The sequence below is a fragment of the Geodermatophilus sp. SYSU D00815 genome (assembly GCF_054050035.1).
Window position 1 is genome coordinate 223,021 of sequence record NZ_JBJGYO010000005.1, and the last position, 47,571, is coordinate 270,591.

Consider the following 47,571-nt stretch of genomic DNA (forward strand, 5'->3'; position numbering starts at 1 on the left):
GGGTCAGCTCCTCGACCCGGCGCACCGGCGGGGCCGGCGAGTCGACCAGCCCGGCGTACCCGTGCTCGACGACGGCGACGTCGTCCCAGCCGCCGTCGTCGAAGCCGGCGGCGTCCCAGCCGCGGGGCAGCCGCGTCAGGTCCCACCGCTCGCCCTCGATCAGGTCGGCGGCGACGACGTGCCCGAGCCCGCTGCGCCAGCCGGGACCGGTGCCGACGACGGTGACCTCGCCGTCCTCGTGCACCAGGTGCAGCTGCGCGAGCAGCGCGAGGCGGGTGCCCCACTGGTCGGCGGCGCGGGTCAGGCCCACCTGCCCCCGGAACCAGCCGTCGGCGAGGACGACGCCGAGCGCGTTGCGGCCCGCGCGCACCGACGCGGTCACGTCGACCGTCTGCACCTGGAGCCGCTCGTCGTACTGCGTGTAGCCGGGCGTCAGCTCGGCGTCCCCGGCCCGGACGCCGTTGAGGAACGCCTCGTAGAGCCCCTGCGCGGTGGCGTGCATCCGGGCGGCGACCACCGGGCGGTCGACGTCGAACTCGAACCGCAGCAGCGCGGCCGGGCGGTGGCCCTTCTGCCCCTCCGGCATCGCGCCGGGCTCGACCCAGGAGGCGCGCCAGTCCTCGGCCCACAGCAGCCCGGTCTCGAACCAGCAGGCGTCGGAGGGAGCGCTCTCCCCCAGGTCGGTGAGCACCTGCACCCGCCACTCGACCCGCTGCGACGACGCCAGCGGCGGGCCGGCGTAGGGCGCCAGCAGGTTCTGGTCGCTCTCCACCCAGCCGGAGTCCCAGCCGGTGTCGGTGGTGATGCGGTACGCCAGCTGCTCGCGGGCGCCGGCGGGCAGCCGCCACGACAGCCGCGGCGCCGTGGTGCGGATGCCCAGGGCCTCGTCGAGGTGCTCGACCCGCAGGCCGGACGGCGCGGCGCTCACGCGGTCACCGTCACGGTCGCCGAGACGTGCTGCTCCCCGGCCGACGGCCCGCTGGACAGCACCAGCGGGCCGGGCTCGACGGCCCAGCCGTGGTCCCAGTGGCGCAGGGAGCGGGGGTGGACGGTCACGGCGACGTCGACGACCTCGCCCGGCTCGGCACGCACGACGGCGAAGCCTGCCAGCCAGCGGGCCGGCCGGTCGAGTTCCGAGTCGGGCCGCGACGCGTAGACCTGCACGACCTGCTTGCCGGCCCGGGAACCGGTGTTGCGCAGCCGCACCGAGACACCCAGCCCCACGTCGCGGGCTTCCTGTACCGAAAGCCCGCCGCCCTCCCGGGCCTTCTGTACCGAAAGCCCGCTGCCCTCCGGAGCTTCCTGTACCGAAAGCCCCTCCCACTCCCAGGTGGTGTAGCCGAGGCCGTGGCCGAACCAGTAGGCGGGCTCGACGCCGTCGCGCAGGTAGGCGCGGTGCCCGATGTGCAGACCCTCGGTGTACTCCAGGCGCCCCTCGGTCGGCGTCGTGGCGGTGACCGGGGCGGTGTCCAGCGCCGTCGGCCAGGTGGTGGGCAGCCGGCCCCCGGGCTCGACGGCGCCCAGCAGGACGTCGGCCAGGGCGCTGCCGAACTCCATGCCCGGGAACCACGAGACGAGGACGGCGGCGACCTCGTCGCGCCACGGCAGCTCCACCGGCGCGCCGGCGTTGACCACCACCACGGTGCGCGGGTTGACCGCGGCCACGGCGCGGACGAGCTCGTCCTGCCGGCCGGGCAGCGCCAGCGACGTGCGGTCGAAGCCCTCGCTCTCGACGTCCTCGCTGGTGCCGACGACGACCACGGCGACGTCGCTGGTGCGGGCGAGCTCGACGGCGTGCGCCAGCTCCTCGTCGGCGGGGCGCAGCGGCAGGCCCACGACGAGCCCGGCCCGGAAGATGAACGCCTCGGGCTGCCAGCGGAAGCGGATCCGGACGTCGGCCGACTGGCCCGCGGCCAGCGGCACCACCGCGACGTGCTGCGGGCTGCGCTGGAAGATCTCGCCGAAGTCGGCCGGCACCCGGTCGACCGCCCCGTGGGCCACCTCGGTGCCGTCGACGGTCACCGTGCACTCGCCGAAGCCGGTGGCACCCACGCGCCAGTCGCCGTCCTCGTCCGGGGTGAACCGCGTGCTCATCTCGAACGCGACCGCCCCGGCGGGGACCTCCTGCGCGATCCGCACGATCATCGCCGTCCCGGCGGTCTGCTCCGCCAGCGGAGCGCCGTGCTCGTCGAGCCACCGGACGGTGACGGCGGTGGTCCCGTCCTCGCCGGCCAGCTCGTCGGCGCGGGCGGGGCGCAGCGCGTCGGACAGCGCCGCACCGACCGCGCTGACCACCTCGGCGCGACCGTCGAGCGCCGCGGTGAGACCGGCGACCGGGGTGACCAGGTAGGCCAGCGGGACGGTGGCCGAGCCGCCGCCGAGCGCGCGGGCGTCGCGCGCGCCGGGCCCCAGCACCGCCACCCGGCGCAGCTCCCCGGCGCGCAGCGGCAGCACGCCGTCGTTGCGCAGCAGGACGGTGCCGGCCGCGGCGGCCTCCCGGGCCAGCGGGGAGGCGTCCTCGACCCGGCCGGCTGGTGCCTTGTCGGCCTCGAACCCCTCGAGCGCGCCGGTGCGCGCCGCGAGGAGGAGCAGCCGGCGCACCTTGGCGTCGACGTCGGCCTCGGCGACCCGGCCGGCCCGCACCGCCTCGACCAGCGCCGCGCCCCACTTCTCGTCGGGCCCCGGCATGGCCAGGTCCAGCGCGGCGCGGGCGGCCGGCTCGCCGGAGTACAGCGCGTCCCAGTCGGAGACGACGACGCCGGAGAAGCCCCACTCCCCCTTGAGCGGCTCGGCGAGCAGGTCGTTCTGGGTCATCGGGGCGCCGTTGACCCCGTTGTAGGCCGCCATCACCAGCCACGGGTCGGCGTCGGTGACCACCGCCTCGAACGGGGCCAGGTACAGCTCGCGCAGGGTGCGCTCGTCGAGGCGGTTGTCGACGCTCATGCGGTCGGTCTCGGCGTCGTTGGCGACGTAGTGCTTCGGGCAGGCGCCGATGCCCCGGTCCTGCAGGCCGCGCACGTAGGCGGTGGCCAGCCGGCCGGACAGCAGCGGGTCCTCGCTGAAGCACTCGAAGTGCCGGCCGCCCAGCGGCGAGCGGTGCAGGTTGATCGTCGGGCCGAGGACGACGTCGACGCCCTTGCGCACCGCCTCGGCGGCCAGCAGCGTGCCGATGCGGCCCAGCAGGTCCTCGTCCCAGGACGCCGCCATCGCCGAGCTCGAGGGCAGCGCGGCCGACGGGTCCAGCTCGGTGTCGGTGCCGCCGCGGACGCCGATGGGACCGTCGGAGACGGTCATCGCGCGCAGCCCGATCCCGGGCACCGGCTGCGTCGTCCACACCCCCGCCCCGGACAGCAGCCGCACCTTGGTCTCCAGGTCCAGCTCCCCGACGAGGGAGAGGACCTCGGTTTCCCCGCTCACCGGGCGGCGGTCAAGCGCTCGGCGTGGTGGCAGGCGGTGAGGCTGGCGTCGACCAGCCGCAGGGGCGGGCGCTGCTCGGCGCAGACGTCGGTGGCCAGCGGGCAGCGCGGCACGAACGGGCACCCGACCGACGACGGCTGCGCGGCGCCGGCGGTGCCGAAGCCGGCGGCCTCGCGGGCGGCGCGGCGGGCGGCCTGCTCGGCCGGCCGCGGCACCGGGGCGGCCGCGGTCAGCGCCACGGTGTACGGGTGCCGCGGGGCCTGGGTGACCGGCTCGACCGGGCCGGTCTCCATCACCTGCCCGCGGTAGAGCACCACCGCCCGCTGGGCGAGGAACCGGACGACGCCGAGGTCGTGGGCGATGAACAGGAACGCCAGGCCGTGCTGGTCTCGCAGGTCGGCCAGCAGGTTGAGCACCTGCGCCTGGGTGGAGAGGTCCAGCGCCGAGACCGGCTCGTCGAGGACGACGACCTGGGGGTCGCAGACCAGCGCCCGGGCGATGGCGATGCGCTGCCGCTGGCCGCCGGAGAACTGCGAGGGGTAGCGGTCGACCGCGTCACCGGGCAGGCCGACCGACTCGAGGCCGGCGCGGGCCCTGGCCAGCGCGGGCTCGCCCTTGACGCCCATCAGCCGCAGCGGCTCGACCAGCGTCTGGCCGATGGTGCGGGCCGGGTTGAGCGAGGAGTACGGGTCCTGGAACACCACCCGCAGGTCGGCCACGACCCGGCTGCGCTCCTTGAGCGACATCGAGGTGATGTCGCGGCCGTGCAGCTTCACGGTGCCGGCGGCCGGCGGGTGCAGGCCGAGCACGGCCTTGCCGATCGTCGACTTGCCCGAGCCGCTCTCGCCGACCAGGCCGACGGTCTCGCCGGGCATGATGTCGAAGCTGACGCCGTCCACGGCCGGGGTGGCCTTCTTCGCCTTGCGGCCGGAGCCGTAGCGGACGACGAGGTCGCGGATCTCCAGCGCGGGCGTGGTGACCGGCGGGACGACGGCGGTGGGCGCGGCGGCGGTCATGCGGACACTCCTGCGGTCGGGGCGGACTCGTCGGGCAGGCGCTCGGCGCCGGGCACGATCTCGTCGCCGGCGTGCTCGGCCTCCCAGGTGACGGCGGCGCGCGACAGCTCCTCCACCCGGATGCACAGCACCGACCCGGTGCCGTGCGCGGGCAGCACCGGGAACGGCGCGGTGCACTTCTCGGCGGCGAACTGGCAGCGGGAGGCGAACCGGCAGCCGGTCGGCCACGAGCCGGGCGGCGGGACGGTGCCGGGGATGGAGGCCAGCCGCTCGGGCACCGGCTCCCCCCCGGGCACGTGCGGGTCCGCCCCCAGCAGCGCCATCGTGTAGGGGTGCGCCGGCTCGTCGAGCACGCGGGCGGCGGTGCCGGACTCCACGACCGTGCCGGCGTACATGACGGCGACGTCGTCGCAGATGTCGGCGACCACACCCAGGTCGTGGGACACGATGACGACCGACAGGCCGGTGTCGCGCACCAGCGCCCGCAGCAGCGACAGGATCTCCGCCTGCACCGTCACGTCGAGGGCGGTGGTGGGCTCGTCGGCGATGAGCAGCTCCGGCTGCCCGGTCAGCGCCAGCGCGATGCACACCCGCTGCGCCATGCCGCCCGACAGCTGGTGCGGGTAGCTGCGCAGCACCCGCTCGGCGTCGACGATGCCCACCTGCTGCAGCAGCTCGGCGGCGATCTGCCGGGCCTCCCCGCGGCCGACGCCGCGGAACCGGCGGATCGGGCCGGTGAGCTGGTAGGCGATGGAGAACATCGGGTCCAGCGCCACCATCGGCTCCTGGGAGATCATCGCGATCTCCCGGCCGCGGATGGCGTCGAGCTCCTTGTCGCCGGTGCCGACCAGCTGGCGGCCCTGCCACAGGATCGAGCCGCCGGAGACGGAGACGCCGTCGGGCAGCAGGCCCATCAGCGAGCGGGCGGTCATCGTCTTGCCGCAGCCGGACTCCCCGACCAGGCCGAGCACCTTCCCCCGCCGCAGCGAGAACGACACGTCGCTGACCAGCTGGGGGCCGTCGTCCACCGCGATCGACAGGTCGCGCACCTCGAGGACGGCGTCCGGGTCGGCGGGGGCGGCGTCGAGGGGCACCGGCGTCACCGCCGGCTTCTTCCGCCGGACGCGGAGCTTCTCGACCGAGGCCTTGCCGGCGATGGCGTCGGCGAGCTCGTTGGCGGCGACGACGGTCAGGGCCAGCACCAGGCCGGTGGGCACCAGCAGCCACGGCGCGTCGAACAGGTGGCCGGAGGCGTCCTGGATCATGAAGCCCCACGAGGGCTCGGGCTCGCCGGGACCGAAGCCGAGGAACGCCAGGCCGGCGACGATGAGCAGGCCGATGCCGAACAGCTGCGCCGCCTGCACCGCGACCACGGTCGCCATCGAGGGCAGCACGTGCAGCAGGTTGACCCGCAGCGACCCCAGCCCGTTGACCCGGGCGGCGTCGACGTAGAGCCGCTGGCGCACCGACTGCGCGACACCCAGCAGCACCCGGTAGACGGCCGCGGAGATCAGGACGCCGAGGATCGCCATGACCGGGTAGAGCTTGTTGCCGATCGCGCCGATGACCGCCAGCAGCAGGATCGTCGAGGGCAGGGCGAGGAAGACCTCGGTGACCCGGCTGATCGCCCGCTCGGTGCGCCGGCCGCGCTCGGCGGCGATCAGCGCCAGCGGCACGCCGATGCCGAAGGCGACCACGAGCATGAGCGCCGAGGACAGCAGCGGCAGCGCGCCGGCGGTGAAGATGCGCGAGAGCAGGTCGCGGCCCAGCGGGTCGGTGCCCAGCCAGTGCTCGGCCGACGGCAGCGCCAGCCGGTTCGCGGTGTCCTGCTCGGTCACGTCGTAGGGCCGCCACAGCGGCGCGGTCAGCGAGGCGACGATGACGACGGTCAGCCAGGTGGCGCCGAAGATGCCGCCGGGACGGCGGAGGAAGCCGGGCAGGCCCCGCCGGCGGCGGGCCGGGGGAACCGGCTCGGTGGCGACCTCGTCGGCCGCATCCAGGGGCAGGACGCTCACGATGCACGCACCTTCGGGTCCAGCGCCGCGACCACGAGGTCCAGCAGCAGGTTGATGACGACGACCACCACGGTGGCGATGACGACGACGCCGACCAGGGCCGGGAAGTCGCTGGACAGCGCGGCCTGCTGGCTGGCCTGGCCCAGGCCCGGCAGCGCGAACAGGTTCTCGATGATCACCGAGCCGCCGAACAGCGCGATGAACTGGATGCCCAGCGTCGAGACCACCGGCACGCTGGCGAAGCGCAGCGCGTGCACGTAGCGGATCCGCCACTCCGGCGTCCCCATGGCCCGCAGCGTGCGGATGTGCTCCTGACCGAGTGCCTCGCGCATGCCGACGGCGGCGGTGCGGGCGATGATCGCCGCGCCGCCGACGGTGAGCGTCAGCACGGGCAGCAGGAGGCTGTCGAACCAGGCGGCCGGGTCGGCCGAGAACGGCACGTACCCCGTGGCCGGCAGCAGCTCGAGCTGGATCGACAGCAGGTAGACGAACAGGACGCCGACCCAGAAGGCCGGCAGCGAGAGGGCGACACCGGCGCCGGTGGTGATGAACTTGCCCAGCCGCCCGCCGCGGACGGCGGCGGTGACGCCGAGCAGCACCCCGAGCACTCCGGAGGCGAGCGTGGCGAACAGCGCGATGAACGCCGTGACCGGCAGGCGGTCGGCGAGGTCGTCCCCGATCGAGCGGCCGTTGATCAGCGACGTCCCGAAGTCGAAGCGCACGAGCTGGCCGAGGTAGTCGAAGAACTGCGCGTACAGCGGCCGGTTCCAGCCCAGCGCCTCGTTCTCCGCGGCGATCTCGGCGGCGGTGGCGCCGGGTCCGAGCCGGACCGCGCCGGGGGTGCTGTCGCCGGCGTGCACCAGCAGGAAGGTGATCAGCGCGGCGGCGAGCACCGTGCCGACCGCCAGGGCCAGCCGCTTCGCGACGTAGGCGAGCATCTCGGATCCCTCGTTCGCAGGGGGTGGGTGGCGGTGGGCCGGTGGCCGCGGGTCAGCAGACGACCGCGGCCACCGGCCGGTCAGGACGTCAGCTCGCCGGCTGGATGGCGGAGAGGACCAGGTAGTTGTTGGCCCCGGCGAACGCCGGCTCGGCCAGCTTCTCCGCGTTGTAGCCGTAGTAGGTGAAGTCCTCGTACACAGGGAGGTACCAGGCGTTGGCGGTGATGGCCCGGTTCAGGTCGGTGAGCGCCTGCTCCTGAGCGTCGCCCGTGGCACCGAGGGCCGCGCCGAGCGCCCCCTGGATCTCCGGCTCCGTCGCGCCCTGGGTGTTCATGAAGCCGCCGTACACCACGCCGGCGATGAAGCCGGCCGGCTGCGCGCCGACGGCGAACGGGCCCCACAGCACCGGGTCGGTCTGCACCGCGGCGAAGACCTGGTCGGTCGAGGTGGCGGTCACGAAGTTCATCGTGATGCCGACCTCGGCGAGCTGGCTCTGGATGGCGACCTGGTCCTCGTCCGGCTGGCCGAGCACGGTCACGTCGAACTCGAAGCCGTCGGGGTAGCCGGCCTCGGCCAGCAGCTGCTTCGCCCGGTCGGGGTCGTAGCCGAACTCCTCGTCGAGCCCCGCGTCGAAACCGGCCGCGCCCTCGGGGAACAGCTGCGAGGTCGGCCGAGAGCCCTCGTGCAGGTCGTCGACCAGCGTCTCGCGGTCGATGGCGTGCATGATCGCCAGCCGGGCCTGCTCGCTGGCGAACGCCGGGTTGGTGGCGCCGGTCTTGTCGGTCACCGGGAAGCCGACGATCGTGCCGCCCTGGGCGACGGTCTCCTGCCGCGACTGCACCAGGTCGATGGTGGACGGGTCGAGGATGCCGGCGACGTCGGCCTGGCCGGACACCACCGCGTTGGCCAGGGCCTGCGGGTCGGTGATGACGTCGAAGACGATGGTGTCGTAGTTCCACTCGTCGGCGTTCCACGCCTCGTCGTTCCTGACGAGGGTGTAAGTGCTCGCCTGCGTGGTCGCGCCCTCGTCGAGGGTGTAGGCGCCGGAGCCGTCGGGCGCGGTCTCCAGGGAGGCCGGGTCGGCGATGCCCTCGGGGCCGACGATGACGCCGGCGGTGTCGACCAGGTTGTTCTCCGGCGTCGCCTGCGGCTGGGCCCAGGTGATGACGACGGTCCGCGGGTCCTGCACGGTGACGTCGGTGATCTCGGCGGCCTGGCCGGGGGCGATCGAGCCGTACGCCTCGAGATCGGGGTCGCTGCGGCGGTCGAGGTTGGCCTTGACGAGTTCGGCGTCGAGCGCCGAGCCGTCGGCGAAGGTGACGCCCTCGCGCAGGGTCAGCGTGGTCTGGGTGTTCTCGGGGTTGTTCGAGAACTCCTCGACCAGGCTGCCCTCGACGGTGCCGTCGGGCTGCGTGACGAACAGCGCGTCGTAGAGGGCGCTGTAGAACGTGAACTGGCCCTGCGAGTAGAGCAGCGGGTCGTAGCCGGTGGGCGCGGCGTCCGCGTCGACCGCGATGGTGAGGGTGTCCTCGGCGCTCTGGCTGCCGCCACCGCCACCGCCCCCGCCGCTGCACGCGGCGAGCGACGTCACGGCCGCGGCCGTGACCAGCGCCGCGCCGGTCCGGAAGGTGAATCGATTCATGCTGCTCTGGCTCCTTCGCCTGACAACGGAGGGGTCATGTGCGGGCCGTCCTGGCCGGGCCGTGGCTGTCCCGCCCGGCTTGGCCGCCAACGATGCGGTGGGCGTCACATCGGCGTCAGGCACAATGCCGCTCAATGGAAAACAACTGTGGTCCCCGCCTCACCGGTGACGAACGGGTGACGGTCCTGTGACCGACGGCCCTGCCGAGACCGGCCGGGTGCGCGGCCGCCGCCCGCCGCAGGGCGACCCGGTCATCGACCGCGCTCTGTCCCTGCTCGCCGCGTTCGACGCCGGGCACCGGTCGCTGACGCTCGGCGAGCTGGCCCGGCGCAGCGGGATCCCCACCAGCTCGACGCTGCGGCTGGCGGGCCGGCTGCAGGCCTGGGGCGCCCTGGAGCGCGGCGGCGACGGCCGGTTCACCATCGGGCTGCGGCTGTGGGAGGTCGCCTCGCTGGCCCCGCGGGGCCAGGGCCTCAAGCAGGTGGCGCTGCCGTTCATGGGCGACCTCGAGGAGGTCACCCGCCAGCACGTGCTGCTCGCCGTCCGCGAGGGGGACGACGCGCTGCTGGTCGAGCGGCTCTCCGCGCACGGCGCCATGGCGGTGCTCTACCGGGTCGGCGGCCGGCTGCCGCTGCACTCGACCGGCGTCGGGCTGGTGCTGCTCGCCTACGCCGAGTCGGCGTTCCAGGAGCAGCTGCTCGCCCAGCCGCTGGTGCACCAGCCCGAGAACGTGCCGGTGTCCCCGGCCGCGCTGCGCCGGACCCTCGCCGAGGTCCGGCGGGAGGGGCTGGCCACGCTGCGCCGGCGCGCGCCGCAGCCGCTGGTGAGCGTGGCCGCGCCGGTGTTCGGCGCCGAGGACAAGGTCGTCGCCGCGCTGTCGGTCGTGGTGCCGCAGGAGAACGCCGAGCCGCGGCTGCTCGGCCCGGCCGTCCGGACGGCGGCCCGCTCCATCTCCCGCGGCCTCGGCGCCCGCCGCTCGATCGGCCTCACCGCAGCGCCGTAGGGGCTTTCGGTACCGAAAGCCCGGCGCGCCGTGGGGCGTTCGGTACCGAAAGCCCGGCGGGCGTGGGGCTTTCGGTAACCAAAGCCCCGGGGGCGTTCCGCTGAATGACACGGCGCTGGGATCGGGGCCCGGCCGCGGGCCAAGCTCGGGCGACCGCGCCCGTGGCGGGCGCCACATCCGGCCCCGCCGCGGGCCGCACTCGTGTCCGGGAGGGAACCAGTGCCGATCCACCCCATGATCGCCGCCAAGCTGCACCTGCTCGAGGGCATCACCTCGTTCGAGGCGGCGATGGCCGACCCCGCGCAGCGGGCGCTGCTCGACGAGTTCATGGCGATCACCGGTGCGCCGGAGCCGCCGCAGGTGGCGACGCGGGACACCACGGCCCCGGGCCCGCACGGGCCCGTGCCGGTGCGGGTCTACGAGCCCGCCGAGCCCGGCCCCGACCGCCCCGCGCTGGTCTGGATGCACGGCGGCGCCTTCGTCGGCGGCGACCTGGACATGCCCGAGGCCGACTGGACCGCCCGGCAGATCGCCGAGCGCGCGGGCGCCGTGGTCGTCAGCGTCGACTACCGGCTCTGCGCCGGGGGCGTGCACTACCCGGTCCCCCACGACGACGTCGTCGCCGCCTTCCGGTGGGTGCGTGACCACGCCGCCGAGCTCGGCGTCGACGCGGGGCGCATCTCGATCGGCGGCGCCTCCGCCGGCGGCAACCTGGCCATCGGCGCCGCGCTGAAGCTGCGGGACGAGGGCGAGACCCCCACCGCCCTGCTGCCGATCTACCCGGTCGCGCACGCCGTCGTCCCGCCGGCGTCGGCGTCGCTGGCCGCGAAGATGGCCGCGGTCCCCGATGTGCTGCGCTTCTTCCCGCCGCAGACGAAGTGGTTCAACGAGAACTACCTCGGCGGGCCGCTGTCGAAGGCCGACGGCTACGCCTTCGGGGCGCACGCCGTGCTGGAGGGCCTCTGCCCCACCCTGGTGATCAACGCCGAGTACGACGACCTGCGCGCCTCCGGCGAGGCGTTCGTCGCCCGGTGCGCGCTGGCGGGCGTCGACGTCCGGCAGGTCACCGCGGTCGGCATGCTGCACGGCTTCCTCAACACCCGCCCAGACCTCGAGCCGGTCGGGCGGGCGCTCGACCTCATGGCCGAGGTCGTCGCCGGCGGCCGCGTGCCGGTCGCCGCGTGAACCCGCTGCTCCCCGGCTTCAACCCGGACCCCAGCGTCGTGCTGGTCGACGGCACCTACTACCTGGTGACGTCGACGTTCGAGTACCTGCCCGGCCTGCCCGTGTACCGCAGCACCGACCTGGTGACCTGGGAGCACATCGGCAACGTCGCCACCCGCCCCGAGCAGGTGGAGCTGGAGCGCGTGCCGACGCCGGGCGGCGTGTGGGCGCCGACGATCCGGTACCGCGACGGCGTCTTCTTCGTGATCGTCACGGTGATGCTCGGCGGGCGCGGCTGCGTCGTCTTCACCGCCACCGACCCGGCCGGGCCGTGGAGCGACGGCACGCCGATCCCGGCGGTCGACGGCATCGACCCCGACCTCGCCTGGGACGACGACGGCACCGCCCACGTCACCTACGCCAGGCACCCGCACGCCATCCGGCAGGTGACGGTCGACCTGGCCACCGGCGAGGCGCTGGAGGAGCCGCGGGCGCTGTGGGCCGGCAGCGGCCTCTACTCCCCCGAGGGCCCGCACCTCCACCGCCGCGGCGAGCACTGGTACCTGCTGGTGGCCGAGGGCGGCACCGACCGCGGCCACGCCGTCACCGTCGCCCGCGGCCCCTCGCCGCGGGGCCCGTGGGAGAGCTGCCCGGGCAACCCGGTGCTCACCGCCGCCGGCACCGGCTCGCCGGTGCAGAACACCGGCCACGCAGACCTCGTCGACACCCCCGACGGCGGGACGGCGGTGGTCCACCTCGGCGTCCGACCGGTCGGGCTGGCGCAGGCGTACTCGCCGCTGGGCCGCGAGACCTTCCTGACGCCGGTCGAGTGGGTCGACGGCTGGCCCACCGCGCGGCTGCCCGAGCTCGCCCCGGGGCCGGGGGTCGAGGAGTCGTTCGACCTCGCCGACCCCGCCGCGCTGGACGACCCCGGCTGGCTGGCCGTGCGCCGCACCCCGGCCGAGGTCGGCACGCCGACCGAGCGGGGCCTGGCCGTTCCGGCCGACGGGACGACGCTCGACGACCCGCGCCCGCGGTTCCTCGGCCGCCGCCAGCGCCACCTGCGGGCGACGGTGTCCACGACCGTCGACGCCTCGCGGGGCACCGGCGGCCTGGCGTCCCGCTACGCCGAGGACCACTGGTTCGCGATCGAGGCCGGCCCCGACGGCACGGTCACCGCGCACGCCCGGCTCGCGGGTGTCCACCAGACCTGGCGGGCGACGGTCCCGGCGGGCCCGGTCGAGCTGCGCCTGGAGATGACCCCGCCGCCGTCGGACTTCTCGGCCGGCGCGGTCGGCGCCGACCGGATCCGGCTGCTGGCCGGGGACGTCGTCCTCGCCGAGCTCGACGGCCGCTACTGGACCTTCGAGGTCAGCAAGTCCTTCACGGGCCGGGTGGTGGGGATGTTCGCCACCGACGGCACGATGACCTTCGCCGACTTCCGCTACCGCGGCAGCGACACCGAGGAGATCACCGCATGAGCGCCACCTTCCCCGACGGCTTCCTCTGGGGCGCGGCCACCGCCGCCCACCAGGTCGAGGGCGGCAACGTCAACAACGACCACTGGGAGCTCGAGCACGCGCCGCACTCCCCCTTCGTCGAGCCGAGCGGCGACGCCTGCGACTCCTGGCACCGCTGGCCCGAGGACCTCGACCTGGTCGCCGGCGCCGGGCTGGGGACCTACCGGTTCAGCCTCGAGTGGAGCCGCATCGAGCCCGAGGAGGGCGAGTTCTCCCGCGCCGCGCTCGACCACTACCGGCGCATCGTCGACGGCTGCCGCGACCGGGGCCTGACCCCGATCGTCACGCTGGTCCACTTCACCCAGCCGCGCTGGCTGCTGCACGACGGCGGCTGGACCGGCCCGAAATCCGGCGACCGGATCGCCCGCTACACCGAGTTCGTCGCCCCCGCGCTGGCCGACGCCGGGTACGTGGCCACGCTCAACGAGCCCAACCTCATGTCGGTGCAGCCGGTGATGGCGCGCATGGCCCGCAGCGGCCAGCCCATCAAGGGCCTCCCCCGCCCCGACCAGGAGGTCGCCGACGCGCTGATCGGCCTGCACGGCCGGATGGTCGAGCCCCTGCGCGGCGCCGGGCTGCGGACCGGGTGGACGCTCGTCGGCCGGGAGAACATCGCCGAGGACGGCGGCGAGGAGCTGATGCGCGCGGAGCGGGCGGCCTTCGAGGACCAGTTCCTCGAGGTCTCGCGCGGCGACGACTGGGTCGGGCTGCAGGTCTACACCTGCGCGCGGTTCGGCCCCGACGGGCTGGTCGCGCCGCCGCCGGAGCTGCAGACGCTGGCCCACGGCATGGAGCGCCGGCCGGAGGCCCTCGGCGCGGCCGTCCGCCGGGGCGCCGAGGTGCTGGGCGGGACACCGATCCTGGTCACCGAGAACGGCATCGCCACCGCCGACGACGAGGACCGCATCCGATTCACCCGCGACGCGCTGACCGGCCTGGCCGCGGCGATCGCCGACGGCGTCGACGTGCGCGGCTACGTGCACTGGAGCCTGCTGGACAACTTCGAGTGGATGCTCGGCTACGGGCCCACCTTCGGCCTGGTCGCCGTCGACCGGGAGACCTTCGCCCGGACGCCGAAGCCGAGCCTGGCCTGGCTCGGCGAGGTGGCCCGGCGCAACGGTCTGTGAGATGACCGTGGCCACCGACGGCATCACCGTCGTCGTCGCCCGCGAGGTCGCGCCCGGCCGCGAGCAGGAGTTCCACCGCTGGGTGGACGAGCTGCTCGCGGCCGCGCGGCGGTTCCCGGGCTACCTCGGCTCCGGCGTCCTGCAGCCGATCGCCGGCGGCTCGGTGTGGCACGTCGTCTACCGGTTCGACTCGGCCGAGCGGCTGGCCGGCTGGGAGGGCTCGACGATCCGCACCCGGCTGCTGGAGCGGGGGGCGGAGTTCATGGAGACCGTCGCCGAACGCCGGCTCGACGGCATGGAGGCCTGGTTCGAGCCGCCGGCCTCCGCCCCGGCGCCGCCGCCGCGGTGGAAGACGTTCGTCATGACCGCGACCGTCATCCTCGTGCTGCAGTTCCTGCTGTCCACCGCGCTGCGGCCCCTGGTCGGCGACTGGCCGCTGCTCCTCCGCACCGCGGCGGTGATCGTCCCGCTGGTGGCGCTGATGACCTGGGTGGTCATGCCGCGCCTGTCCCGGCTGCTGCGCCCCTGGCTCTACCGGGGGCGGTCGGCCTAGGAACGGCGCCTCCTTCGGCGCCTCAGCGGCCGGCCCGCGGGTCGACGTGCACCTTCGGTCCGGGGCCGGCGCCCTCGGGGCGCCCGCCGGCGAGCACGGCGGCGACCTGGTCGAGGCCGACGGTCGCGGCCACCAGCGGCCTCGGGTCGACCTCGCCGCCGGCGTAGGCGGCGATCGTGGCGTCCAGGCCCGGGGAGGCCGAGAGGATCCCGACCGCGGTGACGTCGGCCAGCAGCAGCCGCCGGGTGTCGATCGTGCTGGGCGTGCCGGCGATGCCGATGCACACCACGCGGCCGGCGGGCTCGACCAGGTCCAGGGCGAGCGCCGGGGAGCCCGGGTCGGTCGACGCGTCGACGACGGCGTCGAACGGCAGGTCCGGCAGGGTCTCCCGGGTCCGGGCGTCGGCGAAGCCGAGGCCGCGGGCGAAGGCGAGCGAGCCCTCGGTGACGCCCAGGAGGTGCACCTCCGCGCCGGCCGCGCGCAGGAACATCGCCGTCAGCAGGCCGATCGTGCCGGGGCCGATCACCAGGGCCCGGTCGCCGGGGCCGACCCCGGCGGCGTGCGCCGCCCGCCACGCGTTGCCGCCCGGCTCGACCAGCGCGCCGAGCACCTCGTCGACGCCGTCGGGCAGCGCGTGCAGCGACCACGCGGGGACGGCGAGCTGCTCGGCCAGCGCTCCGTGCCGGCCGCCCCGGATGCCGACCTCCTGCCGCTGCTCGCACACGTGCTGGTCACCCCGGCGGCAGCGCCGGCAGGTGCGGTCGCCGAGCATGGTGTCGCCCATGACCCGCCGGCCGAGCCAGGCGGCGTCGACGCCGGCCCCCACCGCGCGCACCCGGCCGCACCACTCGTGGCCCGGCCGCAGCGGGTAGGAGGAGTGGCCGGTCTGCAGGTACGACAGCTCGCCGGTGAACAGCTCGACGTCGGTGCCGCACACGCCGACCCGCTCGACGTCGACGACGACCTCGCCCGGCGCGGCGACCGGCACCGGCACCTCCTGCACCGCGCACTCCCCCGGTCCGGTGAGCACGACCGCGCGCATGGTCCTCAGCACCACGCAAGGATGGCGGGCGTGAGCCTCCGCAGCGCGCAGTGGTACTCCGGCGACGTCCGCCACTCCTACATCCACCGGGCCTGGATGCGCCGCGGCGTCCCCGACGACGCGTTCGGCCGCCCGCAGATCGCCATCGCGAACACCGCCTCGGACCTCGTGCCGTGCAACCGGCACCTGACCGAGGTGGCCGCGGCCGTGCGCGACGGCGTCCACGCGGCCGGCGGCACGCCGCTGGAGATGCCGGTGATGGGCCTCGGCGAGACGCAGGTCCGGCCCACCGCGATGCTGTGGCGCAACCTGGCCGCGATGCAGATGGAGGAGATGTTCCGCGCCAACCCGGTCGACGGGCTGGTGCTGCTCGGCGGGTGCGACAAGACCATCCCGGCGCTGCTCATGGCCGCGGCCTCGGTCGACCTGCCCGCCGTCGTCGTCCCCGGCGGGCCGATGCTGACCGGCACGTTCCGCGGCGTCCCGCTGGGCTGCGGCACCGACGTCTTCCGGCTGTCGGAGGAGGTCCGGGCGGGCACCCTCTCGGCGGAGGACTTCGCGCGGTCGGAGTCGGCCATGATCCGCAGCCGCGGCCACTGCAACACGATGGGCACCGCGTCGACGATGGCGCTGGTCGCCGAGGCGCTCGGCACCGTCGTCCCCGGCGTCGCCGGCACCCCCGCCCCCGACAGCCGGCTGCTGGAGGCCGCGCACGGCAGCGGCCGGCTGGTGGTCGAGATGGTCGGCGCCGACCGCCGGCCCTCGACGTTCCTGACCGCGGCCTCCTTCGCCAACGCGATCGTGGCGCTGGCCGCCGTCGGCGGGTCGACCAACGCCGTGGTGCACCTGCTGGCGATCGCCGGGCGTCTCGGCATCGACCTGACCCTCGACGACTTCGACCGGATCGGGTCGCGGGTGCCGGTGCTGGTCGACCTGCTTCCCGCCGGCCGGTTCCTCATGGAGGACTTCCACCGCGCCGGCGGCCTGCGCGCCGTCCTGTCGCAGGTGCGCGACCTGCTCGACCCGACCGCGCTCACCGTCACCGGCAAGCCGCTGGTCGACACCCTCGACGACGCGCCGATCTGGGACCCGGAGGTCATCCGCCTGCGCCGGGAGCCGCTCGTCGAGCACGGCGGCATCGCCGTGCTGCGCGGCAATCTCGCGCCGGACGGCGCCGTGATCAAGCCGGCCGCGGCCTCACCGCACCTGATGCGGCACCGCGGCCGGGCGGTGGTCTTCGACTCGATCGAGGACTTCGCCGCCCGCATCGACGACCCCGACCTCGACGTCGACGCCGACTCGGTGCTGGTGCTGCGCGGGTGCGGCCCGAGGGGCTACCCCGGCATGCCCGAGGTCTCGAACATGCCGCTGCCGCGCAAGCTCCTCGCCCAGGGGGTGCGGGACATGGTGCGGGTGTGCGACGGCCGGATGAGCGGCACCGCCTACGGCACCGTCGTCCTGCACGTGGCGCCGGAGGCCGCCGCCGGCGGGCCGCTGGCGAAGGTGCGCACCGGCGACGTGGTCAGCCTCGACGTGGGGGCCCGGCGGATCGACGTCGAGGTCCCGGACGAGGAGCTGGCCGCCCGCGCGCCGAGCGAGGCCGCGGTCGCCGCCTTCGCGGACCCGCGCCGCGGCTGGGAGCGGCTCTACGTCGACCACGTGCGCCAGGCCGACACCGGCGCCGACCTGGACTTCCTCGTCGGCTCGAGCGGATCGGCGGTCCGCCGCGAGTCGCACTGACCGGCGGTCAGGTGCCCATCCGGGTGGCCACCGACGTGCCGAACCGCGCCGCCGCGGCGCGCTTGCAGCCCGCCGGGAAGTCGCGGGCCGCGGCCCGGTCGGCGGCGGCGAGCCGCAGCTGGGCCGCGGCGTTCCCGGCGAAGGCCGCGGCGGCGTCCTCGGGCGCGGCGTTGGCGATCGCCAGCAGCGCGCCCGCGGCCCCGATCGCGCCGCACAGCCCGACCAGGCTCGCCGCCCCGGCGTAGAGGTCGCCGGCGAACGCCTCGCGCTCGTGCAGCAGCCGGCCCGCGTCGCCCGAGGAGTCCTTGAGGCCGGTGACCGGGAGGTCGCCGAGCAGCTCCACCGGGATGCCCGGCGTCGAGGCGGCCGGGAAGTGGTAGGCCAGCAGCGGCCCGGCGGCCGCCTTGGCGACCGTCTCGTAGTACGGCCGCGGGTCGGCGACCCGGGGCGGCGAGAGCGCCAGGACGGCGTCGGCGCCCACGGCGAACGCGCGCTCGGTCAGCTCCGCGGCCTGCCGCCCGGTCGGCGCGCCGGTGCCCGCGAGCACGGGGACCTCGGCCGGCAGCGCCGTGCGCACCGCGCCGACGAGCGTGTCGCGCTCCTCCGCCGTCAGGGTGGCCGCCTCCCCGGTCGTCCCGGCGACGAGCACACCGCGCACACCCGCGTCGACCAGCCGGGCGGCCAGGTCGGCGGTGGCCGGTGCGTCCAGGGCGCCGTCCTCGCGGAACAGGGTGAGCAGTGCGACGCCGACGCCGGTGAACAGGGCCATGCCCGCATCCTGCTCCGCCCGGCGCTCAGCGGCGACGCGCGTGCAGCCGCAGCTTCGCCAGCAGGTCGCCGAACAGCAGCCGGACGTCGACGTCGGTGTAGACCCGCCCGGCGGCGGTGGCGCGGTGCGCGCTCGACGCGTCGTCCAGGGCCGTGACGAGCACGGGCGGGCTGTCCCCGAGCGGCCAGACCCCGCCCAGCCGCACGAAGTCGGGCAGCGGGAGCTCGGTGAAGCGCCGCCACAGCCACTGCCCCACCGGGCCCGCGCCGCCGAGGTCGCCCTCCAGCTCGGCCACCGAGTACGCGCAGCGGCGGTAGGTCTCCAGCGGGAACTGCCAGAGCCGCAGGCCGGGCGTGCCGAGCACGAGCTCGGCGGCCGCCGGGTCGGTGTCGCGGTTGTACTCCTCCGCGGCCGGGTCGAGGGCGCCGCCGATCCAGACCAGGGTGAACCGCGAGACGACGTCCGGCGCCTGGTGCAGCGCCTGCGCGACGTTGGTCAGCGGGCCGCCGCAGACGACGAACAGGGGCAGCGGGTCGTCCCGCCGGGCCTCGGCGACGATCGCGTCGGCCGCCGCGGAGCTCGTGTCCCCCGCACCGAAGGGCCCGTCGCAGCCGGCGTGCACCGCCGGCGGCTCGGGCACCCCCACCAGCTCCACCAGCTCCGCGGCGAGCGCGGCTCCGGCGGCGGCCCGCGACTCCGGGGACCGGAAGACCGGGTTGAGGAAGGAGCTCGTGACCGCGTCGACGCGGTTGGTCGGCGAGAGCAGGTGGTGGGCGAGCGCGACCAGGCCGTCCGGGTCGCCGGACCAGTCGTTGTCGAGGACCACGCGGGACTGGACGGCCAGGCGCAGGGCTGGGGGTTCCACGCCCGCGACTGTGACGCGCGTTGCGGCCGGGGCGGAGGATCGTTTCCGCTCAATGGCAGGCCCCTGGGGACCGGTGACGGCGGTCACGGATGCTTCCCGGAGTCGACGCCGACCCCGGAGGAGAGTTCCGTGAGCTTCGAGTACCTCATCGACCCGGAGAAGGGCCCGCAGTGGAAGGGCGCGCTCCCGGGCAAGCCGGTGCCCTACGTGCTGCGCCGCGGCGAGGGCGAGACCGCCATGCTGTTCCGGGACCTGTTCACGGTGCTGCTGTCGGGGGACGAGACCGAGAACCAGTTCGGGATCATCACCGCCGACTCCCCCGCCGGCGACGTCATCCCGACCCACTCGCACAACGCGACCCACGAGACGTTCTACGTGCTCGAGGGCAAGGTGAAGCTGTTCTACGAAGACCCGGAGGGCGGGAAGCAGTCGGCGCTGCTCACCCCCGGCGACTTCGGCTACGTGCCGGCCGGGTTCGCGCACGCGTACCAGATCGTCGAGGACGCCCGGATGATGGGCACGCTCTCCGGCGGTTTCGAGCGGTTCTTCCAGCACATGGGCACGCCGACCGACCACGCGACGACGGACCAGCCGCCGTTCATCCCCGACTTCCCGCGCATGCAGGCGGCGGCGCAGCAGCACAACATGCAGTTCATGCCGGACTACACCTGGCCCGACGCGTGATGGCAGGGCCGGGAGCATCGCAGCGAGGGACGAGCGAGGAGCGGACCGGCCCGCGGCATCGCGCCATCGACATCGCCTAGGTCCGTCCTACCGGAGGCTGGGCGCGCAGGATCCCTGCGCTCCCGGCCTCCGCTCGTGAGGAGAACCGTGCCCACGCCCGCCCTCCCCCTGCCCCCGCCGGCGCACGAGCAGCCGCTGCCCCCGCCGGTCGACGGCGCCGGCGGCACCACCCGGCTGCTCGGCGTCCCGTACGCGGCCGTCCCGGGGGTCCGCCCGCTCGAGCTCGACCTGTACCTGCCCGCCGGGGAGGGCCCGCACCCGGTGGTCGTCTTCCTGCACGGCGGCGGGTGGCGGCTGGGCAGCCGGCACGCGGCCGGGCCCGCCTACCGCGGCGCCGACCCGTTCGAGCGGGTCGCGCAGGCCGGCGTCGCCGTCGCCAGCGTCGACTACCGGCTCTCCGGCGAGGCCCGCTGGCCCGCCCAGCTGCACGACGCCAAGGCGGCGGTGCGCTGGCTGCGCGCCCGCTCCGGCGACCTCGGCACCGACCCCGACCGCATCGCCGCCTGGGGCGAGTCCGCCGGCGGCCACCTCGCCGCGCTCCTCGGCCTGGTGCGCGACCCCGCCCTCGAGGGCGACATCGGGTTCCCGGCCCGGTCGAGCGCGGTGTCCGCCGTGGTCGCCTGGTACCCGCCGACCGACCTCGTCGGCTTCGCGGCCGACGCGGCCGCCGACCCGGCCGACCCGACCACCCGCGAGGCGCAGCTGCTCGGCGCCCCGGCGCAGGACGTCCCCGAGCGGGCCGCGCAGGCCAGCCCGCTCGCGCACGTGACGCCGGACGCCCCGCCGTTCCTGCTGCTGCACGGCGCGGCCGACCGGTTCGTCCCCCGCGTGCAGAGCGAGCGGCTGCACGACGCGCTCGTCGAGGCCGGGGTCGCGGCCGAGCTCGACCTGTACGAGGGCGCCGACCACATGTGGCTCGGCTCCGCCGAGGCCGCGCGGCAGGCGCTCGACCGCACGGTCGACGTCCTGCGCCGGCACTTCGGCGTCCGCCGCTGACGAGAGGAAGAGGATCGATGAGGTTCGTGGGCATCCGCCGGGACGGCGGAGGGGTCGAGGTCGCGGCGCTGTCGGAGGACGGCGCGTCGGTGACCGTGGTCGCCGGGCTGGAGGAGTTCTGGGCCGACGCGGCCGGCCACCTGGGCCGCACCCCGGACGGCGCGACGGTGCCGGCGGCGCACGTGGAGTTCGTGCCCCCGGTGCTCCCGGGGGCCCGGGTCGTGTGCATCGGGCTGAACTACCTCAAGCACGTCGCCGAGGGCTCGTTCTCGGGCCAGGAGCTGCCGCCCCACCCGACCCTGTTCGCCCGCTGGACCCAGTCGCTGTCGGTCGGCGGCGCCCCCGTGCCGGTGCCGTCGAACGAGGACGGCGTCGACTGGGAGGGCGAGGTCGTGGCCTTCGTCGGGTCGACGCTGGTCGACGCCACACCGGACGAGGCGCTGGCCGCGGTGGTCGGCTACGCGACTTTCAACGACATCACCGCGCGCCGGGCGCAGAAGCTGACCAGCCAGTGGATCCTCGGCAAGAACGGCGACGGCTCCGGCCCGCTCGGGCCGCTCGTGCCCGCGGCCGAGGTCGGCGACCTGCGCGACGGCCTGCGCGTGCGGACCCGGGTCAACGGCGAGGTCGTGCAGGACGGGCGGACCGACGAGATGGTCTACACCGTCGGCGACACCCTCTCCCTGATCAGCCACACCTTCACGCTGCGCCCCGGCGACCTGCTGGCCACGGGCACGCCCTCGGGCGTCGGCTACGCCCGCGACCCGCAGTGGCTGCTGCAGCCCGGCGACGTCGTCGAGGTGGAGGTCGAGCGGCTGGGCACGCTGACCAACCCCGTGGTCGCCAACGACACCCGGAAGGCCTGACCCGATGGCCGGCGAGTACCGCCAGTACCTCTTCCCGCACGACCACCCGCGGCTGGCCGAGGTCCGCGGGATGGACCCCTACGCCTACCGCGAGCACGCCCGCACGCCGGGCACGTTCACCGGCGGCCTGGTCGAGGGCTGGACGCCGCTGTACCGCAACGAGTTCCGCGGGGTCACCGAGGACGGCACGCTGCGCGAGGGCCTGCACGACCTGACCCCCGCCGAGCCCGGCGAGGAGGCGCCGGTGGTGGCCATGGTCGAGGCGGCGCGCGAGCTGCTCGCCGTCCTCGACGACGAGGGCCGCGCGCGGATCCGCCACGACGTCGACGCCGTCGAGTGGCAGACCTGGGCCAACCCGGAGTTCATGCAGTTCGACACCGGGCTGCGGCTGGACCTCCAGCCGGAGGAGGTGCGGGAGAAGGCGCTCGCGCTGGTACGCGCGTCGCTCTCGCCCGAGGGCTTCGCGCTGGCCCACGCGATGATGATGATCAACGGCTTCCTGGGCGAGGTGGTCGACCTGACCACCGTGCTCAACGAGTGGAGCTACAACGTCGCCCTCTACGGCGAGCCCGATCCCCGGGCCCCCTGGGGGTGGCAGCTGTTCGGCCACCACTGCGCGCTCAACTGCCTGGTCGTCGAGGGGCGCATGGTGCTCTCCCCCGTCTTCCTCGGCGCCGAGCCCGACGAGATCGACGCCGGCCCCCGCGCCGGTCTGCGCGACGTCTTCGCCGACCGCATCGCCCTCGGCCGCGCGTTCATGGCCGCCCTCACCGACGACCAGCGCGCGCAGGCGACCGTCTACGCGCGGATGGTCGACCCCGCCATGCCGCCCGGCCGGGTGCACCCCGGCGACGAGCGGCACCTGGCCGGCGCCTTCCAGGACAACCGGGTCATCCCGTTCGAGGGCGTCCGCGTCGCCGACCTGGCCCCCGCGGCGCAGCAGGCGGCGCTGGGCATCGCCGAGAGCTTCGTGGCGCTGCTCCCCGAGGGCCCGCGCCGGGCCCGGCTGCGCGAGATCGAGGCGCACCTGGACGAGACCTGGTTCTCCTGGATCGGCGGGCACGGCCCCGGCGACGTCTTCTACTACCGGCTGCAGTCACCGGTGGTCGTCGCGGAGCTCGACCACCACTGCGGCGTCTTCCTCGACTACGACACCCCGCAGCCGTTCCACGTCCACACCGTGCTGCGCACCCCGCACGGCAACGACTACGGCCGCGCCTGGGTGCGCCGGTGGCGGGAGCGGCACGCCGCCGGCTGACCGGACGGTCCGGTCTCGCAGACGCCTGCCGCTCAATGGCAACGCCCTACGCCGGGGTGACCCCCGCCACGGATGCTGGGGAGGCGCTGAGCGAGGCCGGCCGGCTCCCGGCGCACCTCCCGCCACGCGGCCGCTCGCCCGTCGAGCCCTGGCCCGCCACAGCACAGCACGCCTTCCGACAGGAGACCCGATGACCGCCGTGCCCGCCCGCGTCCCGGTGCTGGTCGTCGGCGGCGGCCCCAGCGGGCTGGCCGCCGCGATCGAGCTCGGCCGGCGCGGGATCGAGGTGCTCGTCGTCGAGCCGCGCACCACCCTCGACCCGCTGCGGCCCCGCGCCAAGACCACCAGCGCCCGCACCATGGAGCACCTGCGCCGCTGGGGCGTGGCCGACCGGCTGCGCGCCGTCGCCCCGCTGCCGGTCGCGCACGCGCAGGACGTCGTGTTCTGCACCGGGCTCTTCGGCCACGAGATCACCCGCTTCCGCCACGCCTTCGCCCTGTTCGACGAGCGGCAGGAGTTCCTCGCCGAGCCGGGCCAGCAGGCCCCGCAGAACGTGGTCGAGGAGGTGCTGCGGGAGACCGCCGCGGCGCTGCCGAGCGTCACGCTGCTGACCGGCTGGCGGGCGATGTCGGTGGTCGACGGGCCGCACGAGGCGCGCGCCGGCCTGGAGGCGCCCGACGGCAGCCGGCACGAGGTGACCGCCGAGTACCTGCTCGGCTGCGACGGCAGCGGCGGCATTAGCCGCGCCGCCATCGGTGCCCGCTACGAGGGCTCCTCCGGCGTGCTGCCGAACATGTCGGTCACCTTCCGCAGCCGGGCGCTCGAGGAGCGGCCGCTGTGCGCGCTGGGCGTGCACTACTGGGTCATCGGCGCCCGCCGCGGCGGGCTCATGGGCCGGCTCGACCTCGACGGCACGTGGTGGGCCATCGTGCAGGGCGTCGACGAGCGCACGGCCGGGGTCGACCCGGTGGCGCTGGTGCGCGAGCTGGTCGGCGCGGAGATCGACGTGGAGGTGCTGGCCACCGACCCCTGGTCGGCGCGCATGCTGCTGGTCAACCGGTACCGCGGCGAGCGGGTGTTCCTGGTCGGCGACGCCGCCCACCTCAACCCGCCGTGGGGCGGGCACGGGTTCAACACCTGCGTCGGCGACGCGGTCAACCTCGGCTGGAAGCTCGCCGCCGTGCTGCAGGGCTGGGCACCGGCCTCGCTGCTCGACAGCTACGAGCCCGAGCGCCGGCCGGTCGCGCTGCGCACCATCGACGCCGCGGGCAGCCAGGAGGCGTTCCTCGCCCCCTCCTTCGCCGCCGACGAGCTCGACGCGGACACCCCCGCCGGCGAGGCCCTGCGCGGCGAGGTGGCGCGGGCGCTGCTGGTCAAGGACCCCGAGTTCCACAGCCTCGGCCTGGTCCTCGGCTACGACTACGCCGAGTCGCCGGTCGTCGTCCCCGACGGCGGCCCGCGCCCGGCGGACGACGTCGTCACCTACACGCCGTCGGCGCACCCCGGCGCCCGGCTGCCGCACGCGTGGCTGCCCGACGGCGCCTCGGTCTACGACCTGCTCGGCGACGGGTTCGCGCTCCTCCGGCTCGCGCCGGGCGCCGACGCCGCCCCGTTCCTCGACGCCGCCGCCCGCGCCGCGGTGCCGGTGCGGCTGCTCGACCTGGCGCACCTGCCGGGGCTGCGCGAGCGCTGCGGCGCCGACCTCGTGCTGGTCCGCCCCGACCAGCACGTGGCCTGGCGGGGCGCGGCCGACGCCGACGTCGACGCGGTGCTCGACACCGTCGTCGGCCGCGGACCGCGGCCGGCCGTGGTCGAGGCGGCCGCCTCAGCCCGGTGACTGCAGCAGCGGCTGCCGGAGGTCCAGGTACGTCGTCTCGCCGGTGCTGATCCGGCCCAGCTCCTCCATCGCGGCCCGCAGCTGCGGCGGCGGTTCCTTGCGCTCCCCCTCGCGCGCCTCGGCCTCCGACGTGAAGTAGATGGTCTGCACCCAGCGCCCGTCGTCCGTGGTGACCAGCACGCTGCCGAGGACGTCGGGCCGGAACCGCGCCAGCTCGTCCGACGACAGCTCGGCGACCACCTTCCGCGCCCGCTCGGCGTCGGTCACCTGGCCCTGCATCACCTGCACGAAGCCGGCCGTGTCGGGGTCGCCGCTGAGGTCGACCACGACGTCCTCGCTGTCGAGGAAGGTCACCTCGCCGTCGAAGAAGCGCCGGGTCTCCTCCCACCAGCGCGACTGCTCCGGCCGCTCGGAGTTCCGCCGTGCCGCGTCGGCGGACTCGAAGCGGGCGACGACGACCACCCGGCCGTCGTCGGTGATCCCGCCCGTGCTGCCGAGCCAGCCGATCGACGTCGGCTGCAGCTCCTGCACCCACCGGTCCATCGCCGCCCGCAGACCGGCCGGGTCCGTCGTCCTGCCCTGGATGACCTGAGCGAACATCGCGAGCCTCCCGTCGTCGACGTCGTCGTCGTGTGGCCCCCGTGGGAGGGCCGACGCTACGACCGCCCGGGGGCCGCGGGAACGTGCTCGCGCCTGTCTCGATGTGCGACACAGGACCCACCTCGCCGACCGGGGCGGCCACGATGCGGGCACCCACGGCCGACGCACGGAGGCTCCCGATGAAGGCGCTCGTCTACCACGGACCCGGCAGCAAGAGCTGGGAGGACGTCCCCGACCCGACCGTCCAGGACCCCACCGACGTGGTGGTCCGGGTCGAGACGACCACGATCTGCGGCACCGACCTGCACATCCTGCACGGCGACGTGCCGGCCGTGACCGACGGCCGCGTCCTCGGGCACGAGGCGGTGGGCACCGTCACCGCCGTCGGCGACGCCGTGCGCGGCTTCGCCGTGGGCGACCGCGTCCTGGTGCCGGCCATCAGCCGGTGCGGCCGCTGCGACTACTGCCAGCGCGGCATGCCCTCGCACTGCCGCACCCTCGGCGGGATCGGCTGGGTGTTCGGGCACCTGATCGACGGCACCCAGGCCGAGCTGGTGCGGGTGCCGTTCGCCGACACCTCGCTGTACGCCGTGCCCGACGACGTCCGCGACGAGCAGGCGGTGTTCCTCGCCGACTCGCTGCCGACCGGTTACGAGGTCGGCGTGCTGGCGGGCCGGGTGCGGCCGGGGCACACCGTCGCGGTCGTCGGCGCCGGCGCGGTCGGGCTGGCCGCCGTGCTGACCACCGGCCTGTGGGGCGCCTCGCGCGTCATCGCCGTCGACACCAACAAGTTCCGGCTGCAGAAGGCGCTGGAGTTCGGCGCCACCGACGCCGTCGAGGTCGGGCCCGGCACCGTGGACGACGTCCGGGCGCTCACCGGCGGCGAGGGGGTCGACGTCGCCATCGAGGCCGTGGGCTACCCCGAGACGCTGCGCACCGCCTGCGCCCTCGTGCGCCCCGGCGGCTCGGTGGCCAACATCGGCGTCCACGGGGTGCCCGTCGAGCTGCCGCTGCAGGAGATGTGGATCCAGAACCTCACGCTGACCATGGGCCTGGTCGACACCGTGTCCATCCCGACCCTGCTCACGATGGTGGCCGGCGGGCGGATCCCGGCGGAGAAGATGGGCACCCACACCTTCACGTTCGGGCAGATCGACGAGGCCTACGACGTGTTCGCGAACGCCGCGGTCAACGAGGCGCTCAAGGTGGTCATCACGGCGGGCTGACCGGCCGCCGGGCGGTCACCAGCCAGCAGGCCGAGCCGAACTCGACCCCGTCCGGACCGGTGTGCTCCTCCACGGTGCGGCGCAGGGCGGCCTCGGCCTGCGCCCGCCGGCCGGCGTCGAGGTCGTCGAGCAGCCAGCCGAGCATCCCCAGCACGAAGTCGGTGGCGGTGGCCGCGTCGGGGCCGAGCCACTCCGGCTCCTCGACCCCGGTGAGGCCCACGCCGGTGAAGCCGGCGGCGGTGAGGACGGCGTGCACGCGGGCCGGGTCGGACAGCGAGAAGGGGTTCGGCGCGTCCGGCGGCGGGGCGGGGAACTGCCGCCCGGCGGCCAGCGCCCCGGTCAGCGCGCGGAACCACTCGTTGCGGGCGACGTCCTGCCAGACCAGCAGCACCAGCCGCCCACCGGGCCGCAGCGCGCGGCGGATGTTGGCGAAGGCCGCCACGGGGTCGCCGAAGAACATCGCGCCCGTGCGGCTGACCGCGACGTCGAACGACCCCTCGGCGAAGGGGTGCACCTGCGCGTCGGCCTGCACGAAGGAGACGTGGGGCAGGTCGGCCGCGGCCCGCCGGGCGACGGCGAGCATGTCCGAGGAGAGGTCGACGCCGAGCACCGCCCCGGAGGCGGCCCGCCGCCCGGCCTCGCGGCTGGTGCACCCGGTGCCGCAGCCGATGTCGAGCACCCGGTCGCCCGGACCGATCCGGGCGGCGGCGAAGAGCGCGTCGTCGTAGCGCGCCGTCGCGCGCTCGAAGACGTCGGCGTGCCGGGCCCAGTAGGCCCCCTCCTGGCCGTCCCACGCCCGGAGCTGCTCCTCGTTCCGCGGGTGCACCGCGACGCGCGTGGCTCCCATCGGTCCCCCCTCGATACAGTCCCTTTGGGATGATGTGGGCCTACTCCCGGGGGGACGATGTGTCAAGCGCCCGGCCACTGACGACGACGTCGTACGCGATCCTGGGGCTGCTCGCCGTCCAGCCGTGGAGCACCTACGAGCTGACCCGGCAGATGGACCGCAGCCTCGGCCGGATCTGGCCGCGGGCGCAGAGCAAGCTGTACGAGGAGCCGAAGAAGCTGGTGGCGGCCGGCCTCGCCGTGGCCACCACCGAGACGGTCGGCCGCCGGCCGCGCACGGTCTACGCGATCACCCCCGCGGGCCGGCGCGCGCTGGCCGACTGGCTCACCGCTCCCGGCCAGGGCCCGGTGCTCGAGTGGGAGCAGCTGCTCAAGGTCTGGTTCTCCGACTCGGGCACCAAGGCCGACACGCTGGCGTCGCTGGCGGCGGCCCGCGACTGGGCGCGGGAGCGCAACGAGGAGAACGCGCGGGCGGCCCGGGCCTACGCCGAGGGGGCGGGCCCCTTCCAGCAGCGGGCGGCCCAGACGGTGCTCGCCGGCGCGTTCCTCACCGACTTCTACGCCCTGGTCGACCGCTGGGCGGCGTGGGCCACCGGCGAGGTGGCGCGGTGGCCCGACGACCCCGGCCGGGCGGTCGCCGACCCGGCGGCGCTGCGGGAGGTCCTCCGCCGCGCGGAGTGGTGAAGGGCTCCGGCGCGGCGTCCGGCGCCGTTCCGGTCCACCTGCCGGGGACCCGCCGCGGCCCTATCCTCGACAACCGGAGGGCGCCTCTTCCCGGCGCGCCCCGCGCGGTCGGAGGAACCATGTCCGTGCGCCAGCAGCCCCCGTCCGCCGCCGGCCGTCCCCCGGCGGGCACGGGCCGGCCGCTCCCCCGTCGCGACGTCCGGTTCGAGCGCAACGTGGCGCAGGACCGCCCCACGATCCTGGGCTTCCCCGCCGAGTACGACACCGACGACGAGCCCGCGCCGGCTCCCCGCCGCGACCCGGCCGGCTCGCCGGTCCCCGGGGTCCGCGTGGTCGTGCTGCGACGGGCCGACCCGCTGGCCGCGGTCGCCCTCGTCCTGGCCGGGCTCGCCGCCGGCGCGAGCCTGTGGCTGCCGTGGGTCGACGGCCGGGACGCGGCGGGGCTGGCCCTGGTGCGCGACGGCCTGGCGGAGGTCCCGTCCGGGATGGCGGCGCTCGTCGCCGGGGAGCTCTGGCCGCCGCTCGCCGTCGTGCTCGGCGGCGGCGTCCTGCTCCTCCTCGGTCTCCTGCTGCTCCGCCGGGCGCGGACCCACCGGCTGGTCGGGGTGGGCGCGCTGCTGGTCGCGGGGCTGGCGGTCGCCGGCGTCGTCGTCCTGCTCGCCGGCACGGGCTGGCGCGCCGCCCGCTTCGACGCCGGGGCCTGGTGCGCCGTCGCCGTCGCCGCGCTCGGCCTCGCCGGGGCGCTCAAGGCGGTGCTCACCACCCCGCGCGTCACCGTGGAGCGCGCGGGGCGGTGATCCCCGGCACGTGCCGGGGATCACCGCTTGGTGCGCCAACGTTTGGTGGGCCAACGGTCTACCGTGGGGTCGTGCCCGATACCGACGACGTGCTCGCCCTCGAGCGCCAGGTGTGCTTCGCCCTGTCGGTGGCCGCCCGCAACGTCGTCGCCGTCTACCGGCCGGTGCTCGAGCCGCTCGGGCTGACCCACCCCCAGTACCTGGTGATGCTCGCCCTCTGGCAGCACGGGACCCTCGCGGTCAAGGACCTGTCCCGCCTGCTGCAGCTGGACCCCGGCACCCTCTCCCCGCTGCTCAAGCGGCTCGAGGCCGCCGGCCTGCTGCGCCGCGAGCGCGATCCGCGCGACCAGCGCAACCTGGCGCTCGCGCTCACCGACGAGGGCCGTGCGCTGCGCGCCCGCGCCGAGCGGATCCCGGCGGGCATCGTCGAGCGGCTGGGCATGCCGCTCGAGGAGCTGACCGGCCTGCACGCGGCGCTGACCCGCGTCATCACCGCGGCGCAGCAGGCGCTGACCACCCCCGGCGACGGCACGCAGACCGTCGCCTGACCCGCACAGGAGCGATCCGCATGGAACCGACCGGCGCGCTGGCCGACCCCGTCGTCCGCCCGGCGCCGCACCGGTGGCTCTGGTACGCCCTCGGCGGCCGGCTCCCCGGGCGGCACCGCGGCTGGGTGCTGCACGACACCACCACCGGCACCTGGTGGCTGCGGCACATCGCCCGCATGTTCGTGCAGCTCACCGTCCCCGTCGTGCTGATCATGGTCTTCCTGCCCGCGCCGCTGGGGCTGCGCGCGGCGGTCGCCGGAGGTGGCATCTTCCTGGCGATGATCTACTCCCTGGCCTACATGGCCGAGGCGACCGAGAGCCGGGTGGTCAAGGCCGGCTACCCGGTCGGGACGGCGCAGGCCGTCCGCGACCGCGCGGGCCTCGCCCGCCAGGAGAAGGAGAGCGACCGGAAGCGGGCCGCGGCGGCCCGGCGGGCCGAGCGCTACCGGGCCCGCGCCGGCCGCTGAGCCCCCCGCGGGTCGGCGGGTCGGCGGCTCGGCGGCTCAACCGAGGCGGACCCGCACCCCCGCGGCCGCGAGCCGCTCGACCTGGGCGGCGAGCAGGGTCCGCGCCGCGGCCTCGCACTCGTCCAGCTGCACCGCGATGTCGCGGTGCCCGGCCAGCTGCAGCTGGTCGACCTGGGCGGCGACGACCTCCGCGCCCACCGGGTCGAGGTGCCCGCGCGCGCGCACCACCCCGCGCACCCGGTCGCAGCGCACCACCAGCGCCGGTGGCTGGGGCGTCCGCTCGTCCTCCGCCGGTCGTGCCGGTTCGACGCCGGCCCAGACCGGCATGCTCGCCGCGTCCTGGCTCATGCGGAGAACCGTGACGCTCCCGTCCGGTACGGCACAGGGCCCGAAGGCCCTGGCGTGGACGATGGGCAGGTGCCCGCCCGCCCGAGCGCCGTCGCCGCCCTGCCGGCCGAGCCGGGGGTCTACCGCTTCCGGGACGCCGGCGGCCGGGTCCTCTACCTCGGGCGGGCGGTCCACCTGCGGCGCCGGGTCGGCTCCTACTGGGGCGACCTGGGCGACCGGCGGCACCTGCGCCGGATGGTGCCGCGGATCGCCCGGATCGAGGCGCTGGTGTGCGACTCCGCGCACGAGGCGGCCTGGGCCGAGCGGAACCTGCTCGAGCGCTCGATGCCGCCGTGGAACCGCATCCCCGGCGGCCTCGAGGTGCCGGTCCGCATCCGGCTGATCGCCTCCCCGGCGGCGCCGCGCCTCGACGTCGTCCCCGACGGGTGGACGGCGCCCGGTGCCCGCCTGTTCGGTCCCTACCTGGGCAGCCGGGCGGTCCGCCGGGCGGTCTCGGGGCTGCTGCGCGTCCACCCGCTCGACTCCGCCGGCACCCCGCCGAGCGCCGCCGCGCGCAAGCTGGCCCTGCTGCGCGGCGCCGCGGACGCCGACGTGCCGCGGCTCGCGTCGGCGATCACCGCGGTGCTGGACCGCCGGCCGGCGGCCGTCGCCGCCGTGCGCGCGGCGCTCACGGCACGGCGGGACGCGGCCGCCGCGGACCAGCGCTACGAGGCCGCCGCGCGGGTGCAGGAGGAGCTCGCCGGCGTCGACTGGGTCGTCGCCCCGCAGCGGGTCACCGCCACCGGCGGCGACGAGGACGTCACCGGCTGGGCCGACGACGTCCTCGTCCGGCTGCGCGTCCGCGGCGGCCGGCTGCGCGGCTGGGAGCAGCGGCGCTGCGCCCGGCCCGCGGACGGCGGGAGCGGTCCGTGGGCACCGTTCCTGCGGCGCAACGCCGAGCTCGCCGCCGTCCTCGCCCGGCACCCCGTGCGCTGACCGACGCGCCGAGGACGCACCCCGTGCACGGCCGGCCGGCGTGTCGGCCGCGGTGTCGTGCACGGGGTGCCTCCTCACGCCGGCGTCAGGCGTGCGGGCGCAGGCCGATCAGGTTCCCGTCGGCGTCCCGCGCCACGGCGATCCGCATGCCGCCGCCGACGTCGGTGGGCTCCTGCACGGTCTCGGCGCCGGCCTCGACCAGCGCGACCAGGGCCTCGGCGACGTCGTCCACGTGCCAGTAGGCGACCGCGCCGCGCGGGCCGTACCGGTGCCCGTTCGGGTCCAGGCCGATCGACTGGCCCTCGACGTCGAACTGCACGTAGTAGGGGGTGTCGACCGCCGGCTCGGCGCCGGTCAGGACGCCGAACAGCGCCTTCGCGCGGGCGAGGTCGTCGACGGGGTAGATGACGGTGCGGATGCCGGCGGTCATGATGTGCTCCTCGGGTGGTCCGGATCGGTGGGTCCCTCACCTGGCTGACACGCGCCGACCGGGGGATGTGACGGAGATGCGCGAGGACGTCCTGCTCGCCGCCGAGTTCGAGCAGCACCGCGAGCGGCTGACCGCCGTCGCCCACCGGCTGCTCGGCTCGCGCGCCGAGGCCGAGGACGCGGTCCAGGAGGCCTGGCTGCGGGTCAGCCGGGCCGACAGCGGCGCGGTCGACAACCTCGCCGGCTGGCTGACGACCGTCGTCGCCCGGGTCTCGCTCAACCAGCTGCGCAGCCGCGCAGCCCGCCGCGAGGACCCGCTGGAGGAGGCGGCGCCGCGGCACCTGCACGCCGTCCCCGACCCGGCCGAGGAGGCGGTGCTGGCCGACTCGGTCGGGCTGGCGCTGCTCGCCGTCCTGGACACCCTCGCCCCCGCCGAGCGGCTGGCGTTCGTGCTCCACGACCTGTTCGACGTGCCGTTCGAGGAGATCGCGCCGATCGTCGACCGCTCCCCCGCCGCGGCCCGGCAGCTGGCCAGCCGCGCCCGCCGCCGGGTGCGCGGCGCCGAACCCGCGGACGACGCCGCCCGCAAGCGCGAGGTGGTGTCCGCGTTCCTCACCGCCTCCCGCGAGGGCGACTTCGGCGCGCTGCTGGAGCTCCTCGACCCCGAGGCGGTGCTGCGGGCCGACGCCGCCGCCGTGCAGATGGGCTCCGACGTCACCGAGCTGCGCGGGGCCCGCGGGGTCGCCGGCTTCCTCTCCGGCCGGGCGCGGGCCGCCCGCCTCGTGCTGGTCGACGGCGCACCGGGCTGGGTCTGGTCGCACCTGGGCGAGACCAAGGTGGTCTTCGCCTTCACCGTGGAGGACGGCCTGGTGACCGCGATCGACCTCATCGCCGACCCCGGGCGGATCGCCGGGTTCGACATCGAGCCGCTCAAGCAGCGGTAGCGGACCCGGACCGGGCCGGCCTGCTGCTCGGCCTCGGCGCGACCTGCGGGCCGGCACGTCGAGGACCCTCTCCGGCGCAGCACGGCCCGGTGGCGCCGCAGGAGAGGCGTCGGCGGCCGGCCGTCACACGACGACCGCTCCGTGCGGGACGCGGGCGGCGTTGTCGGGTGAGAAGAACTCGGCCGGCGACAGGGTGCCCGCGACGACCGAGGCGAAGTCGTCCGCAGCCCGCCGGTCGCCCGCCGCCGCCGACAGCAGCCGTCCCACGTCGGGCGGCGGCGGCTCGAGGGTGGCCAACCCGGCGGTGAACTCGTACATCGGCAGCACGCGCGCGTCCCGGGCGCGCTGGTAGGCCAGGAGGGCGTCGTCGAACGCGGCGCGCCCGTCCAGCACCGTGTCGAGCGCGGTCGCGCACGCCTCTGCGTCTAGGAACGCGTTCGTCATGCCCTGCGCGGTGATCGGGTCCATGGTCAGGCCGGCGTCACCGACCAGCGCCCACCCGGGCCCGAAGGGCCTGCGCAGGAAGCCGCGCTCCCCGGCGCCCACGAACGGGGCGACCCGCGTCGCCGCCCGTACCCGTTCGGCGAACTCGGGGACCAGGTCCAGCGTCGCCAGGTAGTTGCGCTCGACGTCGGCTCTGTACGCAGGCACCTCCGCGTCGGGCCAGCCCACGACGACGAGGGTCGCCCCGTCGTTGGTGGGGATCGCACCCCAGCCGCGGCGGGGGCGGGCCACCGTGCAGAAGCCGTCGACCGGCAGGCCGTGCCAGTAGGTGTAGCAGCCGAACTGCAGCCGCGGCTTCGTCCGGTATTCCGGGGCCCGGACGGCTCGGGCCACCCGTGAGCTGCGGCCGTCGGCCCCGACGACGACGCGCGCCCGCTCCGTGGTCTCGCGACCCCCCGGCCCGTGCCCTCGGACCCCGACCACGGCGCCGTCCTCCAGGAGCAGCTCCTGCACCGAGAAGCGCTCGCGCACCTCGGCGCCGGCGGCGGCCGCCGTCTCGACCAGGATCGCGTCCAGCAGGTACCGGCGAGGGGCGTAGCCGGTGGAGCCGCCCTCGCACGGGTGTGGCGTCCCGGCGAGGGTGAACGGCCCGAAGTCGAACGAATAGGTGTCGATCGGCGGGCAGCCGGTCGCCAGGACCGCGTCCAGCAGCCCCCACCGTCGCAGCGCGGCGACGCCCGGGGCGTGGATCATGTGGGTGGAGATCGTGTCGCTCGGGAACGTCGCGCGGTCGACGAGCAGCACCCGGTGCCCCGCGCGGGCGAGGAGCACCGCCGTCGGGGAACCTGCGCAGCGGGCGCCGACGACGATCACGTCGTACTGCTGGGTCATGGCCGGACCTCCTCCGTGGACGGGACGGCGAAACGGTGGCCCGTCCACGCCGCGGAGGGATCGGTGAGCTCCCCTATCTCGGGCCCGGGACCTCCCGCACGGCGTAGGCCGCCGCCTCCGCCCGGCTGCGAAGGCCGAGCTTGGCCAGCACGTTGGCGACGTGGTGCTCGACGGTCTTCCGGCTGATGAACAACCTCCGCGCGATCTCCGGGTTGGACACCCCGTGACCGATCAGGTCCAGCACCTCCGCCTCGCGCGCGGTGAGCGGCCCTCCGTCCGGGCGGGCGCTCGCCGGGCGGACCCCCAGGGACCGCAGGAGCGCGGCGGCCTCGTCGGCGTCGCGGTCGGCACGCAGTCGTCGGAACTCGTCGAGGGCGGCGCGCGCCTCGGCCCGCGCGACTTCGGGACGGCGGGAGACCAGGGCTCGCGACAGCGCCATCCGCGTCCGGGCCAGCTCCCTCGGCATCTGCGCGCTGCTGAACCCGGCCAGCGCCTGCCGCAGGCAGTCGGCCGGGTCGGCGCCGGTGGCCAGGCAGACCTGCCCGCGGGCGAGTGCGGCCATCGCCACCAGGTGGGGGGCGGGCAGCCGTTCCGCGCACCGGGCGGCCCTCTCGGCGGCCTCGTCCGCCGCGTCCGCCCGGCCGGACGCCAGGTGCACGTCGACCAGGAGGGCCCACAGCGGCGCCGCGTCGGCGCTCACCGGGTCCTGCCGGGCCAGTGCCCGCTCGAGGACGTCGCCGGCGAGTTCCACCTCGCCCCGGGCGAGGTGGACCGCGGCCAGCGGGCGGGCCGCCTCCTCGGCGACGGCGAGGTCGAGGCCCTCGAGCAGTTGGCCCGCCTCGTCGAATCGGCCCTGCCGGACCCTCAGGTCGGCCAGCCGGACCAGCGCGCCCGTGCGCAGGGCGGACCGGCGGCCCAGGTCCCACAGCCGGACAGCGGCGACGAGCGCCTCCTCGGCCTCCGGCCACCGTCCGGCGGTCGTCAGCACACCGCCGTAGTGCGTGCGGCAGAAGCCCGAGACCGCCGGCAGGTTCCGCCGCGCCGCGATCGCCTCGCCGACCGCGATCCACTCGTCGGCCCGCCGGATGTCGCAGGCGTGCTCGCAGGCGGAGAAGAGCTGGCAGAAGATCTCCTCGAGGACGAAGAAGTCGTCGACCTCACCGCCGGCCACAGCGGCCAGCGCCTCGTCCAGCAGCGCCATGCCCGCCTCGATCCGGTCGCCGTGCACCATGGACGCCCCCAGGTAGGCGAGCGCGGCGCACTCCAGGTCGGCGTCACCGGCACGCCGGGCCGCAGCCAGCGCCTCCCGCAGGCAGGCCTCCTTGCGTGTGCGGTCGGGGTCGAACATGGCGGCGTCGAGCGCCACCCAGCCCGCTTCCGCCTCCTGCGGCACCTCGGACAGCAGCGTGCGGGCGCGGGCCTGCCACCCGGCGGCGACCGCGCGGTTGTCGAGCATCGCGAAGTGGACGCCGCCGAGGTTCCGCGCCATGCGGATCGCCCGGGTGCTGTTCGCATCGCGGCGGTAGGCGGCGTAGGCGCGCTCCCACTCCTCGGCCGCCCGCGGGAAGTCGAGGTCGAGGTACGCGGCGGAGCCGCGCAGTTCCGCCAGCTCACCCTCGGGCGCGTCGGGGCCGAGCCGCTCCAGCAGGCGGCGGGCCGTGGCGGCGTCGCCGGCGCGCAGCGCCGTGCGGATCCGCTCGAGCAGCTCCCGGACGGGGACCTCCACACCGGAATGGTGCCACCGGCGGGGGCCGCTATCGGTGGGGCTCGTCGCCGGCGGCGGCGAGCACGGCGGCCACCTGGACGGCGGTGGCCGGCTCCACCGGCAGGTCGGCCAGCAGCGGCTGGATCTCGTCGGGCTCGAGCCCCTCGGTGAGCAGCAGCTCGAGCAGCCGGCCGGCCTCGGCCGGCGGGACCGGCAGCGGCAGGCCGGAGGACCGCAGCGCGGCCTCGGCGAGGAACCGGGCGCCGCCGAGGTCGGCCGGCTCGGGCTCGGGCGCCGGCACCGCGCCCCGGGCGGCGGCCTCGGCGGCCCGGACGACGGACAGCGGCAGCCCCTCCGCCTCGACCTCGGCCAGCGGCACGTCGCCCAGCGCGGCCAGCAGCAGGTGCTCGGCCTCGGCGCGCAGCGGCGTCTCCCAGTCCCCCGCCCGGACGACGTCGCCGAGGTCGCCGCCGTCCTCGCCGAGCTCGTCGAGCAGCTCCGCCCACGCCCCCCGGCGGGTGTCCCGGGCGCGCTCGGCGGCGAGCACGCAGGTCTGCTGCACGAACGGTTCGAGCACCTCGCGGTCGAGCCGGTCGGCGTAGGTGCCGCCGTCGGCGGTGACGGCGTTGAGCGCGTCGGCGAAGCTGCCCGGCCGCGCGTCGCCGAGCTCCAGCCGGCCGTCCTCCTCCCCCGACAGCGCCTGCCCGGAGGCCGCCCGCACCCCGATCGTCATCCCGGTGGCGACCAGCCGGCCGCGGTGGCGCAGGTGGTGCGGCTGGTCGGACAGGCCCACGCTCCACGCGCACGCCTCGGCCACCAGCGCCGGCACCCGCTCGCGCAGCACCTCGCGCGTGAGCATCCCCATCCAGTCGACGTCGAACACCCCTCCAGGGTGCGCGGCCGGGGCGGCCCGCGTCACGTGTGGCGGGGCACGTCCCGCGGGTACGGGGGTCGGTCGTGGCGATGCACGTGTTCCGCACCAAGCCGGTCGAGCACATCGGGGAGTCGGAGGGCGAGGCCACCGGCGTCGGCAAGCTCCGCCGGAACCTCTCCGCCCGGCACCTCGTCGGCTTCGGCATCGGCGTGGTGATCGGCACCGGCATCTTCACCCTCACCGGCGTGCAGGCGAGGAACACCGCCGGGCCGGCCGTGGTGATCTCCTTCGTCGTCGCCGGCGTCGTCGCCGTCCTCGCCGCGCTCTGCTACGCCGAGCTCGCCTCCTCGGTGCCGACGGCGGGCAGCGCCTACTCCTACGCCTTCGCCACCGCCGGCGAGCTCATGGCCTGGGTGATCGGCTGGGACCTGTTCCTGGAGTTCGCGCTCGGGGCCGCGGTCGTCGCCCGCGGCTGGTCGGGGTACGTGGGCAACCTGCTCGACCTGCCGCCGTCGATGTTCGGCGAGGACTCGGTGGTCAACGTCGGGGCCGTGCTCATCGTGCTCGTCCTGACGCTGGTCGCGGTGCTCGGCATCCGCGAGTCGGCCCGGGTCACCGGCGCGCTGGTGATCGTCAAGGTCGCCATCTGCGTCTTCGTCGTCGTCGCGGGCGCCTGGTTCGTCACCGGCGCCAACCTCACCCCGTTCGTGCCGCAGTCGGAGGGCAGTGCCGGCGCGAGCGGCCTCGAGCAGCCGCTGGTCGGGTGGGCGTTCGGCCTCGACCCCGCCGTCTTCGGCGTCGGCGGCATCCTCACCGCGGCCGCCGTCGTCTTCTTCTCCTACACCGGCTTCGAGGCCGTGGCGAACCTCGGCGAGGAGACCCGGCGCCCCGGTCGCGACCTGCCGCTGGGGCTGCTCGGCACGCTGGCCCTGTCGACGGCCCTCTACGTCGGCGTCTCGTTCGTCGTGGTCGGGATGGTGAAGTACACCGACATCGACGAGGGCGCCCCGATCGCCGACGCCTTCGCCCAGAACGGGCTGGGCTGGGCCTCGGCCCTGATCTCCCTCGCCGCGGTCGCCGGCCTGACCTCGGTGATCCTCGTCGACCTGCTCACGGTCAGCCGGATCGGCTTCGCCATGGGCCGCGACGGGCTGCTGCCGATGTCGATCGCGAGGGTGAGCCCGCGCACCGGCACCCCGGTGCGCATGACGCTGATCTACTCCGCCGTCGTCCTGGTCATGGCGGCGCTCGTGCCGCTGGAGGAGCTGGCCAACCTGGTGAGCATCGGCACGCTGTTCGCCTTCGTGCTGGTCTCCCTCGCCGTGCCGCGGCTGCGGAAGACCCGCCCCCAGCTGCGGCGCGCGTTCCGGGTGCCGCTCTCGCCGTGGCTGCCGTGGCTGTCGGCGCTGGCCTGCTTCTACCTGATGGCGAACCTCGAGCTGGAGACCTGGCTGCGGTTCCTCGCCTGGATGGCGCTGGGCTTCCTCGTCTACTTCGGATACGGCTACCGGCACTCGCGCTGGCGCGCGGCGACGGGGACCGGGCGGGAGGCCGCCCCGGCGGCGCGGAACTGACAGCCGGTCCCCAGCCGGCGGTCATCGCGCTGTCGGCCGGGCGCGGCAGCGTCGACCACGTGGACGACGAGCTGCGCAGGACCCTGTTCGACCCCGCGGCGGCGCACGGCCTGGTGCTCGCCCACCGACCACCGGCGCCGTCGGCGGTGCAGGGGGTGGTCTCCGACGTGGTGTGGGGCGACGTCGTCCGGCTGCTGCGGTGGGCGACGGCGGCTCCGGCGCCGGAGCTCGCCGCCGGCACCTGGTGGCGGCTGGCCGCCGGGTGCGCCGACTTCCTCCGCCGCTACCCCGGCCTCTCCGCCGAGGTGGGCGAGCCGTGGGACGCCGGGCCGCCGCCCGAACTGGCCGGCAGCGGCGCCGACCGGGTGGCGGCGGCCGCCGACCGGCTCGCCGCCCGCCTGCGCGCGCCCGGCCCGCTGCCGCTGCACGTGCTCGCGGCCGAGGTGGACGCCCTCGGCGCCGCGGCGGTCAGCGCCCTGGCCGAGCGCTCCCTGCCTCCCGGCCGCTGACCGGCGGCGTGCGGGGCGCGAGCCGCACCGCGCGCAGCACCCCGGACGGCGGCAGCCGCCGGCCGCAGGTCGTGCAGAACCGGCCGCGCTGGTGCGCGGCGCCGCAGCGCGTGCAGGACACGGGCGCCTCCTCGACGTCGGTGGACGCACCGCACGATGCCGCCCGGGCCGCCGCCCGCCGCTCCCGGCGCACGCGGTGGGACGAGTCGTCCCGGAACCGTCACGATCGCGGCCGGGCGCATTGCGATCCCGTGACGCTTCCCCGAACACGCCGGGGACGGGTCGCTGCGCCGCGTGGCGGGCACGCAGCCTGGGGCCATGGATGCGGTCTGGGTCCAGTCCCTGCACAACCTCCACTGCCCGCGCTGCGACCACCGGCTGGTGCAGCGGGCGGGTCGCCACCTGCACGGGGTTCTTGGCGTCCCCGTCTACGTCGGCCACGTCGGCACGCTGGTCTGCCCCCGCGGCCACGCGCTGCCGGACCGGGAGCGGCTCTACGCCTACCGCGCCGAGCGCGGCCACGCCCCGAGCGCGCCGGTGTCAGAGGTCGGACCGCCCGCCCGCTGAGCGGCGCCCGCGCCCGCGCGCCGGCCCCTTCTGCAGCTGCAGGACCCGCCACAGCCCGGTGCGGTGGAGCATGTCGCGGGTGCGCCGGTCGGCCCCGCGCAGCACGACCGCCCCGCCGCGGGCCCGGCAGACCCGGTGCGCCCACAGGAAGCTGGCCAGCGCCGGGCTGCCCAGCGCGTGCACCCCGCTGACGTCGACGACGATCCGCCGGGCCCCGGCGAGCAGCGCGTCGCGCAGCAGCCAGCGCGCGTCGGCGTACCCGTCGGCCAGCACCCCGTCGTCGAGGGCGACGACGACCTCGTCGCCGTCGCGGGCCGGGTCGTCGCCGCGGGTCGCCACGCCGGTCATGGCACGAGCGTCCCCGGGCCACATTGCGATCCCCCGGACGGCGGCTTTGCGATTCCGTGACGGTCCGCCGCCGCGGCGGTCGCGCCCCGGCCGCGGTGGCAGCATGGGGCGACGTGCCCCCGCGTCTGCTGATCGTCGAGGACGACGACCACATCCGCACCGCGCTGCGCTGGGCGCTGGAGGACGAGGGCTACGCGGTCGACGAGGCCGCCAGCGGCGAGGACGCCTGCGCCGCGGTCGACGCCGCGCCCCCCGACCTGATGGTGCTCGACCTCATGCTCGGCCGGATGGACGGGTACGGCGTCGTCCGGCACGTGCGCCGGTCGCACGACCTGCCGATCATCGTGGTCAGCGCGCGGGCCGACACGCACGACATCGTCGCGGCGCTGGAGGCCGGCGCCGACGACTACGTGACCAAGCCGTTCCAGGTCAAGGAGATCACCGCCCGCCTGCGCGCGCTGCGCCGCCGGGCCGGCGCCGGCACGCCGGTGCGCGACGAGCCGCCCCGCGAGGTGGTCCTGGACCGCGACCCGGCGGGCCCGCTGGTGCTGCGCGAGGAGCGCGGCACGGTGCACCGCGGCGAGGTGCAGCTGCCCCTGACCGTCACCGAGTTCCGGTTGCTGTGCGAGCTGGCCGCCGTCCCCGGCCGGGTGCTCAGCCGGCAGGACCTGCTGGAGCGGGTCTGGCAGCACGGCTACTTCGGCGACGAGCGCATCGTCGACGTGCACATCCGCCGGCTGCGCACCAAGGTCGAGCTGGACCCCGGCGCGCCGCGGCTGGTGGTGACCGTCCGGGGGCTGGGCTACCGGCTGGACCCGCGGTGAGGCGCGCGCCCGGGCCGCGCGGCCTGCGGGCGCGCATCGTCCTCGCCTTCGGCGCCGGCGCGCTGCTGGTCTCCGCGGTGCTCGTGGTCACCACCTTCCTGCTGGCCCGCGGGTACCTGCTCGACCAGCGGGAGAGCACGGCCACCCGGCAGGCGTTCGCCGACGCCGACCTGCTGCGCAGCCGGCTGGCGACGGCCGGCGCCGAGGTGGGCGACGTCCTCTCGGAGATCTCCCCCGGCGGGTCCGACGTCGTCGTGCGCAGCGGCGACGCGTGGTACTCCTCCAGCCTCGACGTCGGGGCCCGCGACGTCCCGGCGCAGTTGCGCGAGCTGGTCCGGGACGGCGCCGCGGGGACCGTCCGCACCTCCTCGGCGGACGGGCCGCGGCTGGTGATCGGCGTCCCGGTGGCCGCCGCGGGGCTGGAGTTCTACGAAGTGGCCCCGCTGGTGGAGCTGCAGGGCGTGCTGCGCACCCTGGCCGCGGTGCTGGGCGCCGGCGCGGTGACCGCGACCGCCGCGGGCGCCGGCTTCGGCGTGTGGGCCAGCCGCCGGGTGGTGCACCCGCTCGACCAGGTCGCCGGGGCCGCGAGCCGCATCGCCGCCGGCGAGCTGACCACGCGCCTGCCGGCGACCGACGACCCCGACCTGGTGGCGATCGTCGGCAGCTTCAACACGATGGTGGACGCGCTCGCCGCCCGCATCGAGCGCGACGCCCGCTTCGTCGGCGACGTCAGCCACGAGCTGCGCAGCCCGCTCACCAGCCTGACCACCAGCGTCGAGGTGCTCGGTGCCCGGCGCGAGGAGCTGAGCCCGCGCGCGCAGCAGGCGCTGGCCCTGGTGGAGGAGCAGCTCCGCCGCTTCCGCACCACCCTCGACGACCTGCTCGAGCTCGCCCGCCTGGACAGCGGCGCCGGGGACGACGACCGGCCGGCGGTGGACGTCGCCGCGCTGGCCCGCGAGGTGGTGGCCGCGACCGGCCGGCCGCCCGCGCTGCTGTCCGCCGACGGGCCGGCGGTCGTCCGCGGGGACAAGCGGCAGCTCGAGCGCGCCCTGCGCAACCTGCTGGACAACGCCGACCGGCACGCCGGCGGGCCGCGCCGCGTCGGGGTCGAGCGGCGCGACGGCTCGGTCGTGCTGACGGTCGACGACGCCGGCCCCGGGATCCCGCCGGAGGACCGCGACCGCGTCTTCGAGCGGTTCACCCGCGGCGTCCACGCCGGGCGCCGCTCCCTGCCCGGCGCCGGCCTCGGCCTGGCGATCGTCGCGGAGACCGCCGCCAGGCACGGTGGCGCCGCCTGGTGCGCGGCGGCCCCCGACGGCGGCGCCCGGATGACGCTGTCCCTGCCGGCGGAGCCGTCGTGAGCGCCCGCGCCCGGCTGGTCGCCGTCCTGTGCCCCGCCGTCACGACCCTCGCGGTGCTGGCCGGCTGCGGTGTGCCGACCGGGGGCGCGCCCGAGTCGATCGCGCCGTCCGACGTCCCCTACGGGCTGGCCGAGCCCACGCCCACCACCCCGGCCCCGACGAGCTCGGCCCCGCGCGCCGACCAGCCGCGGGTGTACCTGGTGGGCCCGGACGACGTGCTGGTGGCCAGCGGCCGCGACGTCACCGGCGGCACGCCGCGCCAGCGGCTGGCCGACCTGCTCGAGCAGCTGGCCGGCGGCCCCACCGCGGGCGAGCGGGACGACGAGCTGACGACGGCCCTGCCGCCCGGTGTCCGGCTGACCGTGACCGCGTTCGACGGCGGCACGGCGACGGTCGACCTGGCCGGCACCGGGGACGTGCCCTCGGGCGAGCAGTCCCGCCGCGCCGTCGGGCAGCTGGTGCTCACCGCGACCAGCCTGCCGGAGGTGCGGGAGGTGCTCCTCACCCTCGACGGCGACCCGTTGGAGGCGCCGCTGCCCTCCGGGGAGCTGACCTCCGAGCCGCTCACCGCCGCCGACTACGCGGCGCTCACCGTCGCCCCGCCGTCCTGAGGTCGGCGGCCGCATGACGAGCTCGTGACGAGTGCCGCGCGGGGCTGGGCCGGTCGCGGGCGGGCTGCCAGGCTGGGGGCATGAGCACCCCGCGCCCGACCTCCCCGGCCGAGTCCCCGTCCATGACCGAGGTCGTCGACCCGCGCCGGGGCTCGGTGCGCGTCAGCGGGCACCTCACCGTGCAGGGCGCCGACCTGGTGCGCGGCACCGTGGAGTCGCTGCGCCGCAGCGGCCACGCCCGCGTGCTCGTGGATCTGCAGGACGTGCAGGCCGTCGACGCCGCCGGTCTGCACGTGCTGCGCGACGTGGCGCGGTCGCTGGCCGAGGGCGGGGGCGTGCTGGTGCTCGAGCCGGGGGCGGGCGCGCGGCCGCGTTGAGCCCGCGCGCCGCGCCGGGCGCCGATACGCTCGGCGCGACGTCGCCCAGCCCGTAGGCGGCGCCGCCCGCGCACCTCCCCTCCGAGGAGCCCGTCCACGGTGGTGCCCACGATCGCGGCCGCGGGCGTCGACCTGCTCGCCGCCGCCGACCCCGAGCAGCTGCTGCCGGCACGGCAGCAGATGGCGTTCACGCTGGGCTTCCACATCGTCCTGGTGCCGTTCGGCGTCGCGTTCACCTTCCTGATGCTGCTGGCCAACTGGCGCGGCCTGCGGCGCGGGGACGACGAGGCGCTGCTGCTGGCCCGCCGGTGGTCGCAGGTGGCCGGTGTCCTGTTCGCCGTCGGGGCCGTCTCGGGCACCGTGCTGTCGTTCGAGCTGGGGCTGCTGTGGCCGGGCCTGATGGGCGCCTACGGGGCGGCCTTCGGCATCCCGTTCGCCGTGGAGGGGCTGTTCTTCTTCCTCGAGGCGATCTTCGTCGCCATCTACCTCTACGGCTGGAAGCGGATGCGCCCCTGGCCGCACTTCTGGTCGGGCGCGCCGATCGTGCTCTCCGGGATCGGGGGCACGGCGTCGGTGGTGGCGGCCAACGCCTGGATGAACCAGCCGGCGGGGTTCACGGTGCGCGACGGGGAGGTCGTCGACGTCCGGCCGGTGGAGGTGCTCCTCAACGGCGCCTTCTGGCACGAGGCCGTGCACATGCTGCTGGCCGCCTACATGGTCGCCGGCTTCACCGTGGCCGGCGTGTACGCCGTCGGCATGCTGCGCGGCCGGCGCGACCGCTACCACCGGCTCGGGCTGGCCATCCCCTTCACCGTCGCCGCCGTCTGCGCGCCGCTGCAGGTGGTCGTCGGCGACATCGCCGCCCGCGAGGTGTTCCAGGAGCAGCCGGCCAAGTTCGCCGCGATCGAGGCGGTCGTGGAGACCGACACGCACGTGCCGCTGACGCTCGGCGGGATCCTGGTCGACGGCGAGGTCCGGTACGGCATCGAGATCCCGTGGGGCGCGTCGATCCTCGCCGGCGAGAGCCCCGACACCCGGATCCTCGGCCTCGAGGAGATCCCGGAGGAGGTCCGCCCCTCGGACCGGCTGGTCAACGTCGTGCACTGGGCCTTCGACGTGATGGTCTCGATCGGCTTCGCGCTGCTGGCCCTCTCCGCGTGGTGGGGGCTGGCCTGGTGGCGGCGGCGACGGATGCCGCAGAGCCGCTGGTTCCTGCGCGCCACCGCCGTCTCGGGCGTGCTGGCCGTGATCGCGCTGGAGGCCGGCTGGATCGTGACCGAGGTGGGCCGCCAGCCCTGGATCGTGGTCGGCCACATGCTCACCCGCGACGCCGTCGCCACCGAGGGCAACCTCTGGCTGTTCTACGGGGCCACGGTGGCCCTGTACGCCGCGCTCACGGTCGGCACCGTGCTGGCCCTGCGCCTGCTGCGCCGGCGCTGGGCCGCGGAGGACGCCGGCGGCGGGGAGGCGGGCGACACCGGGGACGTGCCGTACGGCCCGTCGCGGGCGCGCGAACCGGAGGCGGCGGGGGAACAGGCGTGAGCACCGTCGCCGCGGTCGTGCTCTTCACCGGCGTGCTGGCCTACGCCGTCCTGGGCGGCGCCGACTACGGGGCCGGCTTCTGGGACCTCACCGCGGGCGGGGCGCAGCGGGGCCGCCGTCCCCGGCACCTCGTCGACGCGGCGCTCGGGCCGGTGTGGGAGGCCAACCACGTCTGGCTGATCTTCTGCCTGGTCATGCTGTGGACCGGCTTCCCGTCCGCCTTCGCCGCGATCACGACCACGCTGTACGTCCCGCTGGGGCTGGCCGCGCTCGGCATCGTGGCGCGCGGCGCCGGGTTCGCGTTCCGCTCGGTCATGGTCCGCACCGACCAGCAGCGGGTGACCGGCGCGGCGTTCGCGGTGTCGTCGGTGCTCACCCCGTTCTTCTTCGGGACCGTGGCCGGCGGCATCGCCTCCGGCCGGGTCCCCGCCGCCGGCGGCGGCGACCCCGTCGGCAGCTGGCTGAACCCCACGTCGCTGCTCGGCGGCGTGCTCGCCGTCGCCGCCTGCGCCTACCTCGCCGCCGTGTTCCTCGTCGCCGAGGCCCGGCGGCGCGACGACCCCGGGCTGGAGGGGTACTTCAGGAACCGCGCGTGGCTGGCCGGCGGGGTCTGCGGCGCCCTCGCCCTCGCCGGCATCTGGGTGCTGGCGGCGGACGCGCCCCGCCTGTTCGACGGGCTGCTCGGCCGCGGGCTGCCCCTGGTGCTGGCCTCCGGCCTCGCCGGCCTGGCCGCGCTGGTGCTGCTGCGCCGGGCCGCGCCGCGGCTGGTGCAGGCGCTCGCCGTCCTGGCCGTGGCCGCGGTCGTCGTCGGGTGGGGCGTGGCGCAGTACCCGTACCTGCTGGGCACGCGGCTGCCGATCGCCGAGGCGGCGGCCCCGGCGCCGACGCTGTGGGCGCTCACCGTGGTGGCCGCGGTCGCCCTGGTGCTCGTCGTCCCGGCCATGGCCCTGCTGTTCACGCTGGCGCAGCGCGGGCGGCTGGAACACCTCTGACCCCGCGCGGCGTGCGGTGGCGCCCGCCGGGGTACGGCAACCGGGGCAGCGAGCAGTCCGAGAGCACACCCGAGGTGAGGACGACATGACCGCGAGCACGGGCAACCAGGACGTCGTCGACATCCTGACCGCCGACCACCAGGAGGTCCTCGCGCTGGTGGGCCAGATCCCGGCGGCGGACGCCGCGCAGCGCCGCGACATGGCCGACACGGTCATCGCCGAGCTCATGCGGCACTCGGTGGCCGAGGAGATGTACGTCTACCCGGCCATGCGCGACCACCTGCCCGACGGCGAGAGCAAGGTCCAGCACGACGTCGAGGAGCACCAGCAGCTCGAGGAGGTCATGAAGGAGCTCGAGGGCGTCGACGCCGCCGACGCCCGGTTCCTCGAGGTCCTCGGCCGCCTCGAGGCGGTGCTGCGCGACCACGTCACCGACGAGGAGACCGAGCAGTTCCCCCTCCTGCGCGCGCAGCTGTCGAGCGAGCAGCTCGTCGAGATGGGGAAGAAGGTGGAGACCGCGAAGAAGGCGGCCCCGACCCGCCCCCACCCGGCCGCCCCGCACAGCGAGCTGTTCCACAAGCTGGTCGGTCCCGGCGTCGGCATGGTCGACCGGCTGCGCGACAAGCTGACCGGCCGGTCGACCAGCGCCTGACCCGGCCGGCGTCGGCCGGGCCGGGGGCGCCCGCGGGCGGCTCAGCTCTTGCCGGACCCCGAGCTCCCCCCGTGCTCGTGCCGGTCCTCGCCGTGCCGCGCGGTGGAGATCTGCTTCGACGCCCCGGTCGTCGCGCCGGCGGCGCTGGGGCTCACCCCCTGCTTCTTCGCCTCGCGGGCGGCGGCGCGCTGGGCGTCCTGGTCGTTGTTCTTCGCCATGGGAGGTGCGTGCCCCGTCCCGCCGGGGGCGACACCTCAGCGGCGGGCCGGGACGGCGATCCGGTCGAGGTCGGCGGCGACGACGATCTCCCCGCCGAACTCCGCGGCGGCCTCCTCGCGGAACCGGGCGGGGTCGGGGTAGCGCTGGGAGAAGTGGCTCAGCACGAGCAGCCGGACGCCGCCCTGGCGCGCCACCGCACCGGCCTGGGCCGCGGTGAGGTGCCCGTACCGCTCGGCCAGGTCGGCGTCCGCGGCGAGGAAGGTCGACTCGACGACGAGCAGGTCGGTGCCGTCGGCCAGGGCGTGCACGCCGTCGCAGAGCCGGGTGTCCATGACGAAGGCGAACCGCTGGCCGGGCCGCGGCACGCTGACCGCCTCCACGTCCACCCGGCGGCCGCCGACGACGATCGAGCCCTCGCGCTGCAGGCGGCCGACGTCGGGGCCCGAGATCCCCGCGCGGGCCAGCTCGGCGGGCAGCATCCGCCGGCCGTCGGGCTCGACGAGCCGGTAGCCGAAGGACTCGACGACGTGCTCGAGCCGGCGCACCTCCAGGGTGCCGAAGGCGCCGGAGGCCACCGGCCCGTCGGCGGTGAGCGGCTCCTCCCGCAGCTCGGCGGTCTCGTGGAACACCGAGGCGTGCCGCAGCCGGTCGAAGAACACCTCCCCGGACGCCGGGTAGTGCGCCACGACCGGGTGCGCCACCCTGTCCAGCGACAGCCGCTGCACCACCCCCGGCACGCCCAGGCAGTGGTCGCCGTGGAAGTGGCTCAGGCACAGCCGCGTGACCGCCGAGCTCGGGACCCCGGCCAGCAGCATCTGCCGCTGCGTCCCCTCCCCCGGGTCGAACAGCAACCCCTCGCCGTCCCAGCGCAGGAAGTACCCGTTGTGGTTGCGGGTGCGGGTGGGCGCCTGGCTGGCCGTGCCGAGGACGACGAGCTCGCGGGCGGCCACGGCGCGGACGCTACCGGCCCGCCTCCCGGGCTCGATAAGCTCGCGACCGGCGGGCCTCACGCCCAACCCCAGACCGGCTCTCCACGCGGGCCGGCACCGCGGGGCAAAGGGGACTCCGGGAGCCTCGAGGCGCCGACGAGCCATGGCCTGCACGACCGACGGCTGCGGCGGTGGGCGGCGCGTGGAGCCGCCGGCCGCGGGGCGCAGCCGGGAAGGTCCGACCATGACCGTCGCCAAGCAGCTCAAGGCGCGCATCCGGGCGCGGATGGCCCGCACGGGTGAGCGCTACGCCGTCGCCCGCGCCCACGTCCTGGGCACCGCGGGGAAGCCCGACGTGGACGCCGGGTGGACGCTGCGCGGGGGCACCGACCCCGACACCGCGGCGCTGGCGAACGTGCTGGCGCACCGCGGCGTCACCGGCCCCGACGGCCCGCTGGGCGAGCCGCTGCTCCTCGTCGTCGGCGGCGGGCTGGGCGCCGGCTACATCCTCTGGGAGTTCGCCCACGACGACAGCCGCGTCGTCACCCTCGGCTTCACCCACTCCTGGCAGTACTTCGACCGGCGGCTGGCCACGACCGTGGACCGGCTCGGGCTGGACGCCGCGTGGTCGCGGGGGGGGGGGGGGGGGGGGGGGGGGGGGGGGGGGGGGGGGGGGGGGGGGGGGGGGGGGGGGGGGGGGGGGGGGGGGGGGGGGGGGGGGGCCGGGCGGCGGGGTCGCGCGGGGCCGGGCGCTGACCCTGGCGCGCGGCAGACTC

General features: G+C 76.1%; 47 protein-coding genes (1 of these 47 only partly in view). 28 read left to right on the plus strand and 19 right to left on the minus strand.

Going from position 1 to position 47,571, the window contains the following annotated elements; translation table 11 throughout:
• The 6 genes from ACI78S_RS08440 to ACI78S_RS08465 form a co-directional block, all read right to left on the minus strand.
• A protein-coding gene (locus ACI78S_RS08440; RefSeq protein WP_456972127.1) for a family 78 glycoside hydrolase catalytic domain crosses the window boundary here: on the minus strand, positions 1-928 show its 5' portion. 1,727 nt of this gene lie to the left of the window's left edge; the window shows 928 of its 2,655 coding nt (coding positions 1-928); the start codon lies at positions 926-928; its stop codon lies beyond the left edge, outside the window.
• A complete protein-coding gene (locus tag ACI78S_RS08445) occupies positions 925-3,417 on the minus strand; it encodes a beta-glucosidase (protein ID WP_456972129.1) in 2,493 nt (830 codons plus the stop codon). Before ACI78S_RS08445 ends, ACI78S_RS08440 begins: the two co-directional genes overlap by 4 nt.
• On the minus strand, positions 3,414-4,433 hold the full coding sequence (locus ACI78S_RS08450) for an oligopeptide/dipeptide ABC transporter ATP-binding protein (RefSeq protein WP_456972131.1): 1,020 nt from the start codon (positions 4,431-4,433) through the stop codon (positions 3,414-3,416). Before ACI78S_RS08450 ends, ACI78S_RS08445 begins: the two co-directional genes overlap by 4 nt.
• Positions 4,430-6,448 carry a dipeptide/oligopeptide/nickel ABC transporter permease/ATP-binding protein gene (locus ACI78S_RS08455; protein ID WP_456972133.1) on the minus strand — a complete coding sequence of 673 codons (2,019 nt, stop codon included), beginning with the start codon at positions 6,446-6,448 and terminating at the stop codon, positions 4,430-4,432. Before ACI78S_RS08455 ends, ACI78S_RS08450 begins: the two co-directional genes overlap by 4 nt.
• A complete protein-coding gene (locus tag ACI78S_RS08460) occupies positions 6,445-7,386 on the minus strand; it encodes an ABC transporter permease (RefSeq protein ID WP_456972135.1) in 942 nt (313 codons plus the stop codon). Before ACI78S_RS08460 ends, ACI78S_RS08455 begins: the two co-directional genes overlap by 4 nt.
• 88 nt (positions 7,387-7,474) lie before the next feature.
• Positions 7,475-9,028: an ABC transporter substrate-binding protein gene (locus ACI78S_RS08465; protein WP_456972137.1), complete on the minus strand. Its 1,554-nt coding sequence runs from the start codon at positions 9,026-9,028 to the stop codon at positions 7,475-7,477.
• Between the two features lie 187 nt (positions 9,029-9,215).
• Here ACI78S_RS08465 and ACI78S_RS08470 point away from each other — a divergent pair, with 187 nt between their 5' ends.
• The 5 genes from ACI78S_RS08470 to ACI78S_RS08490 all read left to right on the plus strand — a co-directional run bounded on the left by ACI78S_RS08470 (position 9,216) and on the right by ACI78S_RS08490 (position 14,395).
• Positions 9,216-10,031: an IclR family transcriptional regulator gene (locus ACI78S_RS08470; protein WP_456972139.1), complete on the plus strand. Its 816-nt coding sequence runs from the start codon at positions 9,216-9,218 to the stop codon at positions 10,029-10,031.
• A 219-nt stretch (positions 10,032-10,250) separates the two neighbouring features.
• Positions 10,251-11,216 carry an alpha/beta hydrolase gene (locus tag ACI78S_RS08475; protein ID WP_456972141.1) on the plus strand — a complete coding sequence of 322 codons (966 nt, stop codon included), beginning with the start codon at positions 10,251-10,253 and terminating at the stop codon, positions 11,214-11,216.
• Entirely contained in the window at positions 11,213-12,676 is a 1,464-nt protein-coding gene (locus tag ACI78S_RS08480; RefSeq protein ID WP_456972143.1) for a family 43 glycosylhydrolase, read from the plus strand. Before ACI78S_RS08475 ends, ACI78S_RS08480 begins: the two co-directional genes overlap by 4 nt.
• Entirely contained in the window at positions 12,673-13,842 is a 1,170-nt protein-coding gene (locus ACI78S_RS08485; RefSeq protein ID WP_456972145.1) for a glycoside hydrolase family 1 protein, read from the plus strand. Before ACI78S_RS08480 ends, ACI78S_RS08485 begins: the two co-directional genes overlap by 4 nt.
• A 1-nt stretch (position 13,843) precedes the next feature.
• Positions 13,844-14,395, plus strand: coding sequence for an antibiotic biosynthesis monooxygenase (locus ACI78S_RS08490; RefSeq protein WP_456972147.1), 552 nt, complete (start codon positions 13,844-13,846; stop codon positions 14,393-14,395).
• A 22-nt stretch (positions 14,396-14,417) separates the two neighbouring features.
• Here the strand turns inward: ACI78S_RS08490 and ACI78S_RS08495 are convergent, their stop codons facing one another.
• A complete protein-coding gene (locus ACI78S_RS08495) occupies positions 14,418-15,449 on the minus strand; it encodes a zinc-dependent alcohol dehydrogenase (protein WP_456972149.1) in 1,032 nt (343 codons plus the stop codon).
• Positions 15,450-15,458: 9 nt separating this feature from the next.
• Between ACI78S_RS08495 and ACI78S_RS08500 the strand changes: the two genes are divergently transcribed.
• Positions 15,459-17,177 (plus strand): dihydroxy-acid dehydratase, encoded by a 1,719-nt coding sequence (locus tag ACI78S_RS08500; RefSeq protein WP_456972151.1) that lies wholly within the window; start codon positions 15,459-15,461, stop codon positions 17,175-17,177.
• A gap of 7 nt (positions 17,178-17,184) precedes the next feature.
• Here ACI78S_RS08500 and ACI78S_RS08505 read toward each other — a convergent pair whose 3' ends face one another.
• Both ACI78S_RS08505 and ACI78S_RS08510 read right to left on the minus strand, forming a co-directional pair.
• Complete coding sequence (locus tag ACI78S_RS08505; protein ID WP_456972153.1) at positions 17,185-17,946, minus strand: dihydrodipicolinate synthase family protein; 762 nt, start codon at positions 17,944-17,946, stop codon at positions 17,185-17,187.
• Between the two features lie 25 nt (positions 17,947-17,971).
• The gene (locus ACI78S_RS08510) at positions 17,972-18,811 is read right to left on the minus strand and encodes a nucleoside hydrolase (protein WP_456972155.1); all 840 of its coding nucleotides are present in this window, start codon (positions 18,809-18,811) and stop codon (positions 17,972-17,974) included.
• 129 nt (positions 18,812-18,940) lie between these two features.
• Here ACI78S_RS08510 and ACI78S_RS08515 point away from each other — a divergent pair, with 129 nt between their 5' ends.
• The 5 genes from ACI78S_RS08515 to ACI78S_RS08535 all read left to right on the plus strand — a co-directional run bounded on the left by ACI78S_RS08515 (position 18,941) and on the right by ACI78S_RS08535 (position 24,512).
• The gene (locus ACI78S_RS08515; RefSeq protein WP_456972157.1) at positions 18,941-19,495 is read left to right on the plus strand and encodes a quercetin 2,3-dioxygenase; all 555 of its coding nucleotides are present in this window, start codon (positions 18,941-18,943) and stop codon (positions 19,493-19,495) included.
• Positions 19,496-19,642: 147 nt separating this feature from the next.
• Positions 19,643-20,551, plus strand: coding sequence for an alpha/beta hydrolase fold domain-containing protein (locus ACI78S_RS08520; RefSeq protein WP_456972159.1), 909 nt, complete (start codon positions 19,643-19,645; stop codon positions 20,549-20,551).
• Positions 20,552-20,568: 17 nt separating this feature from the next.
• On the plus strand, positions 20,569-21,417 hold the full coding sequence (locus ACI78S_RS08525; RefSeq protein ID WP_456972161.1) for a fumarylacetoacetate hydrolase family protein: 849 nt from the start codon (positions 20,569-20,571) through the stop codon (positions 21,415-21,417).
• 4 nt (positions 21,418-21,421) lie between these two features.
• Entirely contained in the window at positions 21,422-22,675 is a 1,254-nt protein-coding gene (locus tag ACI78S_RS08530) for a DUF3500 domain-containing protein (protein ID WP_456972163.1), read from the plus strand.
• A 190-nt stretch (positions 22,676-22,865) separates the two neighbouring features.
• Positions 22,866-24,512, plus strand: a complete 1,647-nt coding sequence (locus ACI78S_RS08535; protein WP_456972165.1) for an FAD-dependent monooxygenase — start codon at positions 22,866-22,868, stop codon at positions 24,510-24,512.
• Here the strand turns inward: ACI78S_RS08535 and ACI78S_RS08540 are convergent.
• On the minus strand, positions 24,501-25,112 hold the full coding sequence (locus ACI78S_RS08540; RefSeq protein WP_456972167.1) for a hypothetical protein: 612 nt from the start codon (positions 25,110-25,112) through the stop codon (positions 24,501-24,503). The two genes, ACI78S_RS08535 and ACI78S_RS08540, sit on opposite strands and share 12 nt — an antisense overlap.
• A gap of 179 nt (positions 25,113-25,291) precedes the next feature.
• On the opposite strand from ACI78S_RS08540, the gene ACI78S_RS08545 reads away from it, so the two are divergent.
• Entirely contained in the window at positions 25,292-26,338 is a 1,047-nt protein-coding gene (locus ACI78S_RS08545; RefSeq protein WP_456972169.1) for an alcohol dehydrogenase catalytic domain-containing protein, read from the plus strand.
• Here ACI78S_RS08545 and ACI78S_RS08550 read toward each other — a convergent pair.
• Positions 26,325-27,185 carry a class I SAM-dependent methyltransferase gene (locus ACI78S_RS08550; protein WP_456972171.1) on the minus strand — a complete coding sequence of 287 codons (861 nt, stop codon included), beginning with the start codon at positions 27,183-27,185 and terminating at the stop codon, positions 26,325-26,327. The two genes, ACI78S_RS08545 and ACI78S_RS08550, sit on opposite strands and share 14 nt — an antisense overlap.
• A gap of 59 nt (positions 27,186-27,244) precedes the next feature.
• Here ACI78S_RS08550 and ACI78S_RS08555 point away from each other — a divergent pair, with 59 nt between their 5' ends.
• The 4 genes from ACI78S_RS08555 (at position 27,245) to ACI78S_RS08570 (ending at position 29,680) form a co-directional block, all read left to right on the plus strand.
• Entirely contained in the window at positions 27,245-27,868 is a 624-nt protein-coding gene (locus ACI78S_RS08555) for a helix-turn-helix transcriptional regulator (RefSeq protein WP_456972173.1), read from the plus strand.
• Positions 27,869-27,993: 125 nt separating this feature from the next.
• A complete protein-coding gene (locus tag ACI78S_RS08560) occupies positions 27,994-28,665 on the plus strand; it encodes a hypothetical protein (RefSeq protein ID WP_456972175.1) in 672 nt (223 codons plus the stop codon).
• 71 nt (positions 28,666-28,736) lie between these two features.
• Complete coding sequence (locus tag ACI78S_RS08565) at positions 28,737-29,213, plus strand: MarR family winged helix-turn-helix transcriptional regulator (protein ID WP_456972177.1); 477 nt, start codon at positions 28,737-28,739, stop codon at positions 29,211-29,213.
• 20 nt (positions 29,214-29,233) lie between these two features.
• Positions 29,234-29,680, plus strand: coding sequence for a DUF5313 family protein (locus ACI78S_RS08570; RefSeq protein WP_456972179.1), 447 nt, complete (start codon positions 29,234-29,236; stop codon positions 29,678-29,680).
• A 36-nt stretch (positions 29,681-29,716) separates the two neighbouring features.
• Here the strand turns inward: ACI78S_RS08570 and ACI78S_RS08575 are convergent, their stop codons facing one another.
• Positions 29,717-30,028 carry a hypothetical protein gene (locus tag ACI78S_RS08575; RefSeq protein ID WP_456972181.1) on the minus strand — a complete coding sequence of 104 codons (312 nt, stop codon included), beginning with the start codon at positions 30,026-30,028 and terminating at the stop codon, positions 29,717-29,719.
• A gap of 69 nt (positions 30,029-30,097) precedes the next feature.
• On the opposite strand from ACI78S_RS08575, the gene ACI78S_RS08580 reads away from it, so the two are divergent.
• On the plus strand, positions 30,098-31,003 hold the full coding sequence (locus tag ACI78S_RS08580) for a nucleotide excision repair endonuclease (RefSeq protein ID WP_456972183.1): 906 nt from the start codon (positions 30,098-30,100) through the stop codon (positions 31,001-31,003).
• A gap of 85 nt (positions 31,004-31,088) precedes the next feature.
• Here the strand turns inward: ACI78S_RS08580 and ACI78S_RS08585 are convergent, their stop codons facing one another.
• Entirely contained in the window at positions 31,089-31,433 is a 345-nt protein-coding gene (locus ACI78S_RS08585) for a VOC family protein (RefSeq protein WP_456972185.1), read from the minus strand.
• A 76-nt stretch (positions 31,434-31,509) separates the two neighbouring features.
• On the opposite strand from ACI78S_RS08585, the gene ACI78S_RS08590 reads away from it, so the two are divergent.
• Positions 31,510-32,376 carry a sigma-70 family RNA polymerase sigma factor gene (locus ACI78S_RS08590; RefSeq protein ID WP_456972187.1) on the plus strand — a complete coding sequence of 289 codons (867 nt, stop codon included), beginning with the start codon at positions 31,510-31,512 and terminating at the stop codon, positions 32,374-32,376.
• 123 nt (positions 32,377-32,499) lie between these two features.
• Here the strand turns inward: ACI78S_RS08590 and ACI78S_RS08595 are convergent, their stop codons facing one another.
• From ACI78S_RS08595 to ACI78S_RS08605, 3 genes are all read right to left on the minus strand, one after another.
• Positions 32,500-33,711, minus strand: a complete 1,212-nt coding sequence (locus ACI78S_RS08595; protein WP_456972189.1) for an NAD(P)/FAD-dependent oxidoreductase — start codon at positions 33,709-33,711, stop codon at positions 32,500-32,502.
• A 73-nt stretch (positions 33,712-33,784) separates the two neighbouring features.
• Positions 33,785-35,437: a LuxR C-terminal-related transcriptional regulator gene (locus tag ACI78S_RS08600; RefSeq protein WP_456972191.1), complete on the minus strand. Its 1,653-nt coding sequence runs from the start codon at positions 35,435-35,437 to the stop codon at positions 33,785-33,787.
• Between the two features lie 28 nt (positions 35,438-35,465).
• Positions 35,466-36,299: a hypothetical protein gene (locus ACI78S_RS08605; protein WP_456972193.1), complete on the minus strand. Its 834-nt coding sequence runs from the start codon at positions 36,297-36,299 to the stop codon at positions 35,466-35,468.
• An 80-nt stretch (positions 36,300-36,379) separates the two neighbouring features.
• Between ACI78S_RS08605 and ACI78S_RS08610 the strand changes: the two genes are divergently transcribed.
• The 3 genes from ACI78S_RS08610 to ACI78S_RS08620 all read left to right on the plus strand — a co-directional run bounded on the left by ACI78S_RS08610 (position 36,380) and on the right by ACI78S_RS08620 (position 38,940).
• Positions 36,380-37,864, plus strand: a complete 1,485-nt coding sequence (locus tag ACI78S_RS08610) for an amino acid permease (protein WP_456972223.1) — start codon at positions 36,380-36,382, stop codon at positions 37,862-37,864.
• 59 nt (positions 37,865-37,923) lie between these two features.
• Positions 37,924-38,373 carry a hypothetical protein gene (locus tag ACI78S_RS08615; RefSeq protein WP_456972195.1) on the plus strand — a complete coding sequence of 150 codons (450 nt, stop codon included), beginning with the start codon at positions 37,924-37,926 and terminating at the stop codon, positions 38,371-38,373.
• Positions 38,374-38,691: 318 nt separating this feature from the next.
• Positions 38,692-38,940, plus strand: a complete 249-nt coding sequence (locus ACI78S_RS08620) for a hypothetical protein (protein ID WP_456972197.1) — start codon at positions 38,692-38,694, stop codon at positions 38,938-38,940.
• Here the strand turns inward: ACI78S_RS08620 and ACI78S_RS08625 are convergent.
• A complete protein-coding gene (locus ACI78S_RS08625; protein ID WP_456972199.1) occupies positions 38,914-39,288 on the minus strand; it encodes an STAS domain-containing protein in 375 nt (124 codons plus the stop codon). The two genes, ACI78S_RS08620 and ACI78S_RS08625, sit on opposite strands and share 27 nt — an antisense overlap.
• Before the next feature lie 113 nt (positions 39,289-39,401).
• Here ACI78S_RS08625 and ACI78S_RS08630 point away from each other — a divergent pair, with 113 nt between their 5' ends.
• The 7 genes from ACI78S_RS08630 (at position 39,402) to ACI78S_RS08660 (ending at position 45,647) form a co-directional block, all read left to right on the plus strand.
• On the plus strand, positions 39,402-40,112 hold the full coding sequence (locus ACI78S_RS08630; RefSeq protein WP_456972201.1) for a response regulator: 711 nt from the start codon (positions 39,402-39,404) through the stop codon (positions 40,110-40,112).
• Complete coding sequence (locus tag ACI78S_RS08635) at positions 40,109-41,473, plus strand: sensor histidine kinase (RefSeq protein WP_456972203.1); 1,365 nt, start codon at positions 40,109-40,111, stop codon at positions 41,471-41,473. Before ACI78S_RS08630 ends, ACI78S_RS08635 begins: the two co-directional genes overlap by 4 nt.
• Positions 41,470-42,084: a GerMN domain-containing protein gene (locus tag ACI78S_RS08640; protein ID WP_456972205.1), complete on the plus strand. Its 615-nt coding sequence runs from the start codon at positions 41,470-41,472 to the stop codon at positions 42,082-42,084. Before ACI78S_RS08635 ends, ACI78S_RS08640 begins: the two co-directional genes overlap by 4 nt.
• An 80-nt stretch (positions 42,085-42,164) precedes the next feature.
• Positions 42,165-42,461, plus strand: coding sequence for an STAS domain-containing protein (locus ACI78S_RS08645; protein ID WP_456972207.1), 297 nt, complete (start codon positions 42,165-42,167; stop codon positions 42,459-42,461).
• 99 nt (positions 42,462-42,560) lie between these two features.
• Entirely contained in the window at positions 42,561-44,003 is a 1,443-nt protein-coding gene (locus tag ACI78S_RS08650; protein WP_456972209.1) for a cytochrome ubiquinol oxidase subunit I, read from the plus strand.
• Positions 44,000-44,995 carry a cytochrome d ubiquinol oxidase subunit II gene (locus tag ACI78S_RS08655; protein ID WP_456972211.1) on the plus strand — a complete coding sequence of 332 codons (996 nt, stop codon included), beginning with the start codon at positions 44,000-44,002 and terminating at the stop codon, positions 44,993-44,995. The genes ACI78S_RS08650 and ACI78S_RS08655 overlap by 4 nt, the downstream gene beginning before the upstream one ends.
• Before the next feature lie 85 nt (positions 44,996-45,080).
• Positions 45,081-45,647, plus strand: coding sequence for a hemerythrin domain-containing protein (locus ACI78S_RS08660; RefSeq protein WP_456972213.1), 567 nt, complete (start codon positions 45,081-45,083; stop codon positions 45,645-45,647).
• Between the two features lie 41 nt (positions 45,648-45,688).
• On the opposite strand, the gene ACI78S_RS08665 is transcribed toward ACI78S_RS08660, so the two are convergent.
• Positions 45,689-45,865: a hypothetical protein gene (locus ACI78S_RS08665; protein WP_456972215.1), complete on the minus strand. Its 177-nt coding sequence runs from the start codon at positions 45,863-45,865 to the stop codon at positions 45,689-45,691.
• A 36-nt stretch (positions 45,866-45,901) separates the two neighbouring features.
• Complete coding sequence (locus ACI78S_RS08670; RefSeq protein ID WP_456972217.1) at positions 45,902-46,816, minus strand: ribonuclease Z; 915 nt, start codon at positions 46,814-46,816, stop codon at positions 45,902-45,904.
• Positions 46,817-47,571 lie beyond the last annotated feature (755 nt).

Excerpts from the sequence above, each read along its gene's own strand:
- ACI78S_RS08450 (WP_456972131.1), bottom strand. The coding sequence starts at position 4,433 with ATGACCGCCGCCGCGCCCACCGCCGTCGTCCCGCCGGTCACCACGCCC.
- ACI78S_RS08460 (WP_456972135.1), bottom strand. The coding sequence starts at position 7,386 with ATGCTCGCCTACGTCGCGAAGCGGCTGGCCCTGGCGGTCGGCACGGTG.
- ACI78S_RS08465 (WP_456972137.1), bottom strand. The coding sequence starts at position 9,028 with ATGAATCGATTCACCTTCCGGACCGGCGCGGCGCTGGTCACGGCCGCG.
- ACI78S_RS08485 (WP_456972145.1), top strand. The coding sequence starts at position 12,673 with ATGAGCGCCACCTTCCCCGACGGCTTCCTCTGGGGCGCGGCCACCGCC.
- ACI78S_RS08490 (WP_456972147.1), top strand. The coding sequence starts at position 13,844 with ATGACCGTGGCCACCGACGGCATCACCGTCGTCGTCGCCCGCGAGGTC.
- ACI78S_RS08500 (WP_456972151.1), top strand. The coding sequence starts at position 15,459 with ATGGCGGGCGTGAGCCTCCGCAGCGCGCAGTGGTACTCCGGCGACGTC.
- ACI78S_RS08505 (WP_456972153.1), bottom strand. The coding sequence starts at position 17,946 with ATGGCCCTGTTCACCGGCGTCGGCGTCGCACTGCTCACCCTGTTCCGC.
- ACI78S_RS08525 (WP_456972161.1), top strand. The coding sequence starts at position 20,569 with ATGAGGTTCGTGGGCATCCGCCGGGACGGCGGAGGGGTCGAGGTCGCG.
- ACI78S_RS08530 (WP_456972163.1), top strand. The coding sequence starts at position 21,422 with ATGGCCGGCGAGTACCGCCAGTACCTCTTCCCGCACGACCACCCGCGG.
- ACI78S_RS08535 (WP_456972165.1), top strand. The coding sequence starts at position 22,866 with ATGACCGCCGTGCCCGCCCGCGTCCCGGTGCTGGTCGTCGGCGGCGGC.
- ACI78S_RS08540 (WP_456972167.1), bottom strand. The coding sequence starts at position 25,112 with ATGTTCGCTCAGGTCATCCAGGGCAGGACGACGGACCCGGCCGGTCTG.
- ACI78S_RS08545 (WP_456972169.1), top strand. The coding sequence starts at position 25,292 with ATGAAGGCGCTCGTCTACCACGGACCCGGCAGCAAGAGCTGGGAGGAC.
- ACI78S_RS08550 (WP_456972171.1), bottom strand. The coding sequence starts at position 27,185 with ATGGGAGCCACGCGCGTCGCGGTGCACCCGCGGAACGAGGAGCAGCTC.
- ACI78S_RS08570 (WP_456972179.1), top strand. The coding sequence starts at position 29,234 with ATGGAACCGACCGGCGCGCTGGCCGACCCCGTCGTCCGCCCGGCGCCG.
- ACI78S_RS08575 (WP_456972181.1), bottom strand. The coding sequence starts at position 30,028 with ATGAGCCAGGACGCGGCGAGCATGCCGGTCTGGGCCGGCGTCGAACCG.
- ACI78S_RS08585 (WP_456972185.1), bottom strand. The coding sequence starts at position 31,433 with ATGACCGCCGGCATCCGCACCGTCATCTACCCCGTCGACGACCTCGCC.
- ACI78S_RS08590 (WP_456972187.1), top strand. The coding sequence starts at position 31,510 with ATGCGCGAGGACGTCCTGCTCGCCGCCGAGTTCGAGCAGCACCGCGAG.
- ACI78S_RS08595 (WP_456972189.1), bottom strand. The coding sequence starts at position 33,711 with ATGACCCAGCAGTACGACGTGATCGTCGTCGGCGCCCGCTGCGCAGGT.
- ACI78S_RS08610 (WP_456972223.1), top strand. The coding sequence starts at position 36,380 with ATGCACGTGTTCCGCACCAAGCCGGTCGAGCACATCGGGGAGTCGGAG.
- ACI78S_RS08620 (WP_456972197.1), top strand. The coding sequence starts at position 38,692 with ATGGATGCGGTCTGGGTCCAGTCCCTGCACAACCTCCACTGCCCGCGC.
- ACI78S_RS08625 (WP_456972199.1), bottom strand. The coding sequence starts at position 39,288 with ATGACCGGCGTGGCGACCCGCGGCGACGACCCGGCCCGCGACGGCGAC.
- ACI78S_RS08645 (WP_456972207.1), top strand. The coding sequence starts at position 42,165 with ATGAGCACCCCGCGCCCGACCTCCCCGGCCGAGTCCCCGTCCATGACC.
- ACI78S_RS08660 (WP_456972213.1), top strand. The coding sequence starts at position 45,081 with ATGACCGCGAGCACGGGCAACCAGGACGTCGTCGACATCCTGACCGCC.
- ACI78S_RS08665 (WP_456972215.1), bottom strand. The coding sequence starts at position 45,865 with ATGGCGAAGAACAACGACCAGGACGCCCAGCGCGCCGCCGCCCGCGAG.